The 56,867-nt window shown below is 69.4% G+C and carries 53 protein-coding genes and 1 pseudogene (2 of these 54 running past the window's edge); 35 read left to right on the top strand and 19 right to left on the bottom strand.

The window, feature by feature from the left end; all coding sequences use genetic code 11:
* Together Aple_RS18675 and Aple_RS18670 are read right to left on the bottom strand one after the other, a co-directional pair.
* Positions 1–317: the 5' portion of a type II toxin-antitoxin system PemK/MazF family toxin gene (locus Aple_RS18675; RefSeq protein ID WP_155345897.1), read on the bottom strand. Its footprint begins 121 nt before the window's first position; only the first 317 of its 438 coding nucleotides appear in the window; it begins with the start codon at positions 315–317; its stop codon lies beyond the left edge, outside the window.
* Positions 318–611: 294 nt separating this feature from the next.
* On the bottom strand, positions 612–947 hold the full coding sequence (locus Aple_RS18670) for an MmcQ/YjbR family DNA-binding protein (RefSeq protein WP_155345896.1): 336 nt from the start codon (positions 945–947) through the stop codon (positions 612–614).
* 170 nt (positions 948–1,117) lie between these two features.
* Between Aple_RS18670 and Aple_RS18665 the strand changes: the two genes are divergently transcribed.
* On the top strand, positions 1,118–1,687 hold the full coding sequence (locus tag Aple_RS18665; protein ID WP_155345895.1) for a Uma2 family endonuclease: 570 nt from the start codon (positions 1,118–1,120) through the stop codon (positions 1,685–1,687).
* Between the two features lie 7 nt (positions 1,688–1,694).
* Here Aple_RS18665 and Aple_RS18660 read toward each other — a convergent pair whose 3' ends face one another.
* The gene (locus Aple_RS18660; protein ID WP_155345894.1) at positions 1,695–2,345 is read right to left on the bottom strand and encodes a hypothetical protein; all 651 of its coding nucleotides are present in this window, start codon (positions 2,343–2,345) and stop codon (positions 1,695–1,697) included.
* A 98-nt stretch (positions 2,346–2,443) separates the two neighbouring features.
* Between Aple_RS18660 and Aple_RS18655 the strand changes: the two genes are divergently transcribed.
* The 4 genes from Aple_RS18655 to Aple_RS18640 are packed head-to-tail and all read left to right on the top strand — an operon-like array spanning position 2,444 to position 5,743.
* Positions 2,444–3,379 (top strand): endonuclease/exonuclease/phosphatase family protein, encoded by a 936-nt coding sequence (locus Aple_RS18655; protein ID WP_155345893.1) that lies wholly within the window; start codon positions 2,444–2,446, stop codon positions 3,377–3,379.
* Between the two features lie 13 nt (positions 3,380–3,392).
* A complete protein-coding gene (locus Aple_RS18650) occupies positions 3,393–4,484 on the top strand; it encodes an MBL fold metallo-hydrolase (protein ID WP_155345892.1) in 1,092 nt (363 codons plus the stop codon).
* A gap of 49 nt (positions 4,485–4,533) precedes the next feature.
* A complete protein-coding gene (locus Aple_RS18645; protein WP_170321549.1) occupies positions 4,534–4,890 on the top strand; it encodes an Lsr2 dimerization domain-containing protein in 357 nt (118 codons plus the stop codon).
* A 1-nt stretch (position 4,891) separates the two neighbouring features.
* The gene (locus Aple_RS18640) at positions 4,892–5,743 is read left to right on the top strand and encodes a PHP domain-containing protein (RefSeq protein WP_155345890.1); all 852 of its coding nucleotides are present in this window, start codon (positions 4,892–4,894) and stop codon (positions 5,741–5,743) included.
* Here the strand turns inward: Aple_RS18640 and Aple_RS18635 are convergent.
* Entirely contained in the window at positions 5,740–6,351 is a 612-nt protein-coding gene (locus tag Aple_RS18635; RefSeq protein WP_155345889.1) for an alpha/beta hydrolase, read from the bottom strand. The two genes, Aple_RS18640 and Aple_RS18635, sit on opposite strands and share 4 nt — an antisense overlap.
* Positions 6,344–6,973 carry a TetR/AcrR family transcriptional regulator gene (locus Aple_RS18630; protein WP_246264589.1) on the bottom strand — a complete coding sequence of 210 codons (630 nt, stop codon included), beginning with the start codon at positions 6,971–6,973 and terminating at the stop codon, positions 6,344–6,346. Before Aple_RS18630 ends, Aple_RS18635 begins: the two co-directional genes overlap by 8 nt.
* 77 nt (positions 6,974–7,050) lie before the next feature.
* Between Aple_RS18630 and Aple_RS18625 the strand changes: the two genes are divergently transcribed.
* Both Aple_RS18625 and Aple_RS18620 read left to right on the top strand, forming a co-directional pair.
* Positions 7,051–7,908 carry a hypothetical protein gene (locus tag Aple_RS18625; protein ID WP_155345887.1) on the top strand — a complete coding sequence of 286 codons (858 nt, stop codon included), beginning with the start codon at positions 7,051–7,053 and terminating at the stop codon, positions 7,906–7,908.
* The gene (locus Aple_RS18620) at positions 7,905–9,098 is read left to right on the top strand and encodes a methyltransferase family protein (RefSeq protein ID WP_155345886.1); all 1,194 of its coding nucleotides are present in this window, start codon (positions 7,905–7,907) and stop codon (positions 9,096–9,098) included. The genes Aple_RS18625 and Aple_RS18620 overlap by 4 nt, the downstream gene beginning before the upstream one ends.
* Here the strand turns inward: Aple_RS18620 and map are convergent.
* A complete protein-coding gene (map, locus tag Aple_RS18615; RefSeq protein WP_155345885.1) occupies positions 9,085–9,858 on the bottom strand; it encodes a type I methionyl aminopeptidase in 774 nt (257 codons plus the stop codon). The genes Aple_RS18620 and map overlap by 14 nt on opposite strands.
* A 66-nt stretch (positions 9,859–9,924) precedes the next feature.
* Here map and Aple_RS18610 point away from each other — a divergent pair, with 66 nt between their 5' ends.
* Positions 9,925–10,179, top strand: coding sequence for a helix-turn-helix domain-containing protein (locus Aple_RS18610; RefSeq protein ID WP_155345884.1), 255 nt, complete (start codon positions 9,925–9,927; stop codon positions 10,177–10,179).
* A 1-nt stretch (position 10,180) separates the two neighbouring features.
* Here the strand turns inward: Aple_RS18610 and Aple_RS18605 are convergent, their stop codons facing one another.
* Positions 10,181–10,750, bottom strand: a complete 570-nt coding sequence (locus Aple_RS18605) for a TetR/AcrR family transcriptional regulator (protein WP_155345883.1) — start codon at positions 10,748–10,750, stop codon at positions 10,181–10,183.
* A gap of 59 nt (positions 10,751–10,809) precedes the next feature.
* Between Aple_RS18605 and Aple_RS18600 the strand changes: the two genes are divergently transcribed.
* Positions 10,810–11,769, top strand: coding sequence for an SDR family oxidoreductase (locus Aple_RS18600; protein ID WP_155345882.1), 960 nt, complete (start codon positions 10,810–10,812; stop codon positions 11,767–11,769).
* 90 nt (positions 11,770–11,859) lie between these two features.
* Here Aple_RS18600 and Aple_RS18595 read toward each other — a convergent pair whose 3' ends face one another.
* The 7 genes from Aple_RS18595 to Aple_RS56050 all read right to left on the bottom strand — a co-directional run bounded on the left by Aple_RS18595 (position 11,860) and on the right by Aple_RS56050 (position 23,098).
* Entirely contained in the window at positions 11,860–12,864 is a 1,005-nt protein-coding gene (locus tag Aple_RS18595; RefSeq protein ID WP_155345960.1) for a DUF2278 family protein, read from the bottom strand.
* 624 nt (positions 12,865–13,488) lie between these two features.
* Positions 13,489–15,825, bottom strand: a complete 2,337-nt coding sequence (locus Aple_RS18590; protein WP_155345881.1) for a Tex family protein — start codon at positions 15,823–15,825, stop codon at positions 13,489–13,491.
* A 130-nt stretch (positions 15,826–15,955) separates the two neighbouring features.
* Positions 15,956–18,214 (bottom strand): glycosyl hydrolase family 18 protein, encoded by a 2,259-nt coding sequence (locus Aple_RS18585; protein ID WP_218038397.1) that lies wholly within the window; start codon positions 18,212–18,214, stop codon positions 15,956–15,958.
* 222 nt (positions 18,215–18,436) lie between these two features.
* Positions 18,437–19,012, bottom strand: a complete 576-nt coding sequence (locus Aple_RS18580; protein WP_155345880.1) for a TetR/AcrR family transcriptional regulator — start codon at positions 19,010–19,012, stop codon at positions 18,437–18,439.
* Positions 19,009–19,788, bottom strand: coding sequence for an SDR family NAD(P)-dependent oxidoreductase (locus Aple_RS18575; RefSeq protein ID WP_155345879.1), 780 nt, complete (start codon positions 19,786–19,788; stop codon positions 19,009–19,011). The genes Aple_RS18580 and Aple_RS18575 overlap by 4 nt, the downstream gene beginning before the upstream one ends.
* Before the next feature lie 39 nt (positions 19,789–19,827).
* On the bottom strand, positions 19,828–21,462 hold the full coding sequence (locus Aple_RS18570; protein ID WP_155345878.1) for a RecQ family ATP-dependent DNA helicase: 1,635 nt from the start codon (positions 21,460–21,462) through the stop codon (positions 19,828–19,830).
* 46 nt (positions 21,463–21,508) lie between these two features.
* Complete coding sequence (locus Aple_RS56050) at positions 21,509–23,098, bottom strand: IclR family transcriptional regulator domain-containing protein (protein WP_155345877.1); 1,590 nt, start codon at positions 23,096–23,098, stop codon at positions 21,509–21,511.
* Positions 23,099–23,179: 81 nt separating this feature from the next.
* Between Aple_RS56050 and Aple_RS18560 the strand changes: the two genes are divergently transcribed.
* The 9 genes from Aple_RS18560 to Aple_RS18520 all read left to right on the top strand — a co-directional run bounded on the left by Aple_RS18560 (position 23,180) and on the right by Aple_RS18520 (position 32,940).
* Positions 23,180–23,989 carry a CoA transferase subunit A gene (locus Aple_RS18560; protein ID WP_155345876.1) on the top strand — a complete coding sequence of 270 codons (810 nt, stop codon included), beginning with the start codon at positions 23,180–23,182 and terminating at the stop codon, positions 23,987–23,989.
* A gap of 20 nt (positions 23,990–24,009) precedes the next feature.
* Positions 24,010–24,747 carry a CoA-transferase subunit beta gene (locus Aple_RS18555; RefSeq protein ID WP_155345958.1) on the top strand — a complete coding sequence of 246 codons (738 nt, stop codon included), beginning with the start codon at positions 24,010–24,012 and terminating at the stop codon, positions 24,745–24,747.
* Positions 24,740–25,501: a protocatechuate 3,4-dioxygenase subunit beta gene (gene pcaH / locus Aple_RS18550; RefSeq protein ID WP_155345875.1), complete on the top strand. Its 762-nt coding sequence runs from the start codon at positions 24,740–24,742 to the stop codon at positions 25,499–25,501. The genes Aple_RS18555 and pcaH overlap by 8 nt, the downstream gene beginning before the upstream one ends.
* Before the next feature lie 336 nt (positions 25,502–25,837).
* The gene (gene iscB, locus Aple_RS18545) at positions 25,838–27,133 is read left to right on the top strand and encodes an RNA-guided endonuclease IscB (RefSeq protein WP_246264585.1); all 1,296 of its coding nucleotides are present in this window, start codon (positions 25,838–25,840) and stop codon (positions 27,131–27,133) included.
* 108 nt (positions 27,134–27,241) lie between these two features.
* Positions 27,242–27,805, top strand: coding sequence for a protocatechuate 3,4-dioxygenase subunit alpha (gene pcaG, locus Aple_RS18540; protein ID WP_155345873.1), 564 nt, complete (start codon positions 27,242–27,244; stop codon positions 27,803–27,805).
* Positions 27,792–29,144: a 3-carboxy-cis,cis-muconate cycloisomerase gene (pcaB, locus tag Aple_RS18535; protein ID WP_155345872.1), complete on the top strand. Its 1,353-nt coding sequence runs from the start codon at positions 27,792–27,794 to the stop codon at positions 29,142–29,144. Before pcaG ends, pcaB begins: the two co-directional genes overlap by 14 nt.
* A complete protein-coding gene (gene pcaDC / locus Aple_RS18530; RefSeq protein WP_155345871.1) occupies positions 29,137–30,249 on the top strand; it encodes a bifunctional 3-oxoadipate enol-lactonase/4-carboxymuconolactone decarboxylase PcaDC in 1,113 nt (370 codons plus the stop codon). The genes pcaB and pcaDC overlap by 8 nt, the downstream gene beginning before the upstream one ends.
* Positions 30,249–31,397, top strand: coding sequence for a 4-hydroxybenzoate 3-monooxygenase (locus tag Aple_RS18525; protein WP_155345870.1), 1,149 nt, complete (start codon positions 30,249–30,251; stop codon positions 31,395–31,397). Before pcaDC ends, Aple_RS18525 begins: the two co-directional genes overlap by 1 nt.
* A gap of 220 nt (positions 31,398–31,617) precedes the next feature.
* A complete protein-coding gene (locus Aple_RS18520; RefSeq protein ID WP_170321548.1) occupies positions 31,618–32,940 on the top strand; it encodes a HAMP domain-containing sensor histidine kinase in 1,323 nt (440 codons plus the stop codon).
* 82 nt (positions 32,941–33,022) lie between these two features.
* Here the strand turns inward: Aple_RS18520 and Aple_RS18515 are convergent, their stop codons facing one another.
* On the bottom strand, positions 33,023–36,175 hold the full coding sequence (locus tag Aple_RS18515; protein ID WP_218038396.1) for a BTAD domain-containing putative transcriptional regulator: 3,153 nt from the start codon (positions 36,173–36,175) through the stop codon (positions 33,023–33,025).
* 160 nt (positions 36,176–36,335) lie between these two features.
* On the opposite strand from Aple_RS18515, the pseudogene Aple_RS56720 reads away from it, so the two are divergent.
* From Aple_RS56720 to Aple_RS18480, 8 genes and pseudogenes are all read left to right on the top strand, one after another.
* Positions 36,336–36,488: pseudogene (locus Aple_RS56720) on the top strand (mesaconyl-C4 CoA hydratase); the annotation flags it as partial.
* 17 nt (positions 36,489–36,505) lie between these two features.
* Positions 36,506–36,700, top strand: coding sequence for a hypothetical protein (locus tag Aple_RS52105; protein ID WP_218038395.1), 195 nt, complete (start codon positions 36,506–36,508; stop codon positions 36,698–36,700).
* Between the two features lie 394 nt (positions 36,701–37,094).
* Positions 37,095–37,289 (top strand): hypothetical protein, encoded by a 195-nt coding sequence (locus tag Aple_RS18505; RefSeq protein WP_155345867.1) that lies wholly within the window; start codon positions 37,095–37,097, stop codon positions 37,287–37,289.
* A gap of 331 nt (positions 37,290–37,620) precedes the next feature.
* Positions 37,621–38,991, top strand: coding sequence for an MFS transporter (locus Aple_RS18500; protein ID WP_155345866.1), 1,371 nt, complete (start codon positions 37,621–37,623; stop codon positions 38,989–38,991).
* A gap of 80 nt (positions 38,992–39,071) precedes the next feature.
* Complete coding sequence (locus Aple_RS18495) at positions 39,072–40,010, top strand: fumarylacetoacetate hydrolase family protein (protein WP_155345865.1); 939 nt, start codon at positions 39,072–39,074, stop codon at positions 40,008–40,010.
* 60 nt (positions 40,011–40,070) lie between these two features.
* Positions 40,071–40,604, top strand: a complete 534-nt coding sequence (locus tag Aple_RS18490; protein WP_155345864.1) for a cupin domain-containing protein — start codon at positions 40,071–40,073, stop codon at positions 40,602–40,604.
* A gap of 217 nt (positions 40,605–40,821) precedes the next feature.
* Entirely contained in the window at positions 40,822–41,739 is a 918-nt protein-coding gene (locus Aple_RS18485; protein WP_170321547.1) for a LysR family transcriptional regulator, read from the top strand.
* Positions 41,740–41,876: 137 nt separating this feature from the next.
* Complete coding sequence (locus tag Aple_RS18480) at positions 41,877–42,617, top strand: helix-turn-helix transcriptional regulator (RefSeq protein WP_218038394.1); 741 nt, start codon at positions 41,877–41,879, stop codon at positions 42,615–42,617.
* Positions 42,618–42,709: 92 nt separating this feature from the next.
* On the opposite strand, the gene Aple_RS18475 is transcribed toward Aple_RS18480, so the two are convergent.
* Positions 42,710–44,233: an AMP-binding protein gene (locus Aple_RS18475; RefSeq protein WP_155345861.1), complete on the bottom strand. Its 1,524-nt coding sequence runs from the start codon at positions 44,231–44,233 to the stop codon at positions 42,710–42,712.
* Between the two features lie 211 nt (positions 44,234–44,444).
* Positions 44,445–44,741, bottom strand: a complete 297-nt coding sequence (locus Aple_RS56300) for a transposase (protein ID WP_218038393.1) — start codon at positions 44,739–44,741, stop codon at positions 44,445–44,447.
* A 135-nt stretch (positions 44,742–44,876) separates the two neighbouring features.
* Here Aple_RS56300 and Aple_RS18465 point away from each other — a divergent pair, with 135 nt between their 5' ends.
* The 3 genes from Aple_RS18465 to Aple_RS18455 all read left to right on the top strand — a co-directional run bounded on the left by Aple_RS18465 (position 44,877) and on the right by Aple_RS18455 (position 48,503).
* Positions 44,877–46,307 (top strand): amidohydrolase family protein, encoded by a 1,431-nt coding sequence (locus Aple_RS18465; RefSeq protein WP_155345860.1) that lies wholly within the window; start codon positions 44,877–44,879, stop codon positions 46,305–46,307.
* Positions 46,308–46,483: 176 nt separating this feature from the next.
* Positions 46,484–47,413 carry an SDR family oxidoreductase gene (locus Aple_RS18460; protein WP_155345859.1) on the top strand — a complete coding sequence of 310 codons (930 nt, stop codon included), beginning with the start codon at positions 46,484–46,486 and terminating at the stop codon, positions 47,411–47,413.
* 175 nt (positions 47,414–47,588) lie between these two features.
* Positions 47,589–48,503 (top strand): SMP-30/gluconolactonase/LRE family protein, encoded by a 915-nt coding sequence (locus Aple_RS18455; protein WP_155345858.1) that lies wholly within the window; start codon positions 47,589–47,591, stop codon positions 48,501–48,503.
* Positions 48,504–48,648: 145 nt separating this feature from the next.
* Here Aple_RS18455 and Aple_RS18450 read toward each other — a convergent pair whose 3' ends face one another.
* Entirely contained in the window at positions 48,649–49,416 is a 768-nt protein-coding gene (locus Aple_RS18450; RefSeq protein ID WP_155345857.1) for a class I SAM-dependent methyltransferase, read from the bottom strand.
* A 73-nt stretch (positions 49,417–49,489) separates the two neighbouring features.
* On the opposite strand from Aple_RS18450, the gene Aple_RS18445 reads away from it, so the two are divergent.
* From Aple_RS18445 to Aple_RS18420, 6 genes are all read left to right on the top strand, one after another.
* Positions 49,490–50,044: a CGNR zinc finger domain-containing protein gene (locus Aple_RS18445; RefSeq protein WP_155345856.1), complete on the top strand. Its 555-nt coding sequence runs from the start codon at positions 49,490–49,492 to the stop codon at positions 50,042–50,044.
* A 69-nt stretch (positions 50,045–50,113) separates the two neighbouring features.
* Positions 50,114–51,058 carry a Ppx/GppA family phosphatase gene (locus Aple_RS18440; protein ID WP_155345855.1) on the top strand — a complete coding sequence of 315 codons (945 nt, stop codon included), beginning with the start codon at positions 50,114–50,116 and terminating at the stop codon, positions 51,056–51,058.
* Positions 51,059–51,131: 73 nt separating this feature from the next.
* Positions 51,132–51,302, top strand: a complete 171-nt coding sequence (locus Aple_RS18435) for a hypothetical protein (RefSeq protein ID WP_155345854.1) — start codon at positions 51,132–51,134, stop codon at positions 51,300–51,302.
* A gap of 3 nt (positions 51,303–51,305) precedes the next feature.
* Positions 51,306–53,273 (top strand): MFS transporter, encoded by a 1,968-nt coding sequence (locus Aple_RS18430; RefSeq protein WP_246264583.1) that lies wholly within the window; start codon positions 51,306–51,308, stop codon positions 53,271–53,273.
* Between the two features lie 94 nt (positions 53,274–53,367).
* Entirely contained in the window at positions 53,368–54,183 is an 816-nt protein-coding gene (locus tag Aple_RS18425; protein ID WP_155345853.1) for a maleylpyruvate isomerase family mycothiol-dependent enzyme, read from the top strand.
* Between the two features lie 44 nt (positions 54,184–54,227).
* Positions 54,228–56,735 (top strand): tetratricopeptide repeat protein, encoded by a 2,508-nt coding sequence (locus Aple_RS18420; protein WP_155345852.1) that lies wholly within the window; start codon positions 54,228–54,230, stop codon positions 56,733–56,735.
* Between the two features lie 9 nt (positions 56,736–56,744).
* Here Aple_RS18420 and Aple_RS18415 read toward each other — a convergent pair whose 3' ends face one another.
* Positions 56,745–56,867: the 3' portion of a CHAT domain-containing protein gene (locus Aple_RS18415; protein ID WP_170321546.1), read on the bottom strand. Its footprint extends 1,131 nt past the window's final position; 123 of the gene's 1,254 nt are visible here — the last part of the coding sequence; its start codon lies off the right edge, out of view; the stop codon is at positions 56,745–56,747.

Genomic DNA, 56,867 nt, shown 5'->3' with positions numbered 1-56,867 from the left:
TCCAGCCGCAAGAACGACGGCCGCGCATCGCGATCCCACGTCCCCGCGCCCAGGGCCAGCCACTCGTCCCCGCCGCCGCCCTTGCTGGACAACATCATCCCCAGCAACCGCCGCCCATGCCGCCCCACGACCAGCAGCGGCCGATCCTTCCCCCGCCCCGGATCCTCCTCGTAGGGCACCCACGCCCAAATGATCTCTCCCGGATCCGCCATCCCATCCAAATCCGGCGAATACTCCAGCGAGGCCATCCGATCCACCCGATGAACCTCACGAACCGCCCCCCGAGCCGGCCGGGGATCCTCACCTAGATCACGCACAATCAAACCTTACCCACCCGAATCACACCAACCACCACAACAACCTCAGAACCCACATCGACCCAGCCTCACCCACCTGGACTCCGCCTCACCCCACACCGTGCGCGATGTCACCGGAAAACAGAAGTCACCGGAAACAAGACGTCACCGGAAAACAACTCGACGAGTCCCCCTCGGCCCCGCGTCCGGCAGAACCGACGGCGCCCATTCCTTGGTGCCGACGTGGGCGAGCCCGCTCCCGCGTCCAGGAGAACCGACGCACGGTTGCCAACGGTCAGCCGGTCAAGCCGCCGGTCAGGGCACCAACGCCGAGATCTTCTTGGGCACGCACATCCGCCATGCCTCGATCACCAGCTCGCGGGTCTCCTCCTCGTCCAACGCCGCCAACCAGGCCTGAACCCACCGATAACGCTCATCAGAGGGCCGAGGCATAAAGAACTTCTCCGGCTCGGCCTTGATCAGGGCCGCCCGTTCCTCCTTGGGAAACCCGAATCCCATCGACGTCTCATCCGGCGAAACAGACACATAGACGATCGACCCCACCCGGAACTTCACCCGATCCCGGGTCAGATGCTCCGTAGTCCGGGGAAGCGCCAACGCAACCGCCCTGATCAGATCAACTGTCACCATGCCCGGGATCGTAGCCAGCACCACCGACAATTCCGCGCCCCAGCTCACCCCGCTTGGTCTTGTCTCGGGAGCCGTATCTGGTGCTGGCATAGGATCGCGCGGCGGCGGACGTCGACCACGGAGGTAGGACGGTGTGGCACGAACCACAGCACGCGCCGATCACATGGGACATGTTCCTTGATATCGATGCAGACATTCAGCGTGATCTTGAGATCGTGGACGGCTTCGTCGTTCCGCGTGAGCAACGGAGTCGAGAGCATCAGAAGGTGGCAACACGGCTGTCTTCGGCATTGGAGAAGGCAGCGATTTTCGAGATGCGCCGCTCAGGCCGGGACGAATGCTACGAGACCAGCACCGAAGTAGATGTCTTGCTCTGGGACGTGCCTCCCACCGCACGCAAGCCTGATGCGATCCTTCATCGTTGCCTGCCCGAGTTCGAGCAACTCGCAGCCGAACACGTGGTCATCGTGGTCGAGGTGCTTTCAACCTGGTCGGCACGCCGTGATCGTGTGCACAAGATGGGCGATTACGCCGATGCCGGCATTGCGCACTACTGGATTGTGGACTTCGACAAGATCGGGGCCGTCTCGATCGATAGGTATGTGCTGGCGGGCCGGAACAGTCCGTACACACATATCGGTACGACCCACCGTGACATGGGTCCCATCGCCGTGAACATCACCGCTTCCTTCCCCATTGAGGTGCTCTGGGCGGATCTGGAAGTCGCGCCCCAGCTCTGAGCGGAGATCAGGCGGTTCGTACCCAGTGAGGGTCGTCGTAGAGGACTACGTCGGTGCCTTGGAGGAGGCGGGCGGGGGCGGAGAGGAGGGCTAGTTCGCCTTGGGATTGGAGGTGGAGGAGGAGGTCGCGGACTCGGGGGCCGACGGGGAGGCGGCCTGGGGGGAGGCCCAGGTGGGTGCGGACCTGGTCGGATAGTTCGGAGAGGCGGAAGGGGCGGTGGGGGAGGAGGGCGCGGATCAAGGGGAGCGTGATGACGCGTTCGGCTTCGGCGTGGGCGAGTTCCCAGACGAGTTGGGGGCCGCGGCGGCCGGTGGCGGCGCAGGCCGTGCAGGGGCGGGTGTAGCCGGGGATCGGTTCCTGGCGGGTGGTGCCGAAGCAGGCGGTGCAGAGGTTGAGCTCCATGGCGTGGAGTTCGGCGGAGGTCTCGTCGGGGAGCGCGAGGCCGCAGGCGCAGGTGAAAGCGCGGGCGGGGAAGTCGAAAGAGCCGGGGGCGTCAGAGGCGTCCGCCACGTCGGGTTCGTAGGGAATGTCCGCGGCCTTGGAGGTGTCCGCGGCGTTGGGGGCGTCCGGGATGCCGGGTGTGTCCGGGATGCTGAGAGCACCGTTGGGGGCGGCGGGGTGAGGGAGCCACTGGGCTGATATTTCGTGATTCGTCATCGCATCGCACTGTAGCTGTCGCCAGGCCGCGCGAAGGCCGTCATAGTGGGACCACGAAAGCTGGATATTTCCGGATTTGCTCTGGGGTGGGAGCGGTCATGGTCGTGGTCGGCACGTGGAATCTGGAGAACCTCTACCGGGCGGGCGGGGAGTTCGGGCCCCGGGACGAGGCCGCGTACGAGGCGAAACTCAAAGCGCTCGCCGGGACGATCACGCAGATCGGTCCTGACGTGCTGGGCGTGCAGGAGGTCGGCGAGCCGGAGGCGCTGCTGGACCTGGTCGGCCTGCTCGAAGGGGAGTGGCACGTCGAACTCTCCCAGCACCCCGACGCCCGCGGCATCCGGGTCGGCTTCATCAGCAGGCTCCCCCTGACCGTCCTGCACGACGTCACCACGTTCCCGCGCCCACTCCAAGCCGTCCAGAGCACCGACGGCGGCGGCACCGTGAACAACACCAGCCGCGGCTTCCTCGCCGTCCAGGCCGGCGCCGACCTGACCCTGGTCGCCGCCCACCTCAAGTCCAAACTCCTCTCCTTCCCCGGCGGCCGGTTCAGCCCCCGGGACGAGGGCGAACGCGCCCGCATCGGCGCGTACGCCCTGATGCGCCGCACCGCGGAAGCCGTCACGTTACGCGGCCTGGCCGACCAGATCCTGGACGGCCAGGGCACGAGCCGCCCACTGATCGTCCTGGGCGACCTGAACGACGAGCCCGAAGCCGCCACCACACAGATCCTGCTGGGCCCGCCGGGTTCGGAGATCGGCACGCCGGGCGAGCGAGTGCCGGATCGCGGCGACCCCTGGCGGCTGTGGAATCTCGCGCCGCGCATCCCCGAGCCGGAACGCTTCTCCCGGGTCTACCACGGCCGCCGCGAACTGATCGACCACATCCTGATCAGCCGCGCCCTGCTCGGCAAAGTCCAGGCGGTGCGCTCGATCATCGACCACGGCCTGCCCTCCGTCGGCGACCTCCCGTCGGCGCGCCGCGACACGCCGGATTCCGACCATGCCCCCATCACCGTGACCCTCTCCTTGTGACACCATCTTTGGTATGCGCAAATCGGGGTGGTTGGCAGCGGGATTGGTGGCGGCGGGGGCCGCTTGGGCGATGCGGGACATTCCCGCCGCGCTGGGCGCGAAACCCGCCGGGGAACGAGCCGAACGGGTGCGTCGTTCGCCCCAATTCGACGGTACGGCGTTCCGCAACTCGGACCCCACGACAGTGCCGCCCGCCGGCGAGACCAAACCCATCATGCGCGACCTCATGGAAGGCCGCCAGCAGCGCAAACCCCACGGCCCGATCCCGCTGGTGACCCCCTCCGTCAAGCCCTTGAGCAGCCTTGACATCATCTGGTACGGCCACGCGTCCACCCTGATCGAAATCGAGGGCCGCCGGGTCCTGTTCGACCCGATGTGGAGCGACCGCTGCTCCCCGGCCACGAATCTCGGGCCTCGCCGCCTGCACGAGCCCCCGGCCCGCCTCGACACCCTCCCCCAGGTCGACGCGATCGTGATCTCCCACGACCACTACGACCACCTCGACATGCACACCATCCGCGCCCTGGTCGGCCTGCAGTCCGCCCCCTTCCTGGTCCCCCTCGGCGTCGGCGCCCACCTGGAGCGCTGGGGCGTGCCGTCGTTCCGGATCGTCGAACTCGACTGGAACGAGTCGGTCACCATCGCGGGCCTGCGCCTCACCGTCACCGAGGCCCGCCACTTCTCCGGCCGCGGGCTCCGCCGCAACGGCACCCTCTGGGGCTCCTGGGTGATCTCCGGCGCGACCCGCCGCGTCTTCTACACCGGGGACTCCGGCTATTTCCCCGGCTACGCCGACATCGGCGAGAAGCACGGCCCGTTCGATCTCGCGCTCATCCAGATCGGTGCGTACAGCCCGAGCTGGCCCGACATTCACATGACTCCGGAAGAGGCCATCGCCGCCCATCTCGACCTGCGGGCGAAACTCCTGATCCCGGTGCACTGGTGCACGTTCGTCCTGGCCTTCCACCCCTGGGGCGAGCCGGTCGACCGGCTCTGGCGCGAAGCCAAGGCCAGGGGCGTACGGCTGGCCGTACCCAAACCCGGAGAGCGCGTCGCGGTCGACCAGCCGCCGCTGGTTGACGGCTGGTGGCAATCGATCTCCTAGAACCCCAGTACGATTGCCGGGCACATGACGTCTGGTTGGGGGAGAGCGCGTGGCGGAGAAGGTCATCCTGATTGATGATCTCGATCAGTCCGAAGGCGAGGATGTGGTCCGGCGGGAGTTCCAGCTCCTGCAGCGCACGTTCGCGATCGATCTGTCGGAGGCGAACAGCGCGCGGCTGGCCGAGGCGGTCAGCCTGATCGAGCTGGCACTGGAGCGGGGCCGCGAGGTCAAGCAGGCGACCAGGGCGCGGAAGGCGGTCGAGCCGTCGCGGTTGCGCGGGCACACCAACAGCGATGTCCGGGCGTGGGCCCGCGAGCAGGGCATCGACGTGCCCACCCGGGGCACGCCCCCGGAAGAGGTGATCGACAAGTTCCTCGCGGCTCACCCGGAGCCCGAGGACGACTGACGTGCGGATCGATCTGCACGCCCACAGCACCGCCTCGGACGGGACGGAGCGTCCCGCCGAGGTGGTCCGCCGTGCCCGCGCCGCTGGGCTGGATGTCCTGGCCCTTACCGACCATGACGGCGTCGCCGGTCACCGGGAGGCGATCGAGGCCCTGCCCGACGGGCTGACTCTGGTTCCCGGCATGGAGCTGTCGTGCCGCCGGGACGGGATGAGCATCCACATGCTGGCCTACCTGTTCGACCCCGGCCATCCCGAGCTGGCGGCCGAACTGGAGCTGATCCGCTCCGCCCGCGACGACCGGGCTGCCGCCATGGTGGCCAGGATCGCCGAGCTCGGCGTGCCGATCACGCTCGAGATGGTCGCGGCCATCGCCGCCGGCGGCGTGATCGGCCGCCCGCACATCGCCCGCGCCATGCTGGCGGTCGGCGCCGTCGCTACCGTCGCGGAGGCGTTCACCCCCGCCTGGATCGGCTCGGGCGGGCGTGCCCACGTCTCCCGCTACGCCCTCGATCCCGTCCGCGCCGTGCGGCTCACGCTCGCCGCCGGGGGAGCGGCGGTCCTCGCGCACCCGCGCGCCGCCAAGCGCGGCCGTACCGTGCCCGCCGACTGGATCGCCGAGCTGGCCGACGCCGGTCTGGCCGGGATCGAGATCGACCATCGCGACCACACCCCCGAGGCCCGCGCCGAACTCCGCGCCCTCGCCGCCGACCTGGACCTGATCGTCACCGGCGCCAGCGACGACCACGGCGACCTGACCGGCCACCGCCTCGGCTGCGAGACGACCAGCCCGGACCAGTACGAACGCCTGCTCGCGAGTACCTCGGCCCGCACCCCGATCACCGAACCCGCCTAGAACAGGGACAGGGCGAATTCGCTGGTCAGGCGGTGCCAGAGCCTGGGCTGGTGAAGCATCCCGTGGCCTTCGCCGGGAATGTCCACCATCCGGACCTCGGTGGCGACCTCGCGGGCGCGCCGGGCGTAGGCGTGGGTCTCGCCGGGCTTCGTGATCCGGTCGGCCGATCCGTGCACGAGGAGCACGCGGCGTCCGGCCAGCTGGGCGACGGGTTCGCCGATCGGCACCCAGGGAGCCAGCGCGGCCACGCCGACCACGTTCGGGTCGCCGGCCACGCGCAGCGCCGTACGGCCGCCCATGGAGTGGCCGACCAGGATGACGGGCACGTCGTGCGCCCGCCGCAGCCTGTCCAGCACCTCGACGATGTCGGCCACCGGTGAGGCGTCGTCGCCGTTCCAGCCGCGCACCCGGTAGCGCGCCCGCCAGACCGCCAGCCCGTGATCGGCGCCCGCCCAGGTCAGCGCCCAGGCGAACGGGATCATCCGAAGCACCGCGAGCTGCCGCGCGCTGGTCGCCATGCGCCCGACCTCCTGCCCGCCGTGCAACACCAGCGCCACCGCTTTGACCGCGCCCCGGGCAGGGGTGACGTGAACGACGGGCTCACGCATCGCGACCACCCCGGCGCGGCAGCCGCAGGGTCAGCAGCCGGGCCCGCGGCGCCACCCGGGCGGCCAGGCTGAACAGCGCCTCGGTCCGGGACCGGTCGGCGTCCAAGTGGGTGAACAGGTTGACCCCCAGGTAGAAGGTGATCGCCGCGTACGCCAGGTCGCGCGGCGGCAGCAGTTTCGCGAGCGCGGAACCCCCGATCACCCGGTCGAGGGTCTCCTCGACGAAGTCGATCCACGGCTCGGAGCGTTTGACGATCTCCTCGCGCAGCTCGGGACGGGCGATGCTGGCGCCGACCAGCTCGGAGAAGACCGTGATGTGGCCCTCCGCGAGGTCGGTGCGATAGATCTGGGTGGCCACCTCCACCAGTTCCTCCAGGTTCCGCGCCGACGCTACCGCCTCCCGGTAGGTGGTCATGCGCTGGTCGGTCGCGCGGTCCAGAGCGGCCAGCAGCAGCGGGTCGACTCCGCCGAAATGGTAGAAGACCAGGGCGGAGTTCACCCCCGCCAAGCGGGCGATGGTCCGGGCGCTGGTGCCCGCGTAACCCTCCGCCAGCAGCGACTCGCCTGCCGCCTTGATCAGCCGATCCCGGGTCTCGGCGCCCGCCTGCTGTTTTCCTGCCAACGTTTTGCCTCCGCTTGACAGACTCCCTCCCTCTCATCATACGGTTTAATCACTTGATTAAATCACTTGGAGGATAAATGGGGCGTGTGTCCGCGCGCCGGACGCTGGCCGCCGTGCTGGCCGGGCTGTTCGCCGCGTACCTGCTCTACGTGACGTTGCACGCCGGGGGCGTGCAGCAGACCGCGCTGTTCTACATCGGCATCCCCGGCCTCATCGCGATCACGGTCGTGCTCGCCGCCCGCCCGCGCACCGCCACCGGCCTGATCATGGTCACCATCACCATCGGGCTGGCCGTGGCCGGGCCGCTGCTGCGCGAGGGGATCGTCTGCCTGCTCATGGCGGCGCCGCTGTTCTACCTGGTCGGGCTGGTGATCGGCCTGGCGGTGGACCACGCCGACCGGCGCGGCAGGCACCTGCTGGTCGCGCCGCTGATCCTGGTCGCCGCGCTGGAGGGCACGGCGGCCGGGTCGATGCCCCGGGCGAACGAGGTCACCGTCAGCGTCCCGGCCCTGGGGGATGTGGAGACGGCGCTGGAGGGCGAGCCGCGGTTCGGGCCGGTCGAGTCGCGATTCCTGGCGCTCGGCTTTCCGAAGCCGGTGCGCGCGACCGGGAGCGGGCTGGATGTGGGCGACAGCCGTTTGGTCGAGTTCACGCCGCGCCGGTCGCTGGGGATCGGGGCGCCGCTCGAACCGCGTTCGCTGGAGTTGCGGGTGATTCGCCGGGGGCCCGGCATGGTGGTGTTCGGGGCCGTGTCCGACACCACGGTCGCCCGCTGGCTCGATCTTCGCGAGGCCGAGTTCCGGTGGACGCCGTCGCGGCTGGACGTGACCATCCGGTATCGGCGGACCTTCGATCCGAGCTGGTATTTCGGGCCGCTGCAGCGTTACGCGGTGGCCGAGGCCGCCACGTATCTGGCGAAAACGTTCGCGTCATGATCGCCGTGCTGACGTTCGCTCCGATCGTCGTCTTCTGGATCACGCTGCTGGTGGTCAGGCCCGCGGGCCGGGAAATCGCCGCGATCATCCTCTCCACCGTCTGGAACCTGGTGGCGCTCACCGTGGTGAACGCCGTCGCCGTCGAGGTCGGCTGGTGGTCGTTCCCCGGAGGGGGACTGCCGGTCGAGCTGCTCATCGCCTGGGCGGTGCTGTGGGGCGCCATACCCGCGCATATCGGTTTGGGCCATCCGCTGCCGCTGGTGGTGGGAATCCTGGCCTGGATCGATCTCGCGTTCATGCCGCAGGCCGGTCCGGTGGTCACCGTGCACGCCACCTGGCTTTACGGGGAGACGGTGGCCATTCTCGTCGCCCTCGTGCCGGGGCTGCTCCTCGCACGCTGGACGGTGGCCGGGACCCGGCTCCGGGTCCGGGTGGCGGCTCAGGTCCTGCTGGCGGGCGCGGTCATGCTCGGGCTTCCCCTCGCGATCACCGGAGCCTGGTCCCAGCCCGCGTGGGCGATCAGCCTGCTCGTTCAGGTGCTCGCCCCGCCCTGCCTGCTCGGCGTGGCGGCCGTCCGCGAGTTCGCCGTCGCCGGATCCGGTACGCCCCTGCCCTTCGATCCCCCCGAACGACTGGTCACCAGCGGCCCTTACGCTTATGTCCGGAATCCGATGCAGGCGTCCATCGTGGTGAGCTACCTCATCCTCGCCGTCGTGGACGTGCGGTTCCTGGCCGGTGCGGCCACCGCGTTCGCGTACGGAGCGGGGCTCGCGGCCTGGCACGAGGGCAACCAGCTGCGAGCCCGGTTCGGGCGATCGCATGACGGGGTGCGGGCTTGGGTGCCCGGGCTCCGGCCGTACCCGGGAATGCCTTCGGCGGTGGTGTACCTGGCGGAGACCTGCGGGGAGTGCGGCGCGCTGGCGCGGTGGCTGGTCCGGCGGAAGCCGGTGGCGTTGCGGGTGGCCGCCGCCGAAGGGCATCCGGGACGGCTGCGGCGGATGCGGTACGAGCGGGGGGACGGGCTGGTCGCGGACGGGGTGGCCGCTTTCGCGAACGCCGTGCAGCACGTGCATCTGGGGTGGGCATGCGCGGGCTGGTTCCTGCTGTTGCCCGGAGTGGGGTGGTTCGCGCAGGTTGCGGCGGACGCGTTCGGGGCAGGGCCGCGTGACCTTCCCGTCAGGGAAGAGTGAGGATCCGGGGGCCGTCGTCGGTGATGGCGATCGAGTGCTCGACGTGGACGGCGCGGGTGCCGTCCGAGCTGTGCAGGGCCCAGCCGTCGCCGGCGGTGTAGTAGTGGTCGGAGCCGCCGGACAGGAACATCGGCTCGAGGGCCAGGGTGAGGCCCGGGCGCAGGACCATGCCGCGGCCCGGGCGGCCCTCATTGTGGACGAACGGGGGCGTCTCGTGCATGTGGCGGCCGATGCCGTGGCCGCCGAAGCCGTCGGGGATGCCGTATCCGGCGGCGCGGCCCACCTGCCCGATGGCATGCTCGATGTCACCCAGCCGGTTGCCGGGGACGGCCATCTTCAACGCCGCCTCCATCGCCTCCCAGGCCACGTCGATCAGGCGCTGGTCCCGGCCGGAGGCCACCTCGCCGACCACGGTGCTGAACGCGGCGTCACCCGCCCAGCCGTCCAGGTACGCCCCGAAGTCGATGCTCAGCAGATCGCCCTCGCGGACCCGGTAGCGGTCCGGGATGCCGTGCACGATCACGTCGTTCACCGACGCGCAGATCACGGCCGGGAAAGGGGTCGGCGCGAAGTCCGGCTTGTAGTGCAGAAACGCCGACGTGGCCTTACTCTCCGCCAGGATCGTGGCGGCGATCTCGTTCAGTTCCGTCAGCCGTACGCCCGGGGCGACCGCGGCCTTCATGGCGGCCAGCGCGCGCCCGACGACCCGCCCCGCCTCCCGCATGGCGTCCAGCTCGCCGCTCGTCTTGAGCTCGACCATGATTCCTCCAGCCGGTTACTCCAATAGTTATACCGGTATTGTTATCACGGTTGCTACGATGCTGTCATGGTGCGACCTTCGCTCACCGAACTGGACCACGAACGCGGCCACCGCCTGGGTCGCCTCCTGCGCGAAGCCAGGGGAGAGCGCAGCATGCCGGAGGTCGCGGCCGCCGCGGGCCTCTCCCCGGAGACCCTCCGCAAAATCGAAACAGGCCGCGTCCCGACCCCGGCCTTCTTCACCATCGCCGCCCTGGGCCAAGCCCTGGGCATCTCCCTGGACGTCCTCGCCCAGGCATGCGCGGAACAACACGCCGCCTGACTTATCGCTGAGCGCCATCAAGCGCCGCCGGTTTGAGCAGCGGCAGCAGCACGTCGTCGACCAGTCGTTCGGCCAGGCCGGGTGTCTCGCCGAGCCAGAGCGCCTCGGCCACCAGCGGCCCGATCAGCACCCGGTCGACCAGGTCGAGCACGGGGTTGCCCGGGTCGATGAGCCCGGCCTCGACATGCCGCCGCAACGCCCGCCGCGCGACCTCCAGCTCCGGTTCGATCATGAGCCCGTGAAAGGCCGTCCGGAGTTCGGCGTCCACCAGCACGGCTTGGGCCAGGCCCGTGAACGGCCGGGGCACCATCACGCGCCTGGTCATCGCTAGCAGGTCGCCGCGCAACGAGCCGGTGTCGATCTCCTCCGGCGGCGCGGGCTTGCTCACCTTCACCGCTGTGATCACCATCTGCGCCTTGCCGCCCCACCGCCGGTAGAGCGTCGCCGTACTGGCCCTGGCGGTGTTCGCGATGTCGTCGATCGTGACCTTGTCGTACCCCTTCTCGCGGACGAGCCGGAGGGCGACGTCGAGCAACTCCCGCTCACGCTGCTCGGTCAGGCGGCTGCGCATGGACACTCCTTAACGAAAATGCGTTTTCGACAACCCGTTTTCTATTGTACGGTGACGTCATGGAAACCGTGCTGGTAACTGGAGGAACCGGCTTCCTGGCGACCCGCGTGATCACGCGAGCCCTGGAGGCCGGCCACGACGTGCGCACCACCGTGCGCGACGCGAGCAGGGCCCCGCGGGACGTGCCCTCGACGGTGGCCGATCTGACGTCCGACGACGGCTGGGACGAGGCGGTGAAGGGCTGCGACTACGTGCTCCACGTGGCCTCACCGCTGCCTGCCACGTCCCCGAAGGATGAGAACGAAGTGATCGTCCCGGCCGTGGAAGGCACCGTACGGGTGCTTCGGGCGGCCCGTGACGCGGGGGTGCGGCGTGTAGTCGTCACCTCGTCGTTCGCGGCCATCGGCTACGGTCACCCGCAGACCGACCGGCCCTTCACCGAGGAGGACTGGAGTGAGATCGACGCCGACGTCGCGCCATACGTGAAGTCCAAGGCGCTGGCCGAGCGGGCGGCCTGGGCGTTCGACCGCGGCGAGATGGAGCTGACCGTGGTCAACCCGGTCGGCATCTTCGGTCCGGTGCTGGGCCCGGACTACGCCAGCTCGATCAATGTGGTGGCCGGGCTGATGAACGGCTCGATGCCGGCCATCCCGCGGGTGTCCTTCGGGATGATCGACGTACGGGACGCCGCCGACCTGCACCTTCGGGCGATGACGGCGAAGGAGGCGGCCGGGGAGCGCTTCCTGGGGTCCTCCGGCGACGCCGTGTCGATGGAACACATCGCGACCGTGCTGCGCGAGCGACTGGGCTACGACACGCCGACCGAGGTGGTGCCCGACGAGGTCGTCAAGAAGGCGGCCAGGACTGACGCGTCGATGGCCGAACTGGCCAGGAGCGTCGGCCTGGTTCGCCACCTGTCCAACGCCAAGGCCGTGAGAGTGCTCGGCTGGACGCCGCGCCCGACCGACGACGTGATAGTCGAGACCGGGCGCAGCCTCCGTGAAGGGGGTTATGCCTGATAAGCCGGAAAGCGACTCCGGTCCCCTCACCCGGAAACACGTGGTTTCTAATGCGACCCGCTCTCATCAGCCAACACGCCGTTCAAGCTGCTAGAAGGTGAGCGTCCATCCTTCGCGTCCGGCTTGTTCCTTGGTGTACGAGACGCCGTGAACCTTGAGACCGGCGGGGTCGAGCAAGGTGATGGCTCCGCCGTTGTTGCCCAGTTGCAGACCGGCTGTCACCGGGAGGCGGAGCGTCTCGCCAGGTCCGAGGGAGCCCGCCAGGGGAAGGGTGCGTTTGGCCTGGTCGGCCAGGTGCCAGCCGTCGAGGCCGATCGGTCCGGGCGAGGCGTTGAGGAGGGTGACGGTCTCCGCTTCCGGGGCAGGGCCGACGGGGTTGACCAGCGCGGCGACAATCCGCAACGGCAGTTCTCCCGGGGTGGGCCGGGCCGGAGCGGCCCCGATGGTGTGACCGGTGGTGTCGTCGGTGTGCCAGGCCTGGGACTGGAAGGCCAGGAAGATCGCGATCCACCGACCCTCGCCAGGGAGATGGATGAGCATTCCCCCGTCCTGCCAGACACCGTCATCCCGTCGGAAACGCTCGCTGTTGCCCTGGTTCATGTGCACGTCGTGCACCCCGTTGCCCGGCAGGAACCCGAATACCTTGTCGCGAGTGGACGCTTCCGGGCCCCACCGTTCACCGAACACGTACACCCCGGCCGCGGCGTCATTGATCGCGCGCTGGACGTAGTGGTCGAGCTTGTCCGCGAGGTCGTTGTCGCTGCCGGGCAGTTCGGGCGGCAGGGCACGCATAAGCGCGGGATCGAACAGGTTGCCCCGGATATAGTCCAGCGCTCCCTTCCCCGGGCTGGGCGCCAGCGCCGTCCATCCACTCCCGGCTGCGGGCAACAGCCCGGTCATGGGATGGGTGAAGTTCTCGTCAGCGAGATACAGCAACTCGGACGGCGCCTGCTGCGACTGCACATTGACCGCGGCCCGGTAGTCAGTGCCCGCGGTATCCCGCAGATGGATCTGGTAGTGCGGAGTGTCGGTGGTCCCTTCACGACGCCGATCCACCGGACGACCGGCGAGTACACCATAGGAGCGCAACGGCATTGGGGTGAAGTCCAATCAGCATAGGGAGCCAGGCTCCAAACCGAATCGCGCATGAAATAGAAAGACGTGGCGAAACCGGGCGATATGGCCCGGGTCAAGGTGCCTTACGCAGACATCATCTGCGCCTGCCACGCCCTCGCCACAGCGACATCGTCCGGGTTCAAGGTGCTCGACATGAACATCCCCGCGAACGTATCTCCCTGACATCGCGCATGGAAGACACCATGGCGAAGTCCACCCCAGTTCCGAGCCGGAACTCGCCTCCACCGCTCAGAGAAATTACCTCAACGAGGGTCACGCCCGCACGCTTAACCCAGCCGCGAATTCCGCGCCGCCAACCGGGTGCCCCAAGAGCACCTAACACAATGAGCAGATTTACCGGGTTGCTCACCGTTATCCGGCGCCGTTAACGCCGGTAGCGGTTCTCGCCGCACCGGCGCCACGAGCAGCAGCGGGTTGTTGAGACCTGCACGGCGGAGGGACTCGGCCAGGGAGAGGGAGCCGCCGCCAGAACTGCTGCGGTTCTGGCGGGGTTGGCCGTCGTTCCTCGACCGTTGGCAAGCTGTCAGCGTCGGGGAGACATTTTCCCGCTGAAACCCCCGGTGTCCTTAGGAGCGCGGAGTTTCAGCGGTTTCGTCGGCCTGGGTCGTTGAGGCCTGCGCGGCGGAGGGCCTCGGCCATGGAGCCGCCGCCGGAGTTGGAGTCGCGGTTGGAGCCGCCGCGGTTTTGGCGGGATTGGGTGCCGCCCTGTTGTTTGCCGCCTGGTTTGCCCTGGCGAGGTTCGCCGCGCGGGGATGGCACGGATTTTGCCGCGTCGTCTTCTAGGCGCAAGGTCAGGGAGATGCGTTTGCGGGGGATGTCCACGTCGAGGACCTTGACGCGGACGATGTCGCCCGGTTTCACCACGTCGCGGGGATCCTTCACGAAATTTGATGACATGGCTGAGACGTGGACCAAGCCGTCCTGGTGGACGCCGACGTCGACGAACGCGCCGAAGGCGGCGACGTTGGTGACGACGCCTTCCAGGATCAGGCCGGGCTTGAGGTCGCTGATCTTGTCGATGCCGTCTTTGAAGGTGGCCGTCTTGAAGGCGGGGCGAGGGTCGCGGCCGGGCTTTTCGAGTTCCTTGAGGATGTCGGTCACCGTCGGGAGGCCGAAGGTGTCGTCGACGAAGTCGGCGGGGTTGAGTTTCCTGAGTTTGGCGCTGTCACCGATCACGGACTTGAGGTCGCCGCCCGCCAGCATCCGGCGCACCACCGGATACGCCTCCGGGTGCACGCTGGAGGCGTCCAGCGGATCGTCTCCGCCGGGGATGCGCAGGAAGCCCGCGCACTGCTCGAAGGCCTTGGGTCCCAGCCGGGCCACGTCCTTCAACGCCCGCCGCGACCGGAACGGGCCGTTGGCGTCGCGATGCAGCACGATGTTCTCGGCCAGCCCGGACCCGATCCCCGACACCCGCGTCAGCAGGGGAGCTGAGGCCGTGTTCACGTCCACGCCGACCGCGTTCACGCAGTCCTCCACCACCGCGTCCAGCGACCGCGACAGTTTCAACTCGGACAGATCGTGCTGATACTGCCCCACGCCGATCGACTTGGGATCGATCTTCACCAGCTCGGCCAGCGGATCCTGCAGCCGCCGCGCGATCGACACCGCGCCCCGCAGCGACACGTCCAGCTCGGGCAACTCCTGCGACGCGTACGCAGAAGCCGAATAGACCGAAGCCCCCGCCTCCGACACCACGATCTTCGTCAGGCCGGGCATCAGCTTCAGCAAGTCGCCCGCGAGCTTGTCGGTCTCCCGTGACGCGGTCCCGTTGCCGATCGCGATCAGCTCGACCGCGTGCTTGCGCGCGAGCGCCCCGAGCACGGCGATCGACTGGTCCCACTGCCGCCGCGGCTCGTGCGGGTAGATCGTCGCGGTCTCGACCACCTTGCCGGTCGCGTCGACCACGGCCACCTTCACCCCCGTACGCAACCCGGGGTCGAGCCCCATCGTGGGCCGGGTCCCCGCCGGAGCGGCCAGCAGCAGGTCGCGCAGGTTGGCCGCGAACACCCGCACGGCCTCCTCCTCGGCCGCCTGCCACAGCCGCGTCCGCAGGTCGATGCCCAGATGCACGAGCACCCGCGTCCGCCAGGCCCACCGCACCGTGTCCACCAGCCAGCGATCCGCCGCCCGGCCCTGGTCCGCGATCCCGAACCGCCGCGCGATCCGCCGCTCGAACGTGCTCGGCCCCTCCTGCGGCTCCTCCGGCTCCAGGGTCAGCGAGAGGATCTCCTCCTTCTCGCCCCGGAACATGGCCAGGATGCGATGCGAGGGCAGCTTGGTGAACGGCTCGCCGAACGCGAAGTAGTCGGAGAACTTGGCCCCGGCCTCCTCCTTGCCCTCCTTGACCTGCGCCAGCAGCCGCCCGCGCGACCACATGCTCTCGCGCAGCTCGCCGATCAGGTCCGCGTCCTCGCCGAACCGCTCGATGAGAATGGCCCGCGCCCCTTCGAGGGCGGCCGCCGCGTCGGCCACCGCCTCCCCGACATAGGCGGCCGCGGTGGCCGCCGGATCCAGGGCCGGATCCCCGAGCAGCTGGTCGGCCAGCGGCTCGAGCCCGGCCTCCCGCGCGATCTGCGCCTTGGTCCGCCGCTTCGGCTTGTAGGGCAGGTAGATGTCCTCCAGCCGCGCCTTGGAGTCGGCCGCCATGATCTGCGCTTCCAGCGCGTCGTCCAGCTTGCCCTGCGACCGGATCGACTCCAGGATCGCGCTCCGGCGCTCCTCCAGCTCCCGCAGATAGCGCAGCCGCTCCTCCAGCGACCGCAGCTGCGCGTCGTCGAGCATCTCGGTCGCTTCCTTGCGATACCGCGCGATGAACGGCACGGTCGCCCCGCCATCGAGCAGCTCCACGGCCGCGGCCACCTGCCGCTCCCGCACACCGAGCTCCTCGGCGATCCGCTGGTTGATCGAAGTCGTCACCCGGCTATTCTGCCCGACCCCGCACGCCCCCGCCGCCTCCCTGTGGACAACGACCAATAGACAGGCCCGCCGGAGAGGGTTCTCCGGCGGGCCAGGTAGGGGCGAGATCAGAGGCTCGCCCGGGTCGGGATCAGGCCAGGCCGTTCTTCATGGCCGTGATCAGTTCGCCGTTGGTGGTGTCGCCGGTGAGTTCCCAGAAGAACGCGCCGCCGAGTCCCTGGTCCTTGGAGTAGGTCATCTTGCCGCCGATGGTGCCCGGTGTGTCGTAGCTCCACCAGTTGCTGCCGCACTTCGCGTACGACGTGCCGGCGATCGTCCCGGTCGGCGGGCAGGTGTTCTTGAGGACCTTGTAGTCCTCGTTGCCCGCCTCGTACGTGCCGGGCGCCGGGCCGGTGGCCGTACCACCCGGAGTGGCCTGGGTGACGCCGGTCCAGCCGCGGCCGTAGAAACCGATGCCGAGCAGCAGCTTGCTGGACGGAACGCCCTTGCTCTTCAGTTTCTGGATGGCCGCGTCGGAGTAGAAGCCCGCCGTCGGGATGCCGGTGTAGGACGTCAGCGGCGAGTGTGGAGCGGTCGGGCCCTGCGGGGCGAAGGCGCCGAAGTAGTCGTAGGTCATGACGTTGTACCAGTCGAGGTACTGGGCGGCGCCGCCGTAGTCGGCCGCGTCGATCTTGCCGCCGTTGGTGCCGTCGGCGGTGATCGCGGCGGTGACCAGGTTGCCGGAGCCGAACCGGTTGCGCAGCGCCTGCATCACGTTGCGGAAGGACGCGAAGCCGCTGGTGTCACAGGACAGGCCGCAGGCGTTCGGGTACTCCCAGTCGATGTCGATGCCGTCGAACACGTCCGCCCAGCGCGGGTCCTCCACCAGGTTGTAGCAGGAGTTGGCGAAGGCGGTCGGGTTGGCCGCGGCCTGGCCGAAGCCGCCGGACCAGGTCCAGCCGCCGAACGAGAACAGGATCTTGATGTTCGGGTACTGGGCCTTGAGCTTGCGCAGCTGGTTGAAGCTGCCGCGCAGCGCGCCCGCGTCCCAGGTGTCGGCGACGCCGTCCACGCTCTCGGCCGCGCTGTAGAACCGGTCGTAGTCGGCGTAGGTGTCGCCGAGGACGCACTGGCCGTTGGTCACGTTGCCGAAGGCGTAGTTGATGTGCGTCAGCTTGGCCGCCGAACCGCTGGTGACGATGTTCTTGACGTGGTAGCCGCGCTGGTAGACGCCCCACTGCACGAAGTAGCCGAGCAGCTTCTTGTTGCCGCCTCCGCCGCCGGTGGTGGTCGCGGTCACCGAGTTGCTCAGGCCGGATTGGTTGTTGGCGGCGTCGCGGGCGCGTACCTGGTAGGTGTAGCTGGTGTTGGCGGCTCGTCCGGTGTCGGTGTAGGTCGTGCCGGTCACCGTGGTGACGAGCGTGCCGCCACGGTAGATCAGGTAGCCGGTGACGCCGACGTTGTCGGTGGAGGCGTTCCAGGCCAGCGAGACGCTGTTGTTGGTCACGCCGGTGCTGCGCAGGTTGCCGGGCACGGACGGCGCGGTCGTGTCGCCGCCGCCGCCGGTGGTGGTCGCGGTCACCGAGTTGCTCAGGGCGGACTGGTTGTTGGCGGCGTCGCGGGCGCGTACCTGGTAGGTGTAGCTGGTGTTGGCGGCTCGTCCGGTGTCGGTGTAGGTCGTGCCGGTCACCGTGGTGACGAGGGTGCCGCCACGGTAGATCAGGTAGCCGGTGACGCCGACGTTGTCGGTGGAGGCGTTCCAGGCCAGCGAGACGCTGTTGTTGGTCACGCCGGTGCTGCGCAGGTTGCCGGGCACGGACGGCGCGGTCGTGTCGCCGCCGCCACCCCCGCCGGTCACCGCGATCGCCGACACCGTCGCGTAGTTGGCCCCGCCGTTCATGTTGAACTGCACGTTCAGCTGGCCGTCGCTCACGGTGGTGTTGTACGTCCGGTCGCAGGCGGTCAACGCCCCGCAGGAGGCGAACACGTCGAAGCCGGTGGCCACCACCGTGTTCTCGATCCGGATGTCGAACTTGCGCTGTCCGGCGGCGTTGGCCCAGTCCTCGACCATCTTCAGGGTGACCGTGTACGTGCCGTTGGCGACGTCGAACTTGTAGCCGCCCCAGCCGTTGAACAGCTGGTAGTTCTGGTAGAGGGCGTCGTCGGTGGTGCCCCCGATGGCGCTGCCGGTCGAGCCGGAGCCGTAGGAGGTCTCATACCCCCACGTGCCGCTGGAGTACGCCTTGTCGGCGAGCCAGGCGTTGCCGCCGCCGTCGGTGAAGGCCCCGCCGTTGGCGTTGGCCCGCAGCGGTACGGTCACCGCGCCGAACGCGGCGTTTGGGGAGAGGAAGAGAGGAAGAAGCAGTGCCCCCACTGCCAGTAACAGGGTGTAAACGGTCCTGGATCTCATATCTGTGCTGCTCCACGTCCATGGGGGGATCGGATGTCGGGACGCGTGTGCACGGCCGACCGGGCTCGGGCGGGCACTCGGGGGGAAACGCTCAGCGGGTGGGGTTCCTGGGCGGGCGGCGATCGCTGCATGGCGCACGGTTCCTAGCTGCGGGTTCCAAGGAAACTATTAGGAAGCTTTCCTTTTAATTGGAGCGAACGTAACCCGCCTGCCGTTTCGTAGTCAATAACCAGCCTGGAGTGAGCGCCAGATGGGCTCGGGCAGCACCCGGGCGGCCTCGGCCAGATCGATGCCCGGCACCCCCGCCAGCCAGCGCCGGGTCACCTCGGCGAGCGGCCCGATCAGCAGCATCTCGATCAGCGGAATCGGCAGGTCGGCCACGGTTCCGGCGGCGATGTGCGGGCGCAGCCAGGCCACCAGGCGGTCGATTTGCGGCGCTTTGCGCTCGGCGATCGCGGCCGCGTGCCCGGCCGTGTTGGGGGCGGCGTGGATGAAACGGGCGCGCGCGGGGCTGGTCCTGGTGAAGGCCAGGTACGCGCGGACGATCGCGCGCACTCCCGTCCGCGGCGTGCGGGTGCGCTCCAGGGCGTCGATCAGCGCGTCCAGCAGCAGGGCCATACATTCGCTGTACAGCGCTGCAGCCAGCCCGTCGAAGCTGCCGAAATGGTGATAAAGGCTGCCCACGCTGACGCCGCTGCGCGTAGTCACTCCGCGCAGGGTGAAATCACCTTCCGTGAATGCGACGAGAGCCGTGTCCAGCAGCCGCTGGACGGTCTCCTCGCTCCTGCGCTGCCTCATCCGGCCCCGGTGAGCTCGGCGGCCTGCGTCCAGACCCGCCTGGCGAGGTCCTCGTCCAGCTCGATCGGGATCTCCTTGTTCACGTTGAAGAACCGGCCGGTGCCCGTGTTCTCGAGCGCGAGCCGTACGACCGGCTCCGCGCCCTTCTCAGGAGGCAGCCAGAACCGTTTGGCCGCCTTGAGCAGCAGACCGGCCGGGCCGCCCCGGTCGCCCAGACCTGTCCGGATCACCCCCGGGTGCACGGCGTCGATCGTCACCCCGGCATCCTCCCATCGCCTGGCGAACAGTGGGAGCATGAGCACGTTGCAGAGCTTGGTGTCCGCGTAGGTGCGGATCGGGTGGAAGTCCAGGCCCTGCGGGGTGCGGTCGGGGTTGACCTTGCCTTTGGCGTACAGGCCCGCGCTGACCTGCACCACGCGGCCGAGGAGGTCCTCCAGCAGGTGGTTGAGCAGGAACGGCGCGAGGTGGTTGATCGCGAACGACTCCTCCACGCCGTCGGCGGTGAGCACCCGGCGGCTCGGCCACAGGCCCGCGTTGTGCACCAGCACTTCGATCCTGGGGCAGATCCGGCGCAGTTCCTCGGCCAGGATCCGGACTCCCGCGAACGTGGTGAGATCGCCCACGACCAGATCCACCTCCCCGGGCAGCGCCCGGATCGCCGCCGCGCCACGTTCCCGGTCCCGGGAGACCAGCACCACCCGCTTCCCGGCCCGCGCCAGCCGCTCGCACACCGCGTATCCGATCCCCCGGTTGCCCCCGGTCACCACCACAGTCATGCGGGCAGCATATTTAGAGCAAATCTCTAGAGCAAGTTTCTAAATCATGGTCAGTACCCCGTCGACGGCTGCCAGCGCGAGGGTCTTATATCCGACCGATTCGAACAGCACGACGATCCGGTCGTGCTCGCGGCTCAGCACCACGCCACGACCCCAGCGCACGTGCTGGACCTTGGCGTGCACCGGAAAAGGGCCCGCCCCGGGTTCGATCCGCCGCTCGTCCCGGCAGGCGTCGCAGTGACCGCAGCCCCCCTGGTACGGCTCGCCGAAGTAGCCCAGCAGGAACCGGCGGCGGCAGCCGGTCGTCTCCGCGTAGCCGCGCATCATGTCGATCCTGGACTCGTCCACGCGATGCCGCGTCTCATCCAGCCGGACCGCTTCGGCGGCGGCCCGCTCGGGCGACGGCCCGCCGGGCACGTAACGGAGATCGCCGGAGGCGGTGACTGTGAGGGCGTTCACCCGTTCGAGCAAATTGACCAAGGCCGTCAGCCGGGAGGCCCCGATATCGAGCAGGGCGCGCAGCTCACCGGCGGGGACGGTGCCGCCGTGTTCCCGTACCAGGGTGGCCACCCGGAGCAGCAAGCCGGAGTCGACGCGGCCGCCGGTCAGGAACCGGCGCAGCCCGAGATCCTCCGGGCGGTAGAACAGCACGGCCGACGCGGCGCCGCCGTCCCGCCCCGCCCGGCCGATCTCCTGGTAGTACGCGTCGGGCGACTCGGGCGGGCCGGCGTGCAGCACATACCGCACATCGTGGCGGTCGATTCCCATGCCGAACGCCGAGGTGGCCACCACGGTGTCGACCGCACCCGCCGAGAACAGCTCGTGCACGCGCGTCCGCTCGGCCGACCGCATCCCCGCGTGGTACGGCTCCGCCCGCCGCCCCCGCTCGGCGATCGCCCCGGCGTATTCCTCGGCCTCACGGCGGCTGGCCACGTACACAAGACCCAGGCCCTCCCGCGTCGCGGCGTGCTCGATCAGCGCCCGGCGTTTGTCGCCGTCCTTCGCGAAGCGCCGGACCGCCAGGTGGATGTTGGGCCGGTCGAACCCCCGGACGATCTCCTTCGGCCGCCTCAGTCCCAGCGATCTGACGATCTCCTCACGCACGTTCGGCGCCGCCGTGGCCGTGAGCGCCACCACGGGAGGGTGACCGAGCAGTTCGATCGCCTTCCCCAGGCGGAGATAGTCCGGGCGGAAGTCGTGCCCCCAAGAGGAGACGCAGTGCGCCTCGTCCACGGCGATAAGGGATGGTTTGGCCGTGGCGAGCTGGGCCACCACCTCGGGCTTGGCCAGTTGCTCGGGGGAGAGGAACACGAACTCGGCCCGTCCGGCCGTGACCTGATCCAGTCCCGCCGCCACCGGCGAGGTCGAGTTGACAGCCACCGCTCCGCCCGCGCCGGCCTTCAGCAGGCTCGCCACCTGGTCCCGCTGGAGCGCGATGAGCGGCGAAACCACGATCGTCGGCCCGTCCAGCAGCAGTGCCGGCACCTGGTAGACCGCCGACTTCCCACCCCCGGTGGGCATCACCAGCAGCACATCCCGCCCGCCCAGCACCTGCTCCATGGCCTCCAGCTGCCCGGGCCGCAGCTCCCGCCACCCGAATCGCTTGCGGGCCACCTTCCGTAACCGCCGCCCTCGTGACCCGAACCGCCCGGCCAGCCTCGCCCACACGCCCATACGACCTCCATCTGGTGGCCGGACATTACCCGCGACGTGAGCTTTATCACGGCATGCGGAAAGTCGAACGCATGACCGCCAGATCCGCCTCGATCCGGGCGGCGGTCGCGCTGAGAGCGGGAAGCAGGGCCGCCCGGGTGCTCTCCGGGGTGCCACGGGCGACATGGGTGGCCACATTGATCGCCGCGATCACCCGGCCACCGGCGTCACGCACGGGTACGGCGAGCGAACGCAGCCCTTCCTCCAGCTCCTCATCTACCAGCGCGTACCCCTTGGCGGCCACCTCGGCCAGCACCGCGTCCATGTCGGTACGGCTCCGCCGGGTAAGCGGCCGCGGGGGAGTACGGGCAAGCAGACCGGCCTGCTCCGCAACACTGAGATCGGCGAGCAGCACCCGCCCCATGGACGTCGCGTACGCCGGCAGCCGACTCCCAACAGTGATATCCACACTCATAATCCGATAAGCCGGAACCCGGGCGACATACCGGATATCGGTGCCGTCCAGGACGGCCATCGACACCGATTCGCGTACCTGCTCCATCAACTCCGCCAGATGGGGCAGGACCACCTCGCCGAACCCCATCGACGACAGCCGCGCGTAGCCCAGCTCCAGCACCCGGGGCCGCGCCGCGAACCGCCTCCCCTCCTGCCCGGCGTACCCCAGATCGGCGAGCGTGAGCAGCGCCCGCCGCGCGGTGGCCCGGGGCAGCCCGGTGGCCTCGGCCGCCTCCGACAGGGTCAGCCCGCCGCGCGCCCGCCCCAGGCTCGCCAGCACCCCGAGCCCACGCGCCAGCGACTGCAGGAACTCCGCCCCCACCTCCTCCTTCACCCGCCTGGAGGAGTCGGCCGCCGCGACGTGCGGCCGAGCTTCGGCGGGGTGATGATCGAGGACGGGCGTCTCCGCCCGCAGCCGTGGCAGCACGCGCCCGGCCAGCGAGCCGATCGAGTGCCTGCTGGTATGGCTGACCACGCTGATCGCGCACACCGGCCGCCCGCGCCCGTCCCGCACCGGAACCGCGACCGCGATCAGACCCGGCTCGATGAGCTGATCGTCCTCCGCCCAGCCGCCACCCGCCGCGCGCGCCCGGCGGCGGAAATCGTCCTCCGCGCCCGGATCGCGCGGCACGGCCGTGACCAGGCCGCCCGCGCACCGCCACCGCGCCCAGTCCCCGGCGGTCCAGCCCGCCGCGAACAGGGCCCCGGGAGCGCAGCGTTCGGCAGGAAGCAGGTCGCCGATGCGAAAGGCCAGTGACATGGTCCGCCGCCGGGTGATCTGCGTGACGAACCGCACCCCGGCCCCGTCCGGCACGGCCACCGAGACCGACTCGTCGAACTCGTCCGCCAGGCGTTCGGCCAGCGGCCCCAGCGCCTCCGGGATGCCGCTCCCGGCCAGGTACGCGTTGCCCAGTTCCATCAGCCGGGGCGCGAGCCGTACCGACCGATCGGACTCCCGGACGTAGCCGAGCCGGACCAGGGTCGCCAGCACCCGGTCCACCGTCGACCGGGCCAGGCCGGTACGGCGGGTCAGGTCGCTGGGCCGGATGGCGTCCACATCGGCCATGTCGGCCATCTCGGACATGGCCCGCAGGACCGCCAGCCCGCGCTCCAGCGGGCCGACCCGGCCCTCGTTCGTCATTGACATGCGTCCTGTCCCAGGGGGAGACTCCTGTCCGTCATCAATTATGAACATTAGTTCATCAGGCGAACAGAAGGGGACATGGCGGAAATCTTGACCCTCCGGGAGGCGGTCGCCGCCCTCATCCGCCCTGGGGACACGGTGGCGATGGAGGGGTTCACGCATCTGATCCCGTACGCCGCCGCGCACGAGGTGATCCGGCAGGGCATCACCGACCTGACCCTGGTCCGGATGACCCCGGACGTGATCTACGACCAGCTGATCGGCATGGGCGCGGCCCGCAAGCTGGTCTTCTCCTGGGGCGGAAACCCGGGCGTCGGCTCGCTGCACCGCTTCCGCGACGCGGTCGAGAACGGCTGGCCGCGGCCGCTCGAACTCGACGAGCACAGCCACGCCGGGATGGCCAACCGCTACGTCGCCGGGGCGTCGAGGCTGCCGTTCGCGGTGCTGCGCGGCTATCGCGGCAGCGACCTGCCGGGCCGCTCGCCGACCATCTCGACCGTGCGCTGTCCGTTCACCGGCGAGGAGTTGGCGGCCGTGGCCGCCGTCAACCCCGACGTGACCATCATCCACGCGCAGCGGGCCGACCGGGCCGGGAACGTGCAGCTGTGGGGGCTGATCGGGGTGCAGAAAGAGGCCGCGCTGGCCGCCGAGCGGGTGCTGGTGACGGTCGAGGAGGTCGTGGACGCGCTCGATCCCCGGCCCGGCGCGGTCGTGCTGCCGTCCTGGTCGGTGCACGCGGTCGCGGTCGCCCCGAACGGCGCGCACCCGTCGTACACGGCGGGATACACCGTCCGCGACAACGACTTCTACCAAGCCTGGGATCCCATCTCCAGGGATCGGGACACCTTCCTGGCCTGGATGCGCGCGCATGTCCTGGAGGCGGCGTGAACTGGACCTCCGACGAGCTGATGACCGTCAACGCGGCACGCGCGCTGGCCGGGGCGCGCACCTGCTTCGTCGGCATCGGCCTGCCCAGCGCCGCCGCCAACCTGGCCCGCCGGACCGTCGAGCCCGGCCTCGTGCTGATCTACGAGTCCGGCACGCTCGGCTCCAAGCCGTCCCGGCTGCCGCTGTCCATCGGCGACGGCGAGCTGGCCGACACCGCCGACGCGGTCGTCTCGGTGCCGGAGATCTTCAACTACTGGCTCCAGGCCGGGCGCATCGACGTCGGCTTCCTCGGCGCCGCCCAGGTCGACCGATACGCCAACATCAACACCACCGTGATCGACCGGGGGCCCGGCCGCCCCGAGGGCCGCCTGCCCGGCGCCGGGGGAGCCCCCGAGATCGCGGCCAGTTGCGGGAAGGTCCTGATGGTGCTGCGCCACTCGCGCCGCAACCTGGTCGAGCGGCTGGACTTCGTCACCACGGTGGGCCACGGCTCAGGGCCGGGGGATCGCGCCAGGCTCGGCCTGCCCGGCGCGGGCCCTGTCGCGGTCATCACCGACCTCGGCGTGCTGCGGCCCGACCCGGAGACGGCCGAGCTCGTCCTGACCGAACTGCATCCGGGCGTGTCGGCTGAGCAGGTGTGCGAGGCCACCGCCTGGAAACTCCGCGTCGCGCCCGACCTCGGCGTGACCGAGCCGCCAACCCCCGTGGAACTCGCGGCACTCCGTGAACTATCCGATCGAGGAGCCTCAGATGCCTGACACTCAGGGCGATATCGACCGCGAGATCGCCGATATCAGCACCGCCGTGGCGAAGGCGGTCGCCGGGGGTGAACCGGAGCCCGAGCACCCCTTGCGCGACTACAAGCCCTACCGCAGCTCCACGCTCCGCCACCCGCACCTCCCGCTGATCCTGACCGAGCAGGCCGACACCGAACTCCGCGGCCCCGTCTTCGGCGTCACCGACGTGACCGAGCTCGACCGCGATCTCACCCGCCACGGCCTGGGCGAGCCGCTGGGCGAGCGCATCACCCTCACCGGCCGGGTCCTTGACCGTGACGGCAGGCCGGTGCGCCGCCAGCTGGTGGAGCTCTGGCAGGCCAACGCCGCCGGCCGTTACGCCCACGACCGCGACCAGCACCCCGCCCCGCTGGACCCCAACTTCACGGGCACCGGCCGCTGCCTCACCGACGACGAGGGCCGCTACTCCTTCACCACCATCAAGCCCGGCGCCTACCCCTGGCGTAACCACCTCAACGCGTGGCGGCCCGCGCACATCCACTTCTCCATATTCGGTACGGCTTTCGCCCAGCGGCTGGTCACCCAGATGTACTTCCCCAACGACCCGCTCTTCCGCTACGACCCGATTTTCAACTCGGTGCCCAGCGAGGCCGCCCGGCAGCGCATGATCGCCACGTACGATCATGATCTGTCCAGTCCGGAGTGGTCGCTCGGATACCGGTGGGACATCGTGCTGGACGGCCCTTCGGCGACGTGGATGGAGGAAGGCCGGTAAACCGGATCCCCCGCCTGAAGGCGGGGGCTTTCAGCCCGCGTGGCTGAAGGCCCGTGTGTTACCAGACCCAGCCATCACCGACAGGAGGTGACCTTGATGGCTACGTTCCGTGCAGGACGGAAGACCGACCGGGCTGTGCTTCCTCAGCAGCTCGCTCTCGAATTCGAGTCAGTAGACAACCCTGGGATCGGGGACGAAACGGGGCTCGGACGCCGTGTTACGGCATCCGGTGCGGGACATGGTCGAGGGGAGACCATCGGCGGCTCACCTGCCACCGGTGGCGTCACTCCCGAGCCCGCAAGGGCCGGGGAGAGGCCGCGTGAGCGGCACCCGTTCGTGTTCGTGCTCGACAAGCGCGGCATCCCGTTGCAGCCCACCACGCCCGCCAGGGCGCGCAGGCTGCTGAAGGTCGGGAGGGCGGTGGTGGCCCGGCACACCCCGTTCGTGATCCGCCTGAAAGACCGCATGATCGCCGACTCGCAGGTGGACGGTGTCGAGCTGGGCGTCGACCCCGGCAGCAAGCACACCGGGATCGCGGTGTTCACCGTCCAGGCGGGTGAGCGGCGCGGCCGGTACGCCGTGCAGCTCGACCACCGCGGCGCGCAGATTCGTAAGAAGCTGGAGCAGCGGGCCGCCTACCGGCGCGGACGCCGTACCCGGAACCTGCGCTACCGCGCCCCCCGCTTCCTCAACCGGACCCGCCCCAAGGGCTGGCTGGCGCCGTCGCTGCGGCACCGGGTCGACACCACCGTCTCCTGGGTCGACCGGCTCACCCGGTGGGCTCCCGTCACGGCGGTGCACGTGGAACGCGTCGCGTTCGACACCCACGCCATCACCGCCGGCCGCCCTATGGAAGGCGCCGAGTACCAGCACGGCACCCTGCACGGCGTCGAGGTGCGCGAGTACCTCCTCGCCAAGTTCGGCCGTGCCTGCCTCTACTGCGGCATCACCGGGGTGCCGCTGAACATCGACCACGTCCACCCCCGCTCAAAGGGTGGCTCGGACCGGGTGTCGAACCTGGTCCTGGCCTGCATCCCGTGTAACCAGGCCAAGGGGAACCGGCCTGTGGAGGAGTTCGCGCCGAAGCGGGCCGTGGAGATCCTGCGCCGGGCGAAGACGCCGCTGCGGGACGCCGCCGCGGTGAACGCCACCCGGTGGGTGCTGTGGCGGGCGCTGGACGCCTCCTGGCCCACGCACAGCGCATCCGGCGGGCGCACCAAGTGGAACCGCATCCGGTGCGGCCTGTCCAAGACGCACACGCTGGACGCGCTGGCGGTGGGCAAGCTCGGCACCGTCACCGAACTGGTGGCGGTCGTGCTGGTCGCCGGGTGCGCCGGGCGCGGCGCCTACACCCGTACCCGCACCGACCGGCACGGCTTTCCCCGGCTGCGCATGCCACGGGCCAAGCGGTTGTTCGGCTACGCCACCGGCGACCTGGTCCGCGCCGTGGTCCCCGGCGGCAAGAAGGCGGGCACGTACACCGGCCGCGTCGCCGTTCGGAGGACCGGCAGCTTCAACATCACCACCGCCCGCGGCGTCGTCCAGGGCATCCACCACCGGCACCTGCGCCTGCTGCAACGCGCCGACGGCTACGCCTACACCACGCGAGGAGAATCCGATGCATCGCGGTGACCGTTTCGACGGCGGTCCGCCTGGCGGCGGATCGCCTGTCCCTGCCCTGCTCGGCAGGAGTCCGATTCCTCCCCGGCCTGAAGGCCGGGTTTTCCTCGGAGGTTCTCGATGAAGCCGACACCCTCGCAGACGGTGGGTCCCTTCTACGGGTACGCGTTGCGGCAGGCGGGCGGGGGAGACCTGGCCCCGGCCGGGCACCCGGACGCCGTGGTGGTGCGCGGTTTCGTGTACGACGGTGCGGGGGATCCCGTGCCCGACGCGCTCCTGGAGTTCTGGCAGGCCGATCCCTCCGGCGGGCTGGATGGGCAGCCCGGCTCGATGCGGCGCGATCACGTGAACGGGTCGTTCCCCGGGCGGGACGGCGTGCGGTTCACCGGCTTCGCCCGGGTGGCGACCGACGCCGACGGGCACTGGGCGATACGGACGTTTCCGCCGGGAGCTACCGGGCCCGGGCGGGTTCCGTATATTTCGGTGTGCGTGTTCGCGCGCGGGTTGCTGCGGCATCTGTACACCCGGATCTATTTTGAGGACAGCGCTTCCGACCCGCTGCTGGCCTCGCTCGAACCCGGCCGCCGCGCCACCCTCGTGGCCGTGGCGGAACCCGGCGGCGCACACCGTATCGACATTCACCTCCAAGGTGATCGGGAGACGGTCTTCCTTGAATTCCGATGATTTTTCGCCTGACGCCGGACTTATCGCTCCGATCTGGGCGGGCTCCCCGGCGGAGGCCGCCACCGGCGACCTCGCCTTCCTGCACGCCCTGCTGGACGCGGAGGTCGCCCTCGCCCGGGCACAGGCGGCGGAAGGGCTGATCCCGGAGGGTACGGTCAAGGACGTCACGGTGGCCGCCGACGCGCTGGCCCTTGAGGGCACGCGGACCCTCGCGCTGCTCGCGAGATCCGGCGGGAATCCGGTGATTCCCCTGGTCAAAGCCCTGACGCAGCGCGCGCCCGACGCCCACATGGGGGCGACAAGCCAGGACATCATGGACACCGCGTTCATGCTGGTGGCCGAGCGCGTCCGGGACACGATCATCGCCGACCTCGATCGGGTGGCCGTCGCGCTGGCCCGCCTCGCGGCCGCCCATCGGGACACGCCGATGGCGGGTCGTACCCTGACCCAGCACGCGGTGCCGACCACCTTCGGGTTGAAGGCGGCGGGCTGGCGGGATCTGGCGCTGGACGCCCGCGACCGCCTGGCCGCCGTGGTCCTCCCCGTCCAGCTGGGCGGGGCCGCCGGGACGATGGCTGCGTTCGAGGTGTTCATCCCCCGTGTGGACGAGCGGCGGCTGCTCGCCGGATTCGCCAGGGAACTCGGCCTGGCCGAGCCGCGGCTGCCCTGGCACACGCTGCGCACCCCCGTCGTGGATCTCGGCTCCGCGCTCGCGTTCACCGCCGGGGCGCTCGGCAAGATGGCCGCGGACGTGCTGGTCCTGTCCAGAACCGAGATCGCCGAAGTGGCAGAAGGCGCCGGCGGCGGCTCCTCGGCGCTGCCGCACAAGAGCAACCCCGTCGGCGCGACGCTGATCGCCGCCGCCGCCCGCACCACACCGTCCCTCCTCGCCATCCTGTACGGCTCGCTCGCCGCCGAGGACGAACGCCCCTCCGGAGCCTGGCACGCCGAATGGTCCCCCCTGCGCGACCTGCTCCGCCACGCCGGAGGCGCGGCCGCCCACGCCGCCACCCTCGCGGAAGGCCTCCGAGTGGACTCCGACCGCATGCGCGCCAACCTCGACCTGACCCGCGGAATGCTCGTCGCCGAACGCCTCAGCACCGCCCTGACCCCCAAACTGGGCCGCCACGAGGCCCGCGCCCTCACGGAACGCGCCTCCCGCCGGGTCACCGCCGAGGGCATCACCCTCCGGCAGGCCATCCTTAGAGAGATCGCCCCCGGCGACCTGAACATCACCGACCTGGACGAACTCTGCGACCCGGCCACCTATCTGGGCTCGGCCCCGGCCTTGACCGACCACGCGCTCACCCGCCGACCCGCAGGCGATCACGATGCCTGACCGGGGGGTGCTCAATCATCGGATCGACGGTCCCGCCGATGCTCCGGTCCTGATGCTCGGTCCTTCGCTCGGGACCTCGCTGGCCGTGTGGGAGCCGCAGGCAGCCGTGCTGGCACGCCAGTTCAAGGTCGTCCGCTTCGACCTTCCCGGGCATGGGGGATCGCCTGTCGAGGAGCTTTCGTCGATGGACGAACTCGCCGGGAGAGTGCTCGATCTGGCGGATTCGCTGGGTGTCGGACGTTTCCACTACGCGGGGATCTCCCTTGGCGGAGCGATTGGAGCCTGGCTGGCGGTGCATCACGCAGATCGGGTGGAATCGCTGGCCATGGTGTGCTCGGCCGCCCGGTTCGGGGAACCGGACGGCTGGCGGGAGCGGGCAGCCCTCGTCCGTACCCAGGGGACGGCTCCGCTCGTGGAAGTGGCGCTCGGCCGATGGTTCACGGCGGCGGGAGCGCGGACGCCCCCGGCCGAGCGGATGGCCGCCGATCTTGCCGCCGCCGACCCCGAGGGCTACGCGGCCTGCTGTGACGCACTCTCCGGCTACGACCTACGCGCCGATTTGACCAGGATCGCCGCGCCCACGCTGATCGTCGCCGGGCGGGAGGATCCCGCCACCCCGCCCGCCGTCGCTCGCGAACTCGCCGATGGCATCCCCGGCGCCACCCTGGTGGAGATCGCCCATGCCGCCCACCTGGCCGGCGTCGAACGCCCGGACGCCGTGCTGGCCGCCCTGCGCAGCCACCTGCCCGCGCCGGACGGGATGAGCGTGCGGCGGGCCGTACTCGGCGATGAGCACGTGGACCGGGCCATCGCCAACACCACCGCCTTCACCGCCGATTTCCAGGACTTCATCACCCGCTACGCCTGGGGCGAGATCTGGACCCGCCCGGGCCTGGACCGGCGTACCCGCAGCTGCATCACGCTCACCGCGCTGGTCGCGGGCGGCCACCTGGACGAGCTGGCCATGCACGTGCGCGCCGCGCTCCGCAACGGCCTCACCCCGGACGAGATCAAGGAAGTCCTGCTGCAGACCGCCGTCTACTGCGGCGTGCCCGCGGCCAACGCCGCCTTCGCCGTCGCGCAGCGCACCCTTGGGAGGACCTGATGTTCGCCACCGTCGCCATCGTCGGAGCCGGGCCGGCCGGGCTGCTGCTGGCCAGGATGCTGCACAACGCCGGAATCGACTCGATCGTCCTGGAACACCGGGATCGCGCGTACGTGGAACATCGACAGCGGGCCGGAATGCTGGAACAGGGCACGGTCGACGCGCTCCGCGCCTGCGGAGCCGCCGAGCGCCTGGACCGCGAGGGCTTAGTCCACCACGGCATCGAGCTGCGCTTCGACCGCCGGAGCCACCACCTCGACTTCCCGGCCCTGACCGGCGGCCGCAGCGTGATGATCTACGCCCAGACCGAGATCGTGAAGGACCTGGTCGCGCTCCAGCTCGCCGAGGGCGGCCCGCTGCTCTTCGAAGCCGAGGCGATCGCCATCGAGGACGACACGCTCACCTTCGTCCGCGACGGCGTCAAGGAGAGACTCGGCTTCGACTTCGTCGTCGGCTGCGACGGCTTCCACGGCATCTCCCGCGCCGCGATCCCCGACGCCCGCGTGTACGAACGGGAATACCCCTACTCCTGGCTGGGCATCCTCGCCGACGTCCCCCCGTCCTGCGAGGAACTCATCTACGCCCACTCCGAGCGCGGCTTCGCCCTGCACAGCATGCGTTCCCCCACGGTCAGCCGCCTCTACCTCCAGGTCCCCAACGACACCGACCCCGACGACTGGCCAGACGACCGCATCTGGGACGAGCTGGACGCCCGCTTCGCGGTCGACACCGACTGGAAGCTCATGCGCGGCCCGATCACCCAGAAGGCCGTCACCCCCATGCGCAGCTTCGTCACCGAACCCATGCGCCACGGCCGCCTCTTCCTGGCCGGAGACGCCGCCCACATCGTGCCCCCCACCGGCGCCAAAGGCCTCAACCTCGCCATCTCCGACGTGGTCACCCTCGCCAAGGCCCTCCAGCACTGGTTCACCACCGGTTCCCCCGACCTCCTCAACACCTACTCCGACACCTGCCTCCGCCGCGTCTGGCGCGCCGAACACTTCTCCTATTTCATGACAACCCTCCTCCACCGCACCCCCGACCAGACCCCCTTCGACACCCGCCTCCAGCTCTCCCAACTCCACCGCATCGCCGACTCCCGCCACGCCGCCGCCGAACTCGCGGAGAACTACGCGGGCCTGCCCTGACAGCAAGGGCGTACTCGGGTGTGGGCGACCGTGCTCATCGGTAAAGCGTTGGCCTGCATTTGGCCTGATGTGGGTGGCTTGGCGTGTGGTTACCCTCCTCATGACTATCCTTGACAATGCTCTGACCTGGGCTTTTGCAAGGAGGAGGGTTGTGTTGGGATGCGGGTGGGCCTCATTTCTGCCGCATTCGGTTCGTGCGCGTACCACGCTTGGCGTTGGGGTGCTGGCGTTGGTCTTCCTCACCGCGATCGGGGTCAGCCTTGACTTCCTGGTCCTCGACAGGGTCCAGGATCGGGCTTTCCATGAGACCCAGCGGGCCTCCACCGAGTGGATCGGGTCCTTCGAGCCGGGCAGGATACCGTCGTCGGCGCCGTCGACCAGCGTCGACCTGCTTCAGCTCGTCGACTCCCGTGGCCAGGTGGTCGCCGCCAGCAAGGTGGCGGCGGGCCTGCCGCCCCTGAGCACGCTGCGTCCCCCGCCCGACGACCGGATCCAGAGCGGTACGGTGTGCTCCCCGCAAGGCGGGTGCATCGTGTTCACCGCCAGCCGGCTCCTCCCTCAGACCAATCGCCTGCTTGGGCGGGATGATCCTTCGTTCGTCTACGCCGGCATGCGCGAACCGGCCATCCTGGCCTCCCATGGCCTGGAGGTCGGCACCGCCGTCGGGGTTCTGCTGGCCGCCTCCCTCGTCGCGTGGGGGAACTGGCGGTTCTCGACTCGGATAATGAGCCGCGTGGAGGCGATCCGGGAGCGAATGTCGGAGATCACGGTGAGTGACCTGAGCCTGCGGGTGCCTCAGCCGCCGGGGTGCGACGAGTTCGCGCGCCTCGCTTCCACCGTCAACCACACGCTGGCCCGCCTGGAGGAGTCGGTGGAACTGCAACGCCGATTCGCCTCCACCACCTCCCACGAGCTCAGGAACCCGCTTGCCGGCCTGCATGCCCAGCTGGAAGAGGCGGTCCTCTATCCCGGCGACGTCGACCCCCGCGAAACCGTACACAAGGCGTTGTCGGTCACCGACCGGCTGGTGGCGATCGTCGACGACCTGCTGGTGTTGTCCCGTCTCCGCGCCGGCGACCCCGCCGCGCACGAGTCGATCGACCTCAGCGCCCTGATCGCGCAGGAGACGGCGACTCTGACGGACGGTGTGCCGGTGCACGTCCATATCGACCGTGAGGTGAAGGTCTCGGGCAACCGCATCCAGCTGATCCGGGTCCTGAGCAACCTCCTGGCCAACGCCCGGCGGCACGCCGACGCCGAAGTCGAGATCACCGCCGAGCGTACGGACGGTCAGGCGGTGGTGACGGTGACCGATGACGGCGACGGTATCGCGCCCCAGGACCGCGAGCGCGTCTTCGAACGCTTCGTCAGGCTTGACGCCGCCCGGCGCCGCGAACCCGGAGGCAGCGGACTCGGCCTGGCCATCTCCCGGGACATCGCGCAGGCACACAACGGAACCCTGCTGATCGAGGACGCGCCGCGGGGCGCGCGATTCGTGCTCCGGCTGCCGCTGATGGACGTGGCCGACGGGCCCGCGACCTAGGATCGACTTCTGCCCACTCGGCTGCGAGGGCTTTGGTGAGTCGGTGCACCGCCGCCTTGGATGCAAGGCGTCCAGCGCGCGATCAAATGTCCGGCGATTTCTGGTCGATTTCGGCCAGGAACCGCTCGGAGCGGCGCGCGAAGAGGTAAGCCCCGCGTTCGTCCGATCGGGCGCGGGCTGCTTCGGCGGCGGCTCGCACGATGTCGACGGGTTCGCCGCGGGCGTGCAGCAGGCGCGCGCGCAGCAACAGCAGGAGCCCTTCGGCGAAACGTTGGCCGTAGGTCGTGAGGGCCTGGTCGGCTCGGTCGAGGGCGGTTGCGGCCGCGTCGGGCATGTCGGCGGCCAGCCACATCTCGGCGATCAGTCCGTAGTGGTATGCGATGCCCCATCGCGGCGGGTCGAGGAGAGTCGCGGCCAGGAGTTGTTCGGCCTCTGCCGCCTTGTCGGCCGGATCGTCGCCGGTGAGTGCACAGGCCCAGAGCCAGTCCAGCCAGATGTAGTGCTCCTGCGCGACGCCGGAGCGGTCGGCGCCGGCCGCGATCCACCGCTCGGCCGCCCACATCACCCATCGCGCGTCACCCGCCATCGAGGCCGCCATAGTGTGGTAGTAGGCCCAGGCCGACATCACAAACAGGTCTTCGTCGGCTAGGTACGCCTTGTCGATCGCGGACCGTGCCGTCTCGACATCGCCGTGCAGCGCGGTGATCACGGCCACCCAACCGATCCGTTCATTCGGCACCTTCCACGGTCCGAGGTCGCCGGCACCACGGTGCGGGCTGGTGTGGCCTTGCGCGCTGAAGAAGCGGTACGCCTCGCCGATGTTGCCGATGTCCCACTGGTACAGGCCCCAGGCATGCCGACCGTACGCCTGGATGATCGGGTCGGCGGACGCCTGTCCTCGCTCGTACACTCGGCGAGCCCACCTCCCACGGTCCTTCTCGATCGAGGTGTAGGCCCCGACCAGCCGAACGAACAGAAAGCGGACGGCCTCCGTCTCGTGGCCGAGCATGCGGGCCAGGTACTCGGCCCGCTCCAGCAGGTCGAACGTCGAGCCGCCGTATCCCGCGTGCCTGCTGGCAACAAGAGTGAGCAGTGACAGCACCGACAGCTCCAGGTCCCGCAGGCCGGCCGTGCGCGCGATCTGGGCGGCCGATTCCAGGTGCCGACCGGCGGCCGCGAACGCGAGCTTGGTCGCCGCACGGCGGCCGGCGCGGGCCAGTGCCTGCGCGGTGCGAGCCGGGTCGGCGAGCGGGCCGGCGGCCCAGAGGTGGTAGGCGAGGCGTTCGGCGACAGACTCGTCGTCCACATGGGTGCGTTCGAGGGCGTCGGCAACGCGCAGATGCAGCCGGCCGGCCTGCTGCCGCGTCGTGGTCTCGGTGACCGACTCGCGGACCAGGTCGTGCGCGAACCGTAGCGAGTGCGGGCTTTCCGGCCTGGTTTCCAGCAGACCGAGCGCCTGCAGCGGTTCGAGGCGTTCGAGGCAGTCCGCGACGTCGACGCCGGCTGCGCCGGCGAGCAGGGCGAGGTCCACGTCGCGGCCGATGAGCGCGGCGACATGCAGCAGGTCCCGAGCGCTGTCGTCGAGACCGGCCATCCGGTCGCGGACCACGTCTCGTACGGTGGCCGGTACCCCGGCCGGCACTGCCACCTCGCCGTCGCGCAGCGAGCCGCCGTCGCTCAGGAGCCGGGACAGCTCCCGGACGAAGAACGGATTGCCGGCAGTACGGGTATGGATGCCGCGGGCGACATCAGCGCCCGGGTCCTGGCCGGTTTCGCGGCGGATGAGCTCGGTCACCTCGGGCAAGCCGAGCGGGCCGAGCCGGATCCTGCGGTGATCCGGCAGCCGACTGGCCGCGGCCAGGACCCGCGACAAGTCAGAGCCGGGTACGGGTGCGCGGTCACGGAGCGCGCCGATGATCACCGTGCCGGCGGGTAGCCGGGTCGCGAGGTGGCCGAACAGCTGGAGCGAGGCGGTGTCAGCCCATTGGAGATCATCGAGGATCAGCAGCGTGGGCCGTTGCGCCGAGGCCTGCCCGACTACGGTGACGACCTGTTCGAGCAGGCGGAACTGGGCGCCGCTGTCAGGAACCGTAGGCGCGGCCGCGCCGTCGTTTCGCGGTTCGAGGAGGCCGCCGAGATCACTGGCGAGCCATTTCTCCCGCAACGTCGCCGGCAGGCTGTCGAGGATCGGACGGAGCACCTGCTCCCACGGCCACATCGACGGCGTTCCATCACCTTCCAAGCAGGAACCCCAGACCACGAACGGGCCGAGCCGGCTCGCCTCGGCGGCGGTCTCCTGCAGCAGGCGGGTCTTGCCCACGCCCGGTTCGCCTTCGACGATGGCGAGCGCCGAGCGGCCGGTAAGTGCCATCTCGACGGCTTGCCGCAGGATGGCGAGCTCCTCGGCCCGGCCGACCAGCCCGGCCGCTCGCGCCGACGCGCCGTCACCCCCGACGTCCGCACCCGTCACGACCGGCGACGTCGGAGGCTGCGCCAGTACCTGCAGATATGCGGCCTGCAGCGCCTGGCCGGGCTCGACACCGAGCTCGTCGGCAAGGCAGGCGCTGACCGTGCGGAACGCCGACAGTGCCTCCGCACGGCGTCCCGCGGCCCCGAGGATGGCAATGAGGCTGGCGTGCACCGATTCATGGAACGGCGCCATCGATGCGGCCAGCCGCAACGCCGGCAGCACAGACACCGGCCGGCGCAGCGACATCGCCAGATCGGCCGCTGCAGCGCACGCGGCGTGGAACTCGTCGTCGAGGGCTACGAAGATCGGCAACGCGGTCGGCCCATGCGTCAATCCGTCGCCCGCACGGCCCTGCCACAGGCCGAGCGCTTCGACGTAGCGATCAAGCGCCGTTTCGTGACGATGCTCCGCGAGGGCCTCTTCTGCGGCCTCGACGAGCTCCCGGAAGGCCACCAGGTCCAACATGCCGGAAGGCGCCGTGAACAGGTAGGCGTTGCCGCGGCGGTGCAGGTATGAGCCGGTTCTACGGGAAGGGATCGCGGGTTCGAGCAGCCGCCGCAACGCACCGACGTACTTTTGGATGACGTTGAGCGCGCTGCTGGGAACGCCGTCGCCCCAGATCAGATCGATCAACTCGCTCGCGCTGATCGGCCTGCCCACCCGAGCCAGCAGCAAGGCCAGCAGATACGCCTGCTGCCGGGGACCGGTATCCAGCTCGACACCGTCCCGCCACACCCGTAACGGGCCGAGGACCTGCAGACGCAAACCAACACCACCGACCGGCCGCCCCCCGTCGCCAGGCTGGACCGGATGAACTGGCAAGGCCACGTCGACCCCCGGGAACATGACAGATCATCGCTGACCAGCCGTCAAAGGAGTTGCAGCGCACACAAAGCCTACCGGTCCAAACCCTGCCCAGAAACCCATCAAACGTCGATCCGACCAGGCACGAACCCCAGCCGGCCGCCACCGTCGCCGACTGCCCGTGGACCCGACGCTGCTGTTCTGGTTCTCGGCGTTGACCTACAACGCCCACCGCATCCACTACGACCGTGACTACGCTCGCGACGTCGAGGGCTACCCGGGGCTGGCGCCATGGCGGAGTCCGTGCGTAGGCCGGGTGCGGTCGCTACGGCGATCGACTACCGCGTGGTCTCACCGGTGTTCGACCACCAGGGCTTGGTGGCGAAGAGCGTCGAGTCAGGCGCGGGCCGGGAGGTCTCCATCCGTGACCTCAGTGGTCGCGTCACCGCGAAGGGGCGTGTCGAGGTGGAGGAATCTCGAAAGTGACGTCGTGGATGCTCGAAAAGGTCCGGCGAGCAGCCAGAAACGATCAATGAGCAACAAGAAGAGGGCCTTGCGCCCATTCCCTCCACTCGCGCGGCCCTGGGGACTTGGTGGATGGCGCGGCCATCCGCCGTGCGGGGCAGGGATGTTATTCCCTAGAGGAATATGGGGTATCGGAAATCGGTATTGGGGGTTGCTGCGTCGACGCTAATAGAGTGCTTTCTGATCGCTCCAGGATACCGACGGTCCGTATAGGAATGGATTGTCCGCGAGGGGCGGAATCGCAATTGCGGCGCAGAGGTGCGACGCAGAGAGGTGGATTCCGTGAAGACTGATCCGACGGCAGGCGGCCCGGCGCTGCGGGCGTTGCTGGAGCGGCATACCTCCGAGGGCCACGGTGGACGGTGACCAGCGGATCCTCCTCCGGGGCGGGAGCGTCGTGTCGATGGACCCGGCCATCGGCGATCTCGCACGCGGGGACGTCCTGATCGTCGGTGACCGCATCGCCGGGGCCGGGGAGTCGCTCCCAGGCGAGGGCAACCACGCCAATTTCTGCACGCCCGAGCAGCGGCAGTTGATCGTTGATCGTTGACAACGATCTCAGGTCAACGTCTGTCCGCGTATTGAGTCGCAATTCCATTGCGGGAAAACTCCGTAGAACGAGTGGGGTTGAGCAGGGCCTGCGTCCCGGTATCAGCAATGACAACCCGACGACCTACGGGATCGATATATTCAGCGAGATGCGCGCTTTCGCCGACTGACGCGCGGTCATCTCCCGAGACCGGCTCTCGGTCTGCGAGGCGTTGCTCCCTCAGGTACGGGCGAGTTCCGAGGTCCTGAGGGCGCGCCGTGGCCGGGCGTTCCAGGCAGGCCCGCGTAGCTTTCCGCTACGGCGGAATCAACTAACAAAGAATGTGAAACACATGGCGCTCTCATCTCCGGGTAGCCGACGTCGCGAGGCGAGACGGAACATCCTTCTCGGTTCGCTCGGCGCCGCACTCGAGTACTACGACTTCGTCGTCTACCTCTACGTGGCGACACTGATCGGCGCGGCGTTCTTCCCGCCCGAGACGTCCGACACCCTCCGACTGATGCAGACGTTCTCGATCTACTCGGTCGGCTTCTTGATCAGGCCGATCGCGGGCATCCTCATCGCTCGGGCGGCTGATCGGGTCGGCCGGAAGCGACTCTTCGTCCTCACCGTCGTCGTGATGTCGGTGGCGACACTCGCCATCGGCCTGCTCCCGACCTACGCGCAGGTCGGCTGGCCCGCTCCGGTGTTGTTGATGCTCATGCGGATCGCCCAGGGTTGCGCCGTGGGTGGTGAGCTGCCCGCGGCGGCGGTTTTCGTCACCGAGCACGCCGACCGTGACGCAGTGGCCAGGGCGGGCGCATTCCAGCAATCGATGGCCTACGCAGGGTTCCTGCTCGGAGCCACCATGGCTTTCCTCAGCGGCCTCGTCGCCACCCACCTGGTGCCGGGTGTCCCGTCCCTGGCGTGGCGACTGCCGTTCATCGTCGGTGGACTGCTGGGGGTGGTGTCGATCTACCTCCGCCGCAAGCTCGATGAGACCCCCGCCTTCCAGCAGCAGGTCGAGGAGGAGCGAAAGGCCGGGGCGTCGCCCGTGCGGGAGGTCCTGCGAGAGCACCGCGGGCCGGTGCTGTTCGGTGCCCTGCTCGTGTCGGTGATCTCGATCGTGAACATTGCCTTGTTCACTTTCTGGCCCACCTACCTGCAGACCTCGCTTCACATCCCCGCGCCCGCGGCTTTGGGGGCGAGCCTGATCGCTATCGCCGGCGCCATGGCGTCCATGCCCTTCTGGGGCTGGGTGGCCGATCGCTGGGGCTGGCGTCGCGAGCTGCTCTGCGGGACCGGACTGACGGCGGCTGCCACGGTGGTCCTGTTCCTGGTCCTCCCGACGCTGCCTGCGGGTTCGAACGTCGTGTTGTGGATTCAGCTGCCCGCCGTGCTCGGCGCCGGGGCGATCGTCAGTGCGGTTCCGGGCCTCGTGTCCTCGATCTTCCCGACAGAGGTCCGGCAGACTGGGTACTCCGTCTCCTACAACGTGGTGGTCGCTGTGCTGGGTGGCCTTATGAGCCTGATCCTGGTCTGGCTGATCGCGGCCTTCGGTCTCACCGCCCCCATGTACGTCATCCTGTTCGCCTGCGTCCTGACACTGGGTGCCGCGCTCGTGGTCCCGAGGATTCCGCTTTACCTCGGCCGAGGCTCCGGCCCTTCTGACACACCCGCACGCGGTGGAGCGGACAGCGCCGGCGCCGTCGTCGGGAGCTGAGGACCGCTCTCCTCCGCTGCCGGGAGCCGAGTTGGAGAACCGAGTACGGCTCGGAGAACATCGATCTGAAGGAGAGAGTCATGAGGTGGGTTACCTATGAGGCCGGCGAGGGCATCCGTACAGGCGTGATCGACGGCGAGGCCGTCCAAGGGCTCGCCGCGGGTACGACCCTGGAGTCGCTGCTGGCGAGTGGGAGTCTCGCCGAGGCGGGCGAGGACGCTCGTCGTGCGCCGGTGGAGGTTCGTGGTCTGGACGAGGTCCGGCTGCTCGCCCCGCTCCGCCGTCCGCCGTCTGTGCGGGACGGGTTGTGCTTCCTGGAGCACCTCCGCGGCTGTTACCGGGCCCTCGGACGGCACGGGGACTTGGATCCGGTGTGGTCGCAGAGTCCGGCCTTCTACTTCGCCAACGCGGACGCCATCGTCGGGCCGTACGACGACGTCCCGATCGCACCGGGCTCGGCGATGTTCGACCTCGAACTCGAGGTCGGTGCGGTGATCGGGCGTGGGGGCCGTGACCTGCACCCGGACCGGGCCGAGGAGCACATCATCGGCTATACGCTCTACAACGACTGGACCGCGCGGGACCATCAGGTCGTGGATATGGCCAAGGGCATCGGGATGGCGAAGAGCAAGGACAGCGCCATCACGCTCGGTCCGGCGCTGGTCACCGTCGACGAGCTCGAGTCGTACCGCCGGGACGGGCGTCTTGCGCTCGAGCTTTCCGCGACCGTCAACGGTGAGGAGCTGACCCGCGGCACCTTGGATCAGGTGGACTGGACCTTCGGCGAGCTCCTCGCGTACATCTCGCGGGGGACCGACCTGCCGCCCGGTTCGGTGATCGGCTCAGGCACGGTCCCTCGTGGGTGTCTGCTCGAGCACGTCGACACCGCCGAGTTGGCGGACTTCAAGCGTTGGCTGCAACCGGGCGATGTGGTGAGCCTGAGGGGTGAGGGGCTGGGGGAGACCCAGCAGACCGTGACGCAGGGGATCGACGTCATTCCGCTGCGCCCTGCCGGATGAGCGTCGGGCCGATCACCCCACCGACCGACTGCCGCGGCTGGTGTCGCAAACGGAGATCTCATGAGTTTCAGGTTCAGGCGGGTCGTGACCGGTCACTCTCCCGAGGGGAAGGCCGTCGTCAGGTCAGACGAGATCGTTGGCTCGGAGCCGCGCCTGCCCGGCTACGAGGCGCGGGTCGTGTGGTGCACGGGAGAGTTCCCCGCGAGCAACGACGAGGACGTCTTCGACGACGGCGCCCCCGGCCCGAAGGGTTCCCGCGTGCTCTTCCGCATCGCGGAGTTCGACCCGGCAGAGCCCGAGCAGCCGAACATGCATCGAACCGAGACACAGGACGTCGCCGTTGTGCTCTCGGGTCGGCTCGACATGGTCCTTGACAGTGGGGAGGTTGTCGAACGACTGACGGCAGGGGACGTCCTGGTCCAGCGGGGCACCATGCATTCCTGGATCCCGCGCGGCGATGAGCCGGTCCGGGTCATGTTCGTGTTGATCGATGCGCTGCCGGTACGGTCCGGCGACATCGTCCTTCGCGAGGACCTGTCAGTGTTCGGCGGACGGGTGTCCCCCATGCCGCGGGACGACACCATTCCCGAGTGAGCTTCTCAGTCTCGCGATTGACACGGAGGAGTCGTACGCCGTACAGCGCGGTCGACGTCCACGCACACCATCTGGGCCCCGACCTTCCGATACTCCCCAGCGGGGCCCCTCGCCCCGACTCGGATCTAGGCAGGTGCCATTCCATCACGGAATACCCATGCTAAGGTGGCCAAACGGAGAACCTCGCGGCCGATTGGTCGAGATCAGGGTGGCGGGGATGGAGATTCGGCAGATCCAGTATTTTACGACGATCGTTCGCGAGGGCAGCTTCAGTCGAGCGGCGCGAAAGCTGCATGTAGGCCAGCCTGCCCTAAGCAAACAGATTCGATCTCTTGAGCGTGAGCTGGGCGCCGATTTGCTGGTGAGACTGCCTGAAGGTGTTCGCCCCACGGTCGCGGGCAGTCGTCTCGACGAGATGTCGCAAACTCTTCTCAACTATGTGGACGACATCAGGTCGGCGATCCGCGAGGCGGCGGCATCGGTAGCGGGAAATGTGACGCTCGGCCTCTCGCCGTCACTGGTTCCCGCACTGGCGGGATATCTGGAAGAGAGATTCGCAGCGGACTATCCCCAGGTTCGAATCAAAATCGTCGAAGCATTGCCTATGTTCCTGGGGGAATGGCTGGAAGAAGGACGACTGGATCTCGGCATCTTCACCCATTTGTCCGGCCATGCGACGTCGCAGCTATCTTTTGCCGACGTGGGGTCCGACGAGATGTTGCTCGTCGGGGCGAAAGGTATGCTTTCCGGCCTTGGCGAACACGCTACGCCGGGTGCGCTCCAGTCTCTCCGACTCGTACTGACGCCAGGGTTTCGTGATCTTCTGAATACGAGCGCAGAATTCGAGCGAGTCTCGCAGGGCATCGGTTCTGGCGTGGACTCCATACATATGGTCAGGGATCTCGTCGTGCGCGGCGAATACTGCTCGGTCCTGCCGTACACATTCATCCGGGGAGACTTGGCTAGCGGGATCGTCACGGCGGTGGGCTTCGCACCCGTACTGGAGCGGAAACTCGTGGCGGTGACCCGCGCAGGACGTCAGCCTCCGCCTGCGGTCCGGGCCGTCATCGACGTGGTCCGGACCCGTCTTGGCCAGCTTGCCAATCTCCGCGGGGCCGACCTGAGCCCAAGCTAAATGACCGGCTGCACAGAGTTGTACTACCGATTGCGACGTCTCGAGGGCGAAGTATGGTTCCGAATGACTCCCGCAGCGAGGCGGCACGGCGGATTCAGGCCGCTCTAGTCCGCATCCGGGAAAGGAGCCACGTCTCCGTGGCCTTCGCGGGCGAAGTGGTCCCGGAGCACCGGATCGTCCTCAGCCGTTTCGACGGCCCGGTAATCGGCCCGCTACGCAACGCGTCGCTCGAGATTGGGCACGGCGTGGGCGGGAAGGTCGTTGCCCGACGGCGGCCTGTCGCCGTCGACAACTATTTCCGGACCGCGGACATCACCCACCACTACGACCGGATCATCCGGGCCGAGGGGTTGTTCGCGATGTCGGCCGTCCCGGTGATCGTCGGGCGCAGGGTTGTGGCCGTCCTCTACGGGGCCCTTCGCACGGCGGGGAGCATCAACGACCGCGGGCAGGACGTGCTGGTCGACGAGGCCCGCGCCCTCGAACAGGACTTGGCGGTCATGGCCCGCCGGGCCGAGCACGATGAGCTCGGCGATGCGGTCGAGCTCCAGGCGCGGATCCGCGCCACCCACACCCGGCTGCGGATGCTTGCCTCCCGGATCGAATCTCCCGAGGTGCGTGACGAGCTGCGCGCGGCCGTCGAGGAGCTCGTGGGCGCGGCGCCGTCGCAGGCCTACCCGGTCGCCCGCTTGACCGGGCGCGAGCTCGACGTTCTGAGTCTGGTCGCCGTGGGCCGCTCGAACCTGGCCGTCGCGGTGACTCTCGGCCTTACCACCCACACGGTCAAAAGCTACGTCAAGTCCGCGATGCGCAAGCTCGGCGCCGAGACCCGGCTGGAGGCCGTCGTGCTGGCCCGCCGCGCTGGTCAGCTCCCCTGACCCGGTGCCCCCGCTTCGGCGGGTGGTGCCGCCATTCGTCAGCCGCTCTGACGGCGCGCGACCGCTCACTCCCGCACGCCGGAGCGCGCGGCCTACCGCTGCCGCAGCAAGTAGCGCTGGATCTTCCCGCTGGGTGTCTTCGGCAGGGCATCGACGAAGTGAACGGCGCGTGGGTAGGCGTGCTTGGAGTAGGTGTCGCGCACCAGCTCCTGCAGCTCGCGGGCCAGCTCGTCGTTTCCGCCGCCAGGCGCCACCACGAAGGCCTCGACCACCTCGCCGCGGATGCCCTGCGGGTCCGGGCGGCCGACCACGGCGACCTCGGCCACGGCGGGATGCGTGGCCAGCACGCTCTCCACGTCGAACGGGCCGATCCGGTAGCCGGCTGCGAGGATCACGTCGTCGTCCCGAGCGGTGAAGAAGTAGTAGCCCTCCTCGTCGACCCGGCCGGTGTCGGCGGTGAGGTACAGGTGTCCGTCGGGGCTGAAGCGCTCGGCGGTCTTGTCCGGCGCCTGGTCGTAGCGGGTGAACCACAGCAGCGGGCTCTTCGTGTCGATCGCGATCTGGCCCTCGGCGATCCTGGCGGTGAATCCGGGTAGCGGGCGGCCCATCGAGCCGTCCTTGATCTCCTCGATGACGTCCGGGTGCCAGTGGTTGCCGATCACCATGCCCAGCTCGGTCTGTCCGTAGTGGTCGCGCACCGGCGTGCTCAGCGCGGTGCGGCCCCACGCGACCACATCGAGAGTGAGCGGCTCGCCAGCGGCCGACGCCCGGCGCAGCGTCAGCCCGGAGACCCCGGCATGGATCATCGCCCGGTACATCGTGGGTGCCCCGGCGAAGTTCGTTACGCTGAACTGGCGCACCACCTCGGCGGTGGTCTCCGGAGCGAAGCCGGCCTCGAACAGCAGACTGGTGCGCCCGGCGGCCAGGGGGGCGATTACGGCGTAGTAGAGCCCGTAGGCCCAGCCGGGGTCGGCGGCGTTCCAGAATACGTCGTCGGGCTGGACGTCGAGGCCGTAGTGCAGGTAGCAGCGGAACGCGGCGAGGGCCCAGACCGGCACCGGGACGCCCTTCGGCGATCCGGTGGTGCCGCTGGTGTAAAGCTGGATGAAGGTGCCGTCACCACCCACCCGGACAGACTTGGCGATCGGCTCGCCGGTCAGCAGCGCGTCGAACTCAGCGCCGGTCTCCAGCACGGTGATCCCGGCGATCGGGTCCAGCTTGGCCCGCTGCGAGGGCTCGGTGACCACGAGCTTCGCGCCGGAGCCCTCGACCCGCATCCGCACCGCGCCGGTCGCGAACGCGGTGAACAGAGGTACGTGCACGGCGCCGAGCCGCCAGATCGCCAACAGGGTGACGATGAGCTCGGGCCGCTTGCCCATCAGCACCGGCACTCGGTCCCCCCGCCCCACGCCGAGCGCGGCCAGCCCGTTGGCGAGTCGGCGGCTCCGGTCGGCCAGCTCGCCGTAGGTCAGCGCGGTCGCGGTGAGGTCCGGCGCCACGAAGGTGAAGGCGACGGCGGCCGGATTGTGGTTGTCGCAGAGCAGGCCGGCCACGTCGGCGTCCTCCGCTCGGTACAGCGTCAGCCACTGGGCCAGCGTCTGGTCGACTCGGGTCATCGGGCACTCCTCCTCGGGTACGGGGACTTGAGCACGGGAACGCTCAGTGGACACACTTTGCCGGTGATCAGCACTGGCGACCACCCTCCGAAGAGGGGGATGGGCGCGAGTATCGACCGAGCGCCGGCACGGGTGGGCCGGGGCGCGGGAGGCCATCGGCATGAGGTGGCCGGGTCGCCCCGCCGGGTCCTGCGCTGCGGGTCGGTGCGGTTCATCCACGCTGGCCGGGCGTCATCCTGGTTTCGCGCCACCTCTCCCAGTGCCTTTCCGAATTCCTTGACCAAGGCGTGTCCTGTAAGTCCAGCCGAAACCAGAGAATGGCTGCACTGAGGGTGATTTCGGCGCGGAAGTAGGCGGCGCGTTCGGCGTAGCGGGTGGCGAGGTCCCGGAACTGTTTGAGCCGGTTGAAGCACCGCTCGACGACGTTGCGACCTGCATAGATCTGTGGCGCCCAGCTTCTCAACGGGAATATAGTGGTAAATCCATTCCTGGCAGGAATGTTTGCCATGCCGAATAGGTCTCTGGGCCACAGACGCGACTGCTGTTAGCGTCGTCGCAACGGTCCGTATGGCCCTTCTCACGGATCACTGACCGCTCTGCAGAATCAGGCGGCGTTGCCGGAATTCGTCGAAATCGAGGTTCTATGAGCGCTGACGCCACTACTCGATCGGACTCCCATGCGGCCAACCGACTGCAGGCGCTGCTCGACCGGCACGCCGGCGATGGTGCCGCCGCAGGCCAGCGGATCCTCCTGAAGGGAGGGTCGGTCCTCTCGATGGACGGCACCGTGGGCGACTTCGCCTCGGGAGATGTGCTCATCGTCGGCGACCGCATCGCCGAGATCGGTCCCTCGATCTCCGCCGGGGATGCCGTCGAGATCGACGCGCGGGACCACATCGTCATGCCGGGCTTCTGTGATCCGCACATCCACTGCTGGGAGGGGGCGCTGGGGCGCCTCATCCCGGTCAACATCCCGCAGACGACCGAGGATCCGATTGGTGGTGCGCCGGTTTCCGGCCGGAGTTACATGCACGCCGCGCACCGTCTCGCCGGACCCGCCGCTCGGCCCGAGGATATCTACGCAGGCACCCTCCAGAGCCTGCTCGCTGCGCTCGACGGTGGAATTACCACCGTCGTCGACAACATGCACAACGCGCGAACGCCCGAGCACTCGGACGCGAGCGTCGAGGCGCTCCTGGCCGCAGGACTGCGTGGCGTGCACGCCATGGGTCGCCCCCGCTTCGGTACCTGGGCCGGCTCGTTCCCCGCGGACGCCCGACGCCTGCGGGACCAGTACTTCGGTAGCGATGACCAGCTGTGCACCATGCGCCTGTACGCGGCCGGGTTCGACGATCTCTCCGAGCTCCTGCCGCTGCGCAAGGAACTCGACATGTGGTTCTCCTTCGACAGCGGGATCGAGCGCCAGGACCTGCCGAGCCTGTACCGCGAGGGTTCCTTCGACGGACGTGAGGCCATCAACCACGCCAACTTCCTCTCACCCGAGCAGCGGCAGATTGTGATCGACAACGGGGCCCAGGTCAACGTCTGCCCCCGAATCGAATCCCAATTCCGTTATGGCCACATCCCCTACGACGAGTGGGTCGAGCAGGGACTGCGTCCCGGACTGAGCAACGACAATCCGATGACGTTCGGTATCGACATGTTCGCTGAGATGCGGGCGCTGCACCTGGTGCAGCGGGTCGACGAGCATCGCTCCGGGAAAAAATCGGCCACGCTGCGAGAGCTCCTGCAGTCCGCGACGCAGCAGGGCGCGAACAACTGCGGACTCGGCGACCTGGTCGGTTCCCTGACGCCCGGCAAGAAAGCCGACATCGTCCTGCTCGACACCCTGAAGCCTCAGCTCTTCCCGCGGAACAACATCCTCTCTTCCATCGTCCAGGGCGCCGACATCGGCTGCGTGGACGCGGTCCTCGTGAATGGCCGCATCGTCAAGTGGGGCGGCGAGCTCATCGGAACCGACTTGACTCGCATCCAACGCCTCGTCCAGGAGTCCCACGACTACCTGCTCGACGCGGTGGACTGGCCCCACGCCGCCATCGACTTCGAAGACTAAAGATCTGCCGGCGTACGTGGGCGAAGTTCGGAGAGGAGCCCGAAAGTGACGGGCTCACCCGGTTGAACGCGGTGGAGGTCACCGCCGCTCACCGAGTTCTGCCAGCTCGAAATCCTGGTCGCATCAGCGGTGCACTGCTCATGGCAGTCGCTGACATCATTGCTGGAGGTTTTATCATGCGCGTGTTCGTCACCGGTGCGTCGGGATGGATCGGCTCCGCGGTCGTCCCCGAGCTCGTCGGAGCGGGGCACGAGGTTACCGGGCTCGCCCGGTCGGACGCGTCGGCCGCCGCCGTCGAGGCGCGGGGCGCCACGGTCGTCCGCGGGTCGGTCGAGGACCTCGACGTGCTGCGCGAGGCGGCCGTGTCGGCCGACGCCGTCGTTCACCTCGCCTTCCGGCACGACATCGCCTTCATCGGGCGCTTCGCCGAGGCCGTCGCGTCGGACGTCGCCGCGATCGAGGCCCTGGGGTCGGGGCTGCCGTCCGGCGGGGCGATCGCCGTCGCCGCAGGCATCCTTGGGCTCGCGCAGGATGGGGTAACCCCCGCTACCGAGCGCGCCCTGCCCGCTCCGGGCGGAGTGGGCGAGGCTCGGCGGCCCCCGAACGACGCCGCCCTCGCCCTCGCCGAGCACGGGCTGCGGCCGTCGGTCGTGCGGCTGTCGCCGACCGTCCACGGCGAGGGCGACGGCGGGTTCGTTTCCACCCTCATCGACATCGCCCGCAAGCGTGGGGTCTCCGGCTACCCGGGCGACGGGTCATCGCGCTGGACGGCGGTGCACGTCCGCGACGCCGCGCGCCTGTTCCGGCTGGCGATCGAGGTGGCGCCGGCGGGATCCGTGCTGCACGCCGTGGCCGACGAGGGCATCTCGGTGCGTGACATCGCCGAGGCCATCGGACGCCACCTCGACGTCCCGGTGCGCTCGGTCCCGACCGAGCAGGTCGACGAGCACTTTGGCTTCCTCGGGATGTTCCTCGGCATCGACGGCCCGGCCTCGAACACCCTCACCCGCGAGCTGACGGGCTGGGCGCCGAGCGAGCCGGGCCTGCTCGAGGACCTGGACCAGAGGCACTACTTCGCGCCCGGCGCGGGCGGCAAGTGGGGGTGATCCCGACGCCGCCGGCGGAACAGCACACGATCATGGACAGGAGACGCCCATGGCAACCGCGCCATTCTCATGAGGGCTGCACGAAGTGGCGCCGAGCTGCTGGGCGTGGAGCGATGGAGATTGTGCTCGCGGACGACGTTAGCTGACCGAAACCCGATCGAACGGAGGTACGGACATGAACGGATTCGACACCGTGCTGGGCGAGCGATCCTTCCTCGAAGGTGCGCGGTGGCACGACGGACGGGTGTGGGTCGCCGACTGCTACGCCTACGAAGTCGTCAGCGTCCGCGAGGACGGTTCCGACCAGCGTGTCGAGGCCACTGTCGAGGGCCAGCCGTCGGGCCTGGGGTTCCTGCCCGACGGGCGACTGCTGGTCGTCTCGATGCTCGACAACCGCATCCTGCGCAAGGAGGCTGACGGCACCCTGGTCACCCACGCCGACCTCAACGGTCTGGCCGCGGGCGAGATCAACGACATGGCGGTCGACTCCCAGGGCCGCTGCTGGGTCGGCTGCTTCGGGTTCGACCTGACCAACGGAGCGCCGTACGCCCCCGCACCCCTGATCCGGGTCGACACCGACGGCACGGCGACGGTCGTGGCCGAAGGGCTGGCCTTTCCGAACGGCGCGGTCTGCGACGGGGAGACCCTGGTCGTCGCAGAGACGTTCGCAGCTCGGATCGCGGCGTTCGACGTCGCGGGCGACGGTTCTCTGGTCAACCGGCGGCTGTGGGCGAAGTTCGGGGAGGAGCCCGAGGGCGACGGGCTCACCCGGCTCAACGCGGTGGACGTCGCCGCCGACGGTCTGGCCGAGCGCGACGAGGAGGGGGCGATCTGGGTCGCCGACCCCACCCACCGCCGGGCGCTGCGCGTCGCCGAGGGCGGTGAGGTGCTCGACGAGGTCGTCGTCGACGGTCTCGGCCTATACGCCGTCGCGCTCGGCGGAGCCGACGGCCGGACCCTGTTCCTCGCCGTGTCGCCGAACCACTTCAAGTCCGAACGCGCCCACACCCGCGACTCGGTGCTGATCTCGCGGCGCGTGGACGTGCCGCTGGCACCGAGCTCGCCGCAGCCCGCGGGCGTCATCGAATAGGAAGGGCTCCAGCATGGGAATGATCGAGGGCAAGATCGCCCTCGTCACCCGGGGGCGGTCGAGGTCAGGGCTGCGCTCACGCGGTGGCGATGGCGGCCGAAGGCGCTGGTATTCCCCGGCAGGATTCGAACCTGTGGCACCCGCTTTAAGACAGCAGTGCGCAGAGCAGGCGGTCGTTGCCGCGTTGCCACAGGGCGCCGATCTCGGTGAAGCCGGCGGCTCGCAGGGCGTTCACGTGGGTGGAGAGCAGGCCGGATTCCGAGCCGTGGTGGCCCGCGGAGGCTTTGCGGCGGTCGCGGTCGAGGTTGAGGGCTTCGAATTCGGGGTCGGCGGATACGGCGGCCCACCAGGATGCCCAGTCTTCCGGGGGATCCTCGGCGAACAGGCGTTCGGCGGCGCGGGCTCCGAGCGCCCTTTCGAGAGCGTCCAGCCGGGGTGCGGTGTCGGCCACCGCGAGGTGGTCGCCGTTGAGGAACATGCCGCCTGGGCGGAGGGCTCCGGCCAGTTCCGCGTAGACGTTCTTCAGCTGGTCTTCGGGGAGCCAGTGCAGAGCGGTGGTGCTGACGGCCACATCGGCGGGGCGGGGGAGGTCCAGCGCTTCGGTCCAGCCGGGGATGCGCAGGTCCCGATCCACGAAGCGGAGGCCAGGGAGGCCGTCGTATTCGGCTCGGCCCAGGGCCAGCAGGAGGGGGTCGGTGTCGACGGCGATCACGGTCGCGTCCGGGAGGCGGTTCAGGAGGCGGGCGCTCAGGGAGCCGGGGCCGCAGCCGAGATCGATCACGACGGGGTCGGGGCGTCCGGTTTCGATGGCGTCGATGAGCGCGGTGAAGCGCTCCTCGCGGTCGGGGAGGTAGCCCTCCTGCTGGCGGTCCCAGCGTTCGATCCAGGCGTGGGCATGATCGTGGCTCAGCATCGCGACTCCCCTTGTCACTGTCGTCTATCATTTCGACAGTCACACGCTAGGCACAGAGGATGTAACTGGTCAAGTGAACTTCAACAGTCACTCGGACATGGTCGTGGCCATCGCCGTGGCCTTGGTGAACGTGCTCACCCCCGGGGAACGGCGCGGCAGGCCGTACAAGATTCCGGAAGGGGAGCAGCGGCGGGAGGCCGTGGCCGAGGCGGTGCGGGCGCGGCGGGAGGTCACCGACGAGGAGGCGGCCGAGCTCGCGGGCTACGCGCCGGACCTGCGCGCGGTCTTCGAGGCCGTGGCCGCGGGTGATCTCGATCACGCCGCCGGGACGCTCAACCGGCTGCTCGTCGACACCCGGGCCAGGCCGCACCTGTCCCGCCACGACGGCGAACCCTGGCACGTGCACTTCCACGGCACCGATGGAACCTTCGGCGGCGACTACGCCGCGTCCTGCGCAACCGGCCTGGCCATCGTGCTGGGCAGCGAGCTGCACGACCGTCTCGGCGTCTGTACGGCCGACCGGTGCGACCGCGTCTACGTAGATGTGTCCCGCAACGGCACCCGCCGGTTCTGCTCCACCGCGTGCCAGAACCGCGTGAAAACCGCCGCTTTCCGGGCTCGAACGTGAGATCGCGCCCGTATCAAGGAGAGATAACGGCGGGATGAACGGTTATATGCAGGCGGTAACGTCGCCTTCATGCGACTTGGTGTCCTCGACGTCGGATCCAACACGGTGCACCTGCTGGTGATGGACGCGCACCAGGGGGCCCGGCCGCTGCCCGCGTACTCCCACAAAGTCGAGCTGCGGCTCGCCGAGCATCTGGACGGCGATCGGCTGTCGGCGCAGGGCGCCGAGCAGCTGCACGGCTTCGTCCGGGAGGCGATGCGCATCGCCGAGGACAAGGGCGTGGAGGATCTCGTCGCCTTCGCCACCTCCGCCGTCCGGGACGCGGTGAACGGCGAGGAGGTGCTCAACCAGATCAAGGCTGAGACCCGGGTGGACATCCAGGTCCTGTCCGGCGCCGACGAGGCCCGCCTGACGTTCCTGGCCGTGCGCCGCTGGTTCGGCTGGTCCTCGGGGCGGCTGCTGGTCATCGACATCGGCGGCGGCTCGCTCGAGATCGCCTCCGGCATCGACGAGCAGCCCGACACCGCCGTCTCGCTGCCGCTCGGCGCGGGCCGCCTGACCCGCGACTGGTTCACCGCCGACCCGCCTCCCGCCGACGAGGTGCGCGCGCTGCGCCGCCACATCCGCACCGAGATCGGCCGCACCGTCGGCGGCGTCATGCGGTACGGCAGGCCCGACCACACCGTCGCCACCTCCAAGACCTTCCGCCAGCTGGCCAGGATCGCCGGCGCCGCCCCCTCCAGCGAGGGCCCCTACACCAAACGTCTGCTCACCCACGACGCCGTCACCAGCTGGACCGGCCGCCTGGCCGAGATGAGCTCGGCCAAGCGCAACTCCCTCCCCGGCGTCTCCGTCGGCCGCGCCCCTCAGTTGCTGGCGGGCGCGCTGGTCGCCGACGCCACCATGGACCTGTTCGACCTGCCCGCCTTAGAACTCTGCCCATGGGCCCTGCGCGAGGGCGTCATCCTGCGCCGCCTGGACGTGCTGCCGTCCGGATCGGGCGTAAGGCTGTGACCTGGCCACCAGGTAAGGCATTTATCCACTCATAGCGGGCAAGCGCTCCTGAGACCTAGATCATGGAGGGCGAATGGCCGAGTTCGCAGGTGCGCTGTTGTCACTGGCGGTCGTCTTCGCGCTGGTGATACTCGCATTACTGCTGATCTCGATCCTCTTCCTGACCGGCCTGGCGATCTTCGCCGCCAGCATTGTCATGAAACAGACATCAAGCATGAAACAAGGCCGGGTGGGGACATTGTGATCTGTGGGGGGAAATCGTGGCATCTGGGTGATCATCGGCGCCCTCATGCTCGCCCTCCTCCTGGCCGCCCTCGACCAGACCATCGTCTCCACCGCGCTGCCCACCATCGTCAGCGAGTTCGGCGGCCTCAACCACCTGTCCTGGGTGGTCACCGCCTACCTGCTGGCTGCGACCGTCTCCGCCCCGCTCTGGGGCAAACTCGGCGACCAGTACGGCCGTAAGCGGCTCTTCCAGATCGCGATCATGACCTTCCTGGCCGCCTCCGCGCTCTGCGGCCTCGCCCAGGACCTGGCCCAGCTGATCTTCTTCAGGGCACTCCAGGGCCTGGGCGGCGGCGGCCTGATGGCGCTGGCCATGGCCATCATCGGCGACGTGGTCGCCCCCCGCGACCGAGGCCGCTACCAGGGCCTGTTCGGCGGAGTTTTCGCCTTCGCCAGCGTGGTCGGCCCGCTCATCGGCGGCCTGTTCGTGGACCACCTTTCCTGGCGCTGGGTCTTCTACGTCAACCTGCCCATCGGCCTGGTCGCCCTGGCGGCGATCACCGCCACCCTGCCCGGACGGCCGGACCGCACCGCCCACCGCATCGACTTCCGCGGCGCGGCCGTGCTCACCGCCGCCGTCACCTGCCTCGTGATGATCACCGCCTCGGGCGACGGCTGGAACTCCCCGGTGATCCTCGTCCTGGCCGTCGCCGCGGCCGCGCTGCTGGCGCTGTTCGTGCGCGTCGAGCGCCAGGCCGCCGAGCCCGTGCTGCCGCCGCACCTGTTCCGGATCGGCGTCTTCACCGTCTGCTCCGCGCTCGGCTTCATCGCCGGCTTCGCCATGATGGGCTCGCTGGCCTACCTGCCGCTCTTCCTCCAAGTCGTGCACGGCGTCTCGGCCACCACCTCCGGCCTCTACCTGCTGCCCCTGATGGTCGGCATGCTCGGCATGTCCATCACCACCGGCCAGCTGATCAGCAGGACCGGCCACTACCGGAGCTTCCCCATCCTCGGCATGGCCGTCGCCACCGCCGGCATGCTGCTGCTGCACACGGTGGACGAGCGCACCTCGCTGGTGCTCTGCGGCCTCTACTTCTTCGTGCTCGGCGCGGGCCTGGGCCTGGTCATGCAGGTGCTGGTGATCGCCGTCCAGAACATCGTCGACTACCGCAACCTCGGCGTGGCGACCTCCTCGGTCATCTTCTTCCGCTCGATCGGCGGCGCCTTCGGCGTCTCCGTCTTCGGCGCCATCTTCGCCGGCCAGCTGGCCGGCCACATCACCACCGCGCTGCGCGGCCAGCGCCTGCCGCTCGGCTTCGATCCCACGCTCATCCAGGGCGACCCTCAGGTCCTGGACCGGCTGCCGCCGGAGGCCGCGGCCCGGATCCTGCACGCCTTCTCCGAGTCGATCACCGCGATCTTCCTGTACGCCGCCCCCATCGCCCTCCTCGGCTTCGCCCTCGCCTGGTTCCTGCGCCAGGTCCCCCTCCGTACCACCATCGGCACCGCGTGCTCCGACCTCGGCGACGGGTACGGCCGGCCCCGCGCCGACTCCTCCCAGGCCGAGATCGAGCGCGCCCTCAGCCGCCTGATGCGCCACGACCCCGCGGCGGTCTCCCTCTACACCGACCTGGCCCGCCGGGCCGGATACAACTTCTCCGCCGGAACCACCTGGGCGCTCTGCCGGGTCGCCCGCGAGGGCAGAATCAACCGCGCCGTCCTGGCCGAACGCGCCGGATACACCGCCGAGCAGGGCATCCCGTACCTCCAGCCGCTGGTCGACCGCGGCCTGATCGAGCGCGCCGAGCCGCAGCTGGTGATCACCGGTCCCGGCCTGAAGGCGGCCCAGCGCATCATCGGCGTACGGCGGGCCGCGCTGGCCCGCCACCTGGACGGCTGGGACCCCGACGCCAACCCCCAGCTCACCGACCTGCTCACCCGCCTCGCCACCGAGACCGTCGGCTGCGACTCCGAGGCCCCTAACTCTTGACATCCTGGCCGATTTGATTGAATGTTCAATTGGCCTCGACGGGGAGGCGTTTCCGCCTGAGGCCTTCGGCCCCTCCAGGCGAAAGAGACCTGACATGTGCGAATGGGACGCCACCAGCGTCGAAGGCAAGGACACCATCCTGCGGGTCGTACGCGAGGAGGCCGAGCGATTCTTCGCCCTCGCGGAACCCGAGGAGGCCTGGGAGGCCCCCACCGCCTGCGCGGGGTGGCACGTCAGGGACGTCGTGGCGCACATCGTCGACACCACCGAGGGCTACTTCGCCGCCTTCGACGTGGCCCGCGCCGGAGCCCAGGCCGACGACCCGTACGGGCTGCCCGCGATGGGCGCCCGCGTCAACGAGCAGGCGATCTCGTTCCGCAACACCACCCAGAAGGAGCTGCTTGACCGGGCTCGCACCGACTTCGAGAAGATGCAGGCCATCCTGACCGACCTCAGCCCCGAGGACTGGACCGGGTTCCTCGTGGTTCATCCGTACATGGGCCCCGTGCCCGCCTACTTCTACGCCGCCGGCCAGCTGATGGACTTCGGCGTGCACTCCTGGGACATCCGCGAGGGCACCGGCCGCAACCACGCCATGTCCGGCGACGCCGCCGACCTGCTGGTGCCGTTCATGCTGGTCCTCTGGCAGTACACGATCAAGGCGGACGCCGACCTGACGCCGTTCTCGGTGGGCCTGCGCATCGGCGGTCGCAACGGCGGCGACTTCCGCGTTGACATCGGCGCGGAGGGCATGGCGTACGCCCCTGGGGACATCAGCGATCTCCCCGCGGTGATCGAGTTCGACGCGGCCAGCATGGTCCTCACCACGTTCGGCCGGGGAAACTTCGGCACGGTCCGCGGCGACCTGAACCTGGCCAACCGCTTCCTGAACCTGTTCTTCCGCATCTGACCGACGTCCCGCTTCCCCCGGCACCCGCGCCGGGGGAAGCCGGCATGGGCGAGGATGACCGCGTGGACGCTGATGTCGAGGAGTTGCGAACCCGTGTACGGCGGTTCGCTGACGGTGATGTCGCGGCGGTGACCAGTGCAGAGGCGGCCAGTGTGGCGGCGCGGGTGGCCGCATCGGTGGAGCTGGGGCAGTCGGTCGGTGTGCGCCGATTACAGGCGTTGGGTATGTACCATCTAGCGCGCTTTCAGGCACTCGACGCGGAGATGGATTTGAAGCGGGCTATGGCCCTCTTCCAGGCGTTGTACCCGGTGCGGCCCGATCTGGTGCCGGAGGGTCTGCACAGCCTGCTCGCGGAGTCCGTCGACGGGAGCGATCTGCTGCGGCGGGCGCTGGATGAGGAGGACGCCGAGCTGCTGGATGCGGCCATCGAGGTGCTGACCGGGCAAGCCGAGGACGGGCAGGCCGCGGTGCTCGCCAACCTGGGCACCGGACTTGTCGAGCGATTCCATCTGGCGGGGGATGTCGACGATCTCGACGCGGCGGTGAACACGTTCCGCCGTGCGGTCGACGCCGCTGCCGCCGACGATCCACAGCGCCCCGCCTTCCTGTCCTATCTCGGTTCCGCGCTGCGCGAACGTTTCGAGTCGCGTGGTGTGCCAGCCGATTTGGACGCCGCGGTGGTGGCACACGAGCAGGCCGCGGCCGCGCAGGTGACCAGCCGTGCCTTACGGGCGGTGATACTCCACAATCTCGGCAACGTGCTTGTCGATCGGTTCCGCCAGCGCGGTTCCGCCGACGATGTGGCGACCGCCATCCGCGTTCTGCGTGCGGCCATCGCCATGACGGAGGACGGCGACTCGCGCCGGGTGAGCATCCACAACTCGATCGCGGTGGCGTCGCGCGCCCGGTTCGATCGGTGGGGCGACGCGGACGACCTCGATGCAGCCCGCGATGAACTGCTCGCCGCCACGTCCCTGCCAGGCACCACCTTTTCGCTGGTCAACGCCTGGAACAACCTGGGGACGACGATGGCGGCCCGGTTCGAAACCAGCGGCGACCTGGCCGACCTCGACACGGCGATCACCCACCTGGACCGGGCCGCGCGGCTGGCTGACGGCACTCCGTCGCAGGCGGACGTGCTCATGAATCTCGGCAACACCCTGCTGACCCGCTACGAGCAGCGCGGCGCCGACGCGGACCTCGAAGAGGCGATCCGGAATCTCACCAGGGCCGTGGAGCGCTCGGACGCGGATGATCCGGCGCTGGCGGTCCGGCTGAGCAATCTCGGCCTCGGATACGGTGACCGCTTCGAGCACACCGGCGACCCGGCGGATCTGGCGGAGGCGGTGTCGGCTTGCGAGCGCGCCGTCGAACTCAGTGTCGACCACGCGCAGCGTGCGGACATGCTCAGCAATCTCGGCAACCTTGTCGGAGTGGCGGCCGGCCACAGCGGCGCGCTGCTCGATCTCGACGCCGCGGTCGCGGCGCTGGTCGAGACGACCGGGTCGCTGCCGGAGGGCCACCCGGACGGGCCGCGTTACCAGAACAACCTTGGCCTGGCCTGGCTGGCCCGCTTCGAACGGACCTCGCTGGCCGCCGATCTCGACGCCGCGGTGGAGGCGTTGCGGGTCGCGGTGGCGCGGGTGCGGCCGGACTCCCCGGAACGGTCCGGCTACCTGTGCAATCTCGGTTCGGCGCTGAGGACGCGGCATTTCGCCGTCGGCGACCCCGCCGACCTGGACGCGGCGATCGTGCTCTTCGAGCAGGCTCTGGACGCGCTACCCGAGGGCCATCGCGACCGGAACGGCATGCTCGGCAACCTCGGCAGCGCGCTGACCGAACGGGCCCTGCGCACGCCTTCCGGCGGGGACGACCGCCGGCGGGCGCTGGCCTGTCTGCGCCGTGCCGCCATGGGGAATCCGGAGGATTCGCCGTCGCGGGCGCTGCAGGAGTTCCATCTCGGGACCGCGCTGACCGCGGCAGGGGCGACCGAGCTGGAGATCTCAGACGGTCTGGCGGCGCTCGCCAAGACCGTGGCCGCGGACGGCGCGGCGCCGTCACTGCGGCTCTCGGCCGCCCGTACGGCAGGCCGGGCCGCTCACGCCAGCGGCGAGCACTCGCTGGCGCTGGCGGCGTATCGGGTGGCGCTGCTGCTGCTTCCGCGGGTGTCCGGGCGCCGGCTTCGCCGTACCGACCAGGAGTTTCACCTGGGCGAGGTGTCGGGGCTCGTCGGCGACGCCGCGGGCTGCGCGATCGGGCTGGGCCGGCACGACGAGGCCCTGGAACTGCTCGAACAGGGCAGGTGCGTGTTGTGGAATCAGCAGGTCAGCAGTTACGGCCTGGCCGGCCGGGAGCACGCGGCGGATCCCGTCGCGGCGCAGCGGCTGAAAGAGATCCTCAGCCTGCTGGACGAGGACGCCCTGCGCCCCGCCTTCAGCCGGGGCGGGATGCGGCAGGTGTCGGCCGTGCTGAGGGAGCGGCACGCGCTCGTGCGCAGGGGCGAGCTGCTTGACGAGCTGAAGGAGTTGCTGGTTCGGCTGTCCAGGTACTGACCGGGCTGCTCACGGTCCGGTGTGGGTGAAAGGAAGCCAGTGGTCCAGCGGCCGGCCGCTGTCGCGCAGGTCACGTACCGCCTTGTGCAGGGCGATCGCGGCGCTCTCCGGGTCGAAGACGCCTGGTGGGGA

The organism is Acrocarpospora pleiomorpha, from assembly GCF_009687885.1.
Taxonomy (GTDB): domain Bacteria; phylum Actinomycetota; class Actinomycetes; order Streptosporangiales; family Streptosporangiaceae; genus Acrocarpospora; species Acrocarpospora pleiomorpha.
The sequence above is the reverse complement of the archived record's forward strand: the minus strand, read 5'-3'. Positions and strand labels throughout refer to the sequence as shown.

Bases quoted from the DNA above. Each gene is read 5' to 3' on its own strand.
- Aple_RS18670 (WP_155345896.1), bottom strand. From the start codon at position 947: ATGGTGACAGTTGATCTGATCAGGGCGGTTGCGTTGGCGCTTCCCCGG.
- Aple_RS18665 (WP_155345895.1), top strand. From the start codon at position 1,118: ATGTTCCTTGATATCGATGCAGACATTCAGCGTGATCTTGAGATCGTG.
- Aple_RS18660 (WP_155345894.1), bottom strand. From the start codon at position 2,345: ATGACGAATCACGAAATATCAGCCCAGTGGCTCCCTCACCCCGCCGCC.
- Aple_RS18655 (WP_155345893.1), top strand. From the start codon at position 2,444: ATGGTCGTGGTCGGCACGTGGAATCTGGAGAACCTCTACCGGGCGGGC.
- Aple_RS18650 (WP_155345892.1), top strand. From the start codon at position 3,393: ATGCGCAAATCGGGGTGGTTGGCAGCGGGATTGGTGGCGGCGGGGGCC.
- Aple_RS18635 (WP_155345889.1), bottom strand. From the start codon at position 6,351: ATGCGTGAGCCCGTCGTTCACGTCACCCCTGCCCGGGGCGCGGTCAAA.
- Aple_RS18625 (WP_155345887.1), top strand. From the start codon at position 7,051: ATGGGGCGTGTGTCCGCGCGCCGGACGCTGGCCGCCGTGCTGGCCGGG.
- Aple_RS18620 (WP_155345886.1), top strand. From the start codon at position 7,905: ATGATCGCCGTGCTGACGTTCGCTCCGATCGTCGTCTTCTGGATCACG.
- map (WP_155345885.1), bottom strand. From the start codon at position 9,858: ATGGTCGAGCTCAAGACGAGCGGCGAGCTGGACGCCATGCGGGAGGCG.
- Aple_RS18610 (WP_155345884.1), top strand. From the start codon at position 9,925: ATGGTGCGACCTTCGCTCACCGAACTGGACCACGAACGCGGCCACCGC.
- Aple_RS18605 (WP_155345883.1), bottom strand. From the start codon at position 10,750: ATGCGCAGCCGCCTGACCGAGCAGCGTGAGCGGGAGTTGCTCGACGTC.
- Aple_RS18600 (WP_155345882.1), top strand. From the start codon at position 10,810: ATGGAAACCGTGCTGGTAACTGGAGGAACCGGCTTCCTGGCGACCCGC.
- Aple_RS18595 (WP_155345960.1), bottom strand. From the start codon at position 12,864: ATGCCGTTGCGCTCCTATGGTGTACTCGCCGGTCGTCCGGTGGATCGG.
- Aple_RS18585 (WP_218038397.1), bottom strand. From the start codon at position 18,214: ATGAGATCCAGGACCGTTTACACCCTGTTACTGGCAGTGGGGGCACTG.
- Aple_RS18580 (WP_155345880.1), bottom strand. From the start codon at position 19,012: ATGAGGCAGCGCAGGAGCGAGGAGACCGTCCAGCGGCTGCTGGACACG.
- Aple_RS18575 (WP_155345879.1), bottom strand. From the start codon at position 19,788: ATGACTGTGGTGGTGACCGGGGGCAACCGGGGGATCGGATACGCGGTG.
- Aple_RS18570 (WP_155345878.1), bottom strand. From the start codon at position 21,462: ATGGGCGTGTGGGCGAGGCTGGCCGGGCGGTTCGGGTCACGAGGGCGG.
- Aple_RS56050 (WP_155345877.1), bottom strand. From the start codon at position 23,098: ATGACGAACGAGGGCCGGGTCGGCCCGCTGGAGCGCGGGCTGGCGGTC.
- Aple_RS18560 (WP_155345876.1), top strand. From the start codon at position 23,180: ATGGCGGAAATCTTGACCCTCCGGGAGGCGGTCGCCGCCCTCATCCGC.
- Aple_RS18555 (WP_155345958.1), top strand. From the start codon at position 24,010: ATGACCGTCAACGCGGCACGCGCGCTGGCCGGGGCGCGCACCTGCTTC.
- pcaH (WP_155345875.1), top strand. From the start codon at position 24,740: ATGCCTGACACTCAGGGCGATATCGACCGCGAGATCGCCGATATCAGC.
- pcaG (WP_155345873.1), top strand. From the start codon at position 27,242: ATGAAGCCGACACCCTCGCAGACGGTGGGTCCCTTCTACGGGTACGCG.
- pcaDC (WP_155345871.1), top strand. From the start codon at position 29,137: ATGCCTGACCGGGGGGTGCTCAATCATCGGATCGACGGTCCCGCCGAT.
- Aple_RS18525 (WP_155345870.1), top strand. From the start codon at position 30,249: ATGTTCGCCACCGTCGCCATCGTCGGAGCCGGGCCGGCCGGGCTGCTG.
- Aple_RS52105 (WP_218038395.1), top strand. From the start codon at position 36,506: ATGGCGGAGTCCGTGCGTAGGCCGGGTGCGGTCGCTACGGCGATCGAC.
- Aple_RS18500 (WP_155345866.1), top strand. From the start codon at position 37,621: ATGGCGCTCTCATCTCCGGGTAGCCGACGTCGCGAGGCGAGACGGAAC.
- Aple_RS18495 (WP_155345865.1), top strand. From the start codon at position 39,072: ATGAGGTGGGTTACCTATGAGGCCGGCGAGGGCATCCGTACAGGCGTG.
- Aple_RS18490 (WP_155345864.1), top strand. From the start codon at position 40,071: ATGAGTTTCAGGTTCAGGCGGGTCGTGACCGGTCACTCTCCCGAGGGG.
- Aple_RS18485 (WP_170321547.1), top strand. From the start codon at position 40,822: ATGGAGATTCGGCAGATCCAGTATTTTACGACGATCGTTCGCGAGGGC.
- Aple_RS18475 (WP_155345861.1), bottom strand. From the start codon at position 44,233: ATGACCCGAGTCGACCAGACGCTGGCCCAGTGGCTGACGCTGTACCGA.
- Aple_RS56300 (WP_218038393.1), bottom strand. From the start codon at position 44,741: ATGGCAAACATTCCTGCCAGGAATGGATTTACCACTATATTCCCGTTG.
- Aple_RS18465 (WP_155345860.1), top strand. From the start codon at position 44,877: ATGAGCGCTGACGCCACTACTCGATCGGACTCCCATGCGGCCAACCGA.
- Aple_RS18460 (WP_155345859.1), top strand. From the start codon at position 46,484: ATGCGCGTGTTCGTCACCGGTGCGTCGGGATGGATCGGCTCCGCGGTC.
- Aple_RS18455 (WP_155345858.1), top strand. From the start codon at position 47,589: ATGAACGGATTCGACACCGTGCTGGGCGAGCGATCCTTCCTCGAAGGT.
- Aple_RS18450 (WP_155345857.1), bottom strand. From the start codon at position 49,416: ATGCTGAGCCACGATCATGCCCACGCCTGGATCGAACGCTGGGACCGC.
- Aple_RS18440 (WP_155345855.1), top strand. From the start codon at position 50,114: ATGCGACTTGGTGTCCTCGACGTCGGATCCAACACGGTGCACCTGCTG.
- Aple_RS18435 (WP_155345854.1), top strand. From the start codon at position 51,132: ATGGCCGAGTTCGCAGGTGCGCTGTTGTCACTGGCGGTCGTCTTCGCG.
- Aple_RS18425 (WP_155345853.1), top strand. From the start codon at position 53,368: ATGTGCGAATGGGACGCCACCAGCGTCGAAGGCAAGGACACCATCCTG.
- Aple_RS18420 (WP_155345852.1), top strand. From the start codon at position 54,228: ATGGGCGAGGATGACCGCGTGGACGCTGATGTCGAGGAGTTGCGAACC.